The organism is Polaromonas sp. A23 (assembly GCF_002001015.1).
In the GTDB taxonomy this organism is placed as follows: domain Bacteria; phylum Pseudomonadota; class Gammaproteobacteria; order Burkholderiales; family Burkholderiaceae_C; genus Polaromonas.
In genome coordinates this window covers 1-51,869 of the sequence record NZ_MUNO01000009.1, presented here as the reverse complement: position 1 = coordinate 51,869, position 51,869 = coordinate 1, and the positions used below count along the sequence as shown (strand labels likewise).

General features: G+C 62.4%; 54 protein-coding genes and 2 pseudogenes. 29 read left to right on the top strand and 27 right to left on the bottom strand.

Going from position 1 to position 51,869, the window contains the following annotated elements; all coding sequences use genetic code 11:
* Positions 1 to 424: 424 nt before the first annotated feature.
* The gene (locus tag B0B52_RS04265) at positions 425 to 814 is read right to left on the bottom strand and encodes a RidA family protein (protein WP_077592382.1); all 390 of its coding nucleotides are present in this window, start codon (positions 812 to 814) and stop codon (positions 425 to 427) included.
* A gap of 215 nt (positions 815 to 1,029) precedes the next feature.
* Between B0B52_RS04265 and B0B52_RS04260 the strand changes: the two genes are divergently transcribed.
* The 8 genes from B0B52_RS04260 to B0B52_RS04225 all read left to right on the top strand — a co-directional run bounded on the left by B0B52_RS04260 (position 1,030) and on the right by B0B52_RS04225 (position 10,157).
* Complete coding sequence (locus B0B52_RS04260; RefSeq protein WP_077592381.1) at positions 1,030 to 2,583, top strand: ABC transporter substrate-binding protein; 1,554 nt, start codon at positions 1,030 to 1,032, stop codon at positions 2,581 to 2,583.
* A 138-nt stretch (positions 2,584 to 2,721) separates the two neighbouring features.
* The gene (locus B0B52_RS04255; RefSeq protein ID WP_077592380.1) at positions 2,722 to 3,663 is read left to right on the top strand and encodes an ABC transporter permease; all 942 of its coding nucleotides are present in this window, start codon (positions 2,722 to 2,724) and stop codon (positions 3,661 to 3,663) included.
* A 1-nt stretch (position 3,664) separates the two neighbouring features.
* The gene (locus tag B0B52_RS04250; RefSeq protein WP_077592379.1) at positions 3,665 to 4,504 is read left to right on the top strand and encodes an ABC transporter permease; all 840 of its coding nucleotides are present in this window, start codon (positions 3,665 to 3,667) and stop codon (positions 4,502 to 4,504) included.
* Positions 4,501 to 5,514, top strand: a complete 1,014-nt coding sequence (locus B0B52_RS04245; protein WP_077592378.1) for an ABC transporter ATP-binding protein — start codon at positions 4,501 to 4,503, stop codon at positions 5,512 to 5,514. Before B0B52_RS04250 ends, B0B52_RS04245 begins: the two co-directional genes overlap by 4 nt.
* Complete coding sequence (locus B0B52_RS04240) at positions 5,511 to 6,488, top strand: ABC transporter ATP-binding protein (protein WP_077592377.1); 978 nt, start codon at positions 5,511 to 5,513, stop codon at positions 6,486 to 6,488. The genes B0B52_RS04245 and B0B52_RS04240 overlap by 4 nt, the downstream gene beginning before the upstream one ends.
* Positions 6,485 to 7,768 carry an amino acid deaminase gene (locus B0B52_RS04235; protein ID WP_077592376.1) on the top strand — a complete coding sequence of 428 codons (1,284 nt, stop codon included), beginning with the start codon at positions 6,485 to 6,487 and terminating at the stop codon, positions 7,766 to 7,768. The genes B0B52_RS04240 and B0B52_RS04235 overlap by 4 nt, the downstream gene beginning before the upstream one ends.
* A gap of 17 nt (positions 7,769 to 7,785) precedes the next feature.
* Positions 7,786 to 8,697 carry a MurR/RpiR family transcriptional regulator gene (locus B0B52_RS04230; protein WP_077592375.1) on the top strand — a complete coding sequence of 304 codons (912 nt, stop codon included), beginning with the start codon at positions 7,786 to 7,788 and terminating at the stop codon, positions 8,695 to 8,697.
* Positions 8,694 to 10,157, top strand: a complete 1,464-nt coding sequence (locus tag B0B52_RS04225; RefSeq protein WP_077592374.1) for an amidohydrolase family protein — start codon at positions 8,694 to 8,696, stop codon at positions 10,155 to 10,157. The genes B0B52_RS04230 and B0B52_RS04225 overlap by 4 nt, the downstream gene beginning before the upstream one ends.
* A 16-nt stretch (positions 10,158 to 10,173) precedes the next feature.
* Here B0B52_RS04225 and B0B52_RS04220 read toward each other — a convergent pair whose 3' ends face one another.
* Complete coding sequence (locus tag B0B52_RS04220) at positions 10,174 to 11,157, bottom strand: LysR substrate-binding domain-containing protein (protein ID WP_077592373.1); 984 nt, start codon at positions 11,155 to 11,157, stop codon at positions 10,174 to 10,176.
* Positions 11,158 to 11,277: 120 nt separating this feature from the next.
* Here B0B52_RS04220 and B0B52_RS22650 point away from each other — a divergent pair, with 120 nt between their 5' ends.
* Entirely contained in the window at positions 11,278 to 11,877 is a 600-nt protein-coding gene (locus B0B52_RS22650) for a DUF2917 domain-containing protein (RefSeq protein WP_254425633.1), read from the top strand.
* A 17-nt stretch (positions 11,878 to 11,894) separates the two neighbouring features.
* Here B0B52_RS22650 and B0B52_RS22645 read toward each other — a convergent pair.
* Positions 11,895 to 12,086, bottom strand: a pseudogene (locus B0B52_RS22645) (TfoX/Sxy family protein); the annotation flags it as partial.
* Between the two features lie 136 nt (positions 12,087 to 12,222).
* Between B0B52_RS22645 and B0B52_RS04205 the strand changes: the two are divergent.
* The 4 genes from B0B52_RS04205 to B0B52_RS04190 all read left to right on the top strand — a co-directional run bounded on the left by B0B52_RS04205 (position 12,223) and on the right by B0B52_RS04190 (position 14,783).
* Complete coding sequence (locus B0B52_RS04205) at positions 12,223 to 12,819, top strand: TetR/AcrR family transcriptional regulator (protein WP_077592370.1); 597 nt, start codon at positions 12,223 to 12,225, stop codon at positions 12,817 to 12,819.
* 229 nt (positions 12,820 to 13,048) lie between these two features.
* Positions 13,049 to 14,038, top strand: coding sequence for an MBL fold metallo-hydrolase (locus B0B52_RS04200; protein WP_077592369.1), 990 nt, complete (start codon positions 13,049 to 13,051; stop codon positions 14,036 to 14,038).
* Between the two features lie 311 nt (positions 14,039 to 14,349).
* Positions 14,350 to 14,538 (top strand): hypothetical protein, encoded by a 189-nt coding sequence (locus tag B0B52_RS04195; RefSeq protein ID WP_139351810.1) that lies wholly within the window; start codon positions 14,350 to 14,352, stop codon positions 14,536 to 14,538.
* Positions 14,535 to 14,783, top strand: a complete 249-nt coding sequence (locus tag B0B52_RS04190; protein ID WP_077592367.1) for a hypothetical protein — start codon at positions 14,535 to 14,537, stop codon at positions 14,781 to 14,783. The genes B0B52_RS04195 and B0B52_RS04190 overlap by 4 nt, the downstream gene beginning before the upstream one ends.
* A 61-nt stretch (positions 14,784 to 14,844) precedes the next feature.
* On the opposite strand, the gene B0B52_RS04185 is transcribed toward B0B52_RS04190, so the two are convergent.
* The gene (locus B0B52_RS04185; protein ID WP_254425632.1) at positions 14,845 to 15,762 is read right to left on the bottom strand and encodes a DUF6279 family lipoprotein; all 918 of its coding nucleotides are present in this window, start codon (positions 15,760 to 15,762) and stop codon (positions 14,845 to 14,847) included.
* Between B0B52_RS04185 and glmU the strand changes: the two genes are divergently transcribed.
* From glmU to B0B52_RS04170, 3 genes are all read left to right on the top strand, one after another.
* Complete coding sequence (gene glmU, locus B0B52_RS04180) at positions 15,761 to 17,194, top strand: bifunctional UDP-N-acetylglucosamine diphosphorylase/glucosamine-1-phosphate N-acetyltransferase GlmU (protein ID WP_077592366.1); 1,434 nt, start codon at positions 15,761 to 15,763, stop codon at positions 17,192 to 17,194. The genes B0B52_RS04185 and glmU overlap by 2 nt on opposite strands.
* A gap of 125 nt (positions 17,195 to 17,319) precedes the next feature.
* On the top strand, positions 17,320 to 17,898 hold the full coding sequence (locus B0B52_RS04175) for a hypothetical protein (RefSeq protein ID WP_077592365.1): 579 nt from the start codon (positions 17,320 to 17,322) through the stop codon (positions 17,896 to 17,898).
* A gap of 17 nt (positions 17,899 to 17,915) precedes the next feature.
* Positions 17,916 to 18,509, top strand: a complete 594-nt coding sequence (locus B0B52_RS04170) for a hypothetical protein (RefSeq protein WP_139351809.1) — start codon at positions 17,916 to 17,918, stop codon at positions 18,507 to 18,509.
* Positions 18,510 to 18,685: 176 nt separating this feature from the next.
* On the opposite strand, the gene B0B52_RS04165 is transcribed toward B0B52_RS04170, so the two are convergent.
* Positions 18,686 to 19,171, bottom strand: coding sequence for an Lrp/AsnC family transcriptional regulator (locus B0B52_RS04165; RefSeq protein WP_077592363.1), 486 nt, complete (start codon positions 19,169 to 19,171; stop codon positions 18,686 to 18,688).
* A 133-nt stretch (positions 19,172 to 19,304) separates the two neighbouring features.
* Between B0B52_RS04165 and glmS the strand changes: the two genes are divergently transcribed.
* A complete protein-coding gene (gene glmS / locus B0B52_RS04160; RefSeq protein WP_077592362.1) occupies positions 19,305 to 21,152 on the top strand; it encodes a glutamine--fructose-6-phosphate transaminase (isomerizing) in 1,848 nt (615 codons plus the stop codon).
* A 255-nt stretch (positions 21,153 to 21,407) separates the two neighbouring features.
* On the opposite strand, the gene B0B52_RS04155 is transcribed toward glmS, so the two are convergent.
* Positions 21,408 to 22,310 (bottom strand): LysR family transcriptional regulator, encoded by a 903-nt coding sequence (locus B0B52_RS04155; protein ID WP_077592361.1) that lies wholly within the window; start codon positions 22,308 to 22,310, stop codon positions 21,408 to 21,410.
* An 87-nt stretch (positions 22,311 to 22,397) separates the two neighbouring features.
* Between B0B52_RS04155 and B0B52_RS04150 the strand changes: the two genes are divergently transcribed.
* From B0B52_RS04150 to B0B52_RS04130, 5 genes are read left to right on the top strand one after another with little or no spacing between them, the layout of a single operon-like run.
* Entirely contained in the window at positions 22,398 to 23,384 is a 987-nt protein-coding gene (locus B0B52_RS04150) for a tripartite tricarboxylate transporter substrate binding protein (RefSeq protein WP_077592360.1), read from the top strand.
* Between the two features lie 23 nt (positions 23,385 to 23,407).
* Positions 23,408 to 24,256, top strand: a complete 849-nt coding sequence (locus B0B52_RS04145; RefSeq protein ID WP_077592384.1) for a MaoC family dehydratase N-terminal domain-containing protein — start codon at positions 23,408 to 23,410, stop codon at positions 24,254 to 24,256.
* 9 nt (positions 24,257 to 24,265) lie between these two features.
* Positions 24,266 to 25,447, top strand: a complete 1,182-nt coding sequence (locus B0B52_RS04140) for a CaiB/BaiF CoA-transferase family protein (RefSeq protein ID WP_077592359.1) — start codon at positions 24,266 to 24,268, stop codon at positions 25,445 to 25,447.
* The gene (locus B0B52_RS04135) at positions 25,444 to 26,274 is read left to right on the top strand and encodes a CoA ester lyase (protein WP_077592358.1); all 831 of its coding nucleotides are present in this window, start codon (positions 25,444 to 25,446) and stop codon (positions 26,272 to 26,274) included. Before B0B52_RS04140 ends, B0B52_RS04135 begins: the two co-directional genes overlap by 4 nt.
* A 34-nt stretch (positions 26,275 to 26,308) precedes the next feature.
* Positions 26,309 to 27,685, top strand: a complete 1,377-nt coding sequence (locus tag B0B52_RS04130) for an adenylosuccinate lyase family protein (protein WP_077592357.1) — start codon at positions 26,309 to 26,311, stop codon at positions 27,683 to 27,685.
* Between the two features lie 62 nt (positions 27,686 to 27,747).
* On the opposite strand, the pseudogene B0B52_RS22010 reads toward B0B52_RS04130, so the two are convergent.
* The 4 genes and pseudogenes from B0B52_RS22010 to B0B52_RS04115 form a co-directional block, all read right to left on the bottom strand.
* Positions 27,748 to 27,843: pseudogene (locus B0B52_RS22010) on the bottom strand (IS3 family transposase); the annotation flags it as partial.
* A 184-nt stretch (positions 27,844 to 28,027) separates the two neighbouring features.
* Positions 28,028 to 28,339 (bottom strand): cupin domain-containing protein, encoded by a 312-nt coding sequence (locus B0B52_RS04125; protein WP_077592356.1) that lies wholly within the window; start codon positions 28,337 to 28,339, stop codon positions 28,028 to 28,030.
* 354 nt (positions 28,340 to 28,693) lie between these two features.
* Positions 28,694 to 29,698: a tripartite tricarboxylate transporter substrate-binding protein gene (locus B0B52_RS04120; RefSeq protein WP_077592355.1), complete on the bottom strand. Its 1,005-nt coding sequence runs from the start codon at positions 29,696 to 29,698 to the stop codon at positions 28,694 to 28,696.
* 18 nt (positions 29,699 to 29,716) lie between these two features.
* Positions 29,717 to 31,147, bottom strand: coding sequence for an amidase (locus B0B52_RS04115; RefSeq protein WP_077592354.1), 1,431 nt, complete (start codon positions 31,145 to 31,147; stop codon positions 29,717 to 29,719).
* A 105-nt stretch (positions 31,148 to 31,252) separates the two neighbouring features.
* On the opposite strand from B0B52_RS04115, the gene B0B52_RS04110 reads away from it, so the two are divergent.
* On the top strand, positions 31,253 to 32,140 hold the full coding sequence (locus B0B52_RS04110) for a LysR family transcriptional regulator (protein ID WP_077592353.1): 888 nt from the start codon (positions 31,253 to 31,255) through the stop codon (positions 32,138 to 32,140).
* A gap of 82 nt (positions 32,141 to 32,222) precedes the next feature.
* On the opposite strand, the gene B0B52_RS04105 is transcribed toward B0B52_RS04110, so the two are convergent.
* The 5 genes from B0B52_RS04105 to B0B52_RS04085 form a co-directional block, all read right to left on the bottom strand.
* Positions 32,223 to 32,792: a hypothetical protein gene (locus B0B52_RS04105; protein WP_077592352.1), complete on the bottom strand. Its 570-nt coding sequence runs from the start codon at positions 32,790 to 32,792 to the stop codon at positions 32,223 to 32,225.
* A 27-nt stretch (positions 32,793 to 32,819) separates the two neighbouring features.
* Positions 32,820 to 33,617: a DUF899 domain-containing protein gene (locus B0B52_RS04100; RefSeq protein WP_077592351.1), complete on the bottom strand. Its 798-nt coding sequence runs from the start codon at positions 33,615 to 33,617 to the stop codon at positions 32,820 to 32,822.
* Between the two features lie 46 nt (positions 33,618 to 33,663).
* Entirely contained in the window at positions 33,664 to 34,275 is a 612-nt protein-coding gene (gstA, locus tag B0B52_RS04095) for a glutathione transferase GstA (protein WP_077592350.1), read from the bottom strand.
* 153 nt (positions 34,276 to 34,428) lie between these two features.
* Positions 34,429 to 35,106 carry a hypothetical protein gene (locus B0B52_RS04090; RefSeq protein WP_077592349.1) on the bottom strand — a complete coding sequence of 226 codons (678 nt, stop codon included), beginning with the start codon at positions 35,104 to 35,106 and terminating at the stop codon, positions 34,429 to 34,431.
* A 44-nt stretch (positions 35,107 to 35,150) separates the two neighbouring features.
* A complete protein-coding gene (locus B0B52_RS04085; protein ID WP_077592348.1) occupies positions 35,151 to 36,371 on the bottom strand; it encodes a helix-turn-helix domain-containing protein in 1,221 nt (406 codons plus the stop codon).
* Between the two features lie 88 nt (positions 36,372 to 36,459).
* On the opposite strand from B0B52_RS04085, the gene B0B52_RS04080 reads away from it, so the two are divergent.
* Positions 36,460 to 36,696, top strand: a complete 237-nt coding sequence (locus B0B52_RS04080) for a hypothetical protein (protein WP_077592347.1) — start codon at positions 36,460 to 36,462, stop codon at positions 36,694 to 36,696.
* Between the two features lie 112 nt (positions 36,697 to 36,808).
* Here B0B52_RS04080 and B0B52_RS04075 read toward each other — a convergent pair whose 3' ends face one another.
* Together B0B52_RS04075 and B0B52_RS04070 are read right to left on the bottom strand one after the other, a co-directional pair.
* Positions 36,809 to 37,444: a LysE family translocator gene (locus B0B52_RS04075; protein ID WP_077592346.1), complete on the bottom strand. Its 636-nt coding sequence runs from the start codon at positions 37,442 to 37,444 to the stop codon at positions 36,809 to 36,811.
* A 45-nt stretch (positions 37,445 to 37,489) separates the two neighbouring features.
* A complete protein-coding gene (locus B0B52_RS04070; RefSeq protein ID WP_077592345.1) occupies positions 37,490 to 38,014 on the bottom strand; it encodes a hypothetical protein in 525 nt (174 codons plus the stop codon).
* A 98-nt stretch (positions 38,015 to 38,112) separates the two neighbouring features.
* On the opposite strand from B0B52_RS04070, the gene B0B52_RS04065 reads away from it, so the two are divergent.
* Complete coding sequence (locus B0B52_RS04065) at positions 38,113 to 39,060, top strand: YafY family protein (protein ID WP_077592344.1); 948 nt, start codon at positions 38,113 to 38,115, stop codon at positions 39,058 to 39,060.
* 222 nt (positions 39,061 to 39,282) lie between these two features.
* Positions 39,283 to 39,627, top strand: a complete 345-nt coding sequence (locus B0B52_RS04060; RefSeq protein ID WP_077592343.1) for a zinc ribbon domain-containing protein YjdM — start codon at positions 39,283 to 39,285, stop codon at positions 39,625 to 39,627.
* A gap of 36 nt (positions 39,628 to 39,663) precedes the next feature.
* On the opposite strand, the gene B0B52_RS04055 is transcribed toward B0B52_RS04060, so the two are convergent.
* Positions 39,664 to 40,140, bottom strand: coding sequence for a peptidylprolyl isomerase (locus tag B0B52_RS04055; RefSeq protein WP_077592342.1), 477 nt, complete (start codon positions 40,138 to 40,140; stop codon positions 39,664 to 39,666).
* 75 nt (positions 40,141 to 40,215) lie between these two features.
* Complete coding sequence (locus B0B52_RS04050; protein WP_077592341.1) at positions 40,216 to 41,118, bottom strand: LysR family transcriptional regulator ArgP; 903 nt, start codon at positions 41,116 to 41,118, stop codon at positions 40,216 to 40,218.
* A gap of 82 nt (positions 41,119 to 41,200) precedes the next feature.
* Between B0B52_RS04050 and B0B52_RS04045 the strand changes: the two genes are divergently transcribed.
* Together B0B52_RS04045 and queC are read left to right on the top strand one after the other, a co-directional pair.
* The gene (locus tag B0B52_RS04045; RefSeq protein ID WP_077592340.1) at positions 41,201 to 42,493 is read left to right on the top strand and encodes a D-amino acid dehydrogenase; all 1,293 of its coding nucleotides are present in this window, start codon (positions 41,201 to 41,203) and stop codon (positions 42,491 to 42,493) included.
* Between the two features lie 111 nt (positions 42,494 to 42,604).
* Positions 42,605 to 43,312: a 7-cyano-7-deazaguanine synthase QueC gene (gene queC, locus B0B52_RS04040; protein ID WP_077592339.1), complete on the top strand. Its 708-nt coding sequence runs from the start codon at positions 42,605 to 42,607 to the stop codon at positions 43,310 to 43,312.
* On the opposite strand, the gene B0B52_RS04035 is transcribed toward queC, so the two are convergent.
* Positions 43,285 to 43,611 (bottom strand): antibiotic biosynthesis monooxygenase, encoded by a 327-nt coding sequence (locus tag B0B52_RS04035; protein ID WP_077592338.1) that lies wholly within the window; start codon positions 43,609 to 43,611, stop codon positions 43,285 to 43,287. The genes queC and B0B52_RS04035 overlap by 28 nt on opposite strands.
* Entirely contained in the window at positions 43,608 to 45,422 is a 1,815-nt protein-coding gene (locus B0B52_RS04030; protein ID WP_077592337.1) for an ABC transporter ATP-binding protein/permease, read from the bottom strand. Before B0B52_RS04030 ends, B0B52_RS04035 begins: the two co-directional genes overlap by 4 nt.
* A gap of 97 nt (positions 45,423 to 45,519) precedes the next feature.
* Between B0B52_RS04030 and B0B52_RS04025 the strand changes: the two genes are divergently transcribed.
* Positions 45,520 to 46,350 (top strand): crotonase/enoyl-CoA hydratase family protein, encoded by an 831-nt coding sequence (locus B0B52_RS04025; protein WP_077592336.1) that lies wholly within the window; start codon positions 45,520 to 45,522, stop codon positions 46,348 to 46,350.
* 123 nt (positions 46,351 to 46,473) lie between these two features.
* On the opposite strand, the gene B0B52_RS04020 is transcribed toward B0B52_RS04025, so the two are convergent.
* The 6 genes from B0B52_RS04020 to ilvA form a co-directional block, all read right to left on the bottom strand.
* Positions 46,474 to 47,442, bottom strand: a complete 969-nt coding sequence (locus tag B0B52_RS04020; RefSeq protein ID WP_077592335.1) for a 5'-nucleotidase — start codon at positions 47,440 to 47,442, stop codon at positions 46,474 to 46,476.
* Positions 47,443 to 47,446: 4 nt separating this feature from the next.
* Positions 47,447 to 48,010 (bottom strand): histidine phosphatase family protein, encoded by a 564-nt coding sequence (locus B0B52_RS04015; protein WP_077592334.1) that lies wholly within the window; start codon positions 48,008 to 48,010, stop codon positions 47,447 to 47,449.
* Positions 48,007 to 48,855 carry an adenosylcobinamide-GDP ribazoletransferase gene (locus B0B52_RS04010; RefSeq protein WP_077592333.1) on the bottom strand — a complete coding sequence of 283 codons (849 nt, stop codon included), beginning with the start codon at positions 48,853 to 48,855 and terminating at the stop codon, positions 48,007 to 48,009. The genes B0B52_RS04015 and B0B52_RS04010 overlap by 4 nt, the downstream gene beginning before the upstream one ends.
* A 147-nt stretch (positions 48,856 to 49,002) precedes the next feature.
* Positions 49,003 to 50,058 (bottom strand): nicotinate-nucleotide--dimethylbenzimidazole phosphoribosyltransferase, encoded by a 1,056-nt coding sequence (gene cobT / locus B0B52_RS04005; protein WP_077592332.1) that lies wholly within the window; start codon positions 50,056 to 50,058, stop codon positions 49,003 to 49,005.
* Complete coding sequence (locus B0B52_RS04000) at positions 50,021 to 50,200, bottom strand: cysteine-rich CWC family protein (protein WP_254425634.1); 180 nt, start codon at positions 50,198 to 50,200, stop codon at positions 50,021 to 50,023. The genes cobT and B0B52_RS04000 overlap by 38 nt, the downstream gene beginning before the upstream one ends.
* 84 nt (positions 50,201 to 50,284) lie before the next feature.
* Positions 50,285 to 51,829 (bottom strand): threonine ammonia-lyase, biosynthetic, encoded by a 1,545-nt coding sequence (gene ilvA / locus B0B52_RS03995; RefSeq protein ID WP_077592383.1) that lies wholly within the window; start codon positions 51,827 to 51,829, stop codon positions 50,285 to 50,287.
* Between the last annotated feature and the right edge of the window lie 40 nt (positions 51,830 to 51,869).

The window sequence follows — 51,869 nt, the reverse complement described above, 5'->3', positions numbered from 1 at the left end:
ACGTGCCCCCGACCTGACGCGCTTCGCGCGTCAGGTCTCCCCGAATCCGCTCCCGCTTTCATCCCCCACCCTTCTGTATGCGCCGAGGAGCGGAGGTTCAGCCGGATCAGGGCGAGCGATTGTCTGAGCCGCAGGCGAGTTCGAGCTCGACCCCGGCTGGACCGAGCACCGCAGGTTGCCCCGTAGCGAAGCGAAGGGGACGCAGACAGCAGGGGCGCCTTTTTCTTTGCTTACTTTCTTTTTGGCGACGCAAAAAGAAAGTGAGTTGCCGCCGGGCAACCCCCGGCTTGCCGGAAGACCCACAGCCGCACAAGCTCGCGCAGGCTTCAACCAGCCCAGCCCGAATAGCAAGTAAAACAGCAGTCGCTATGAATTCAGTAGCTATAAACGCCCGAATCCATTGGGCAAATCGCCAATTTGACTATCAAGCGACCGGCTTGTAAGCCACCACATCAATCTCCACCCGCGCATCCACCATCAACCGAGCCTCAGTAGTAGACCGCGCCGGCTTCCCCTCGCCGAAGTAGCTCATATAGACACGGTTGAAACTGCCGAAGTCGCGCGCGTCCTGCAACCAGACCGTGGTCTTGCAGACATCGGCCAGGGTGCAGCCGGCCAAAGCGAGCGCAGTGGACAGGTTTTTCATGACCTGGCGCGTCTGCACCTCGATGCCGCCAGCCACGATTTCGCCTTTTTCATCCGCCGGCACCTGGCCGGAGACATAAACAAAGTCGCCGGCCCGCACCGCCGGTGAAAAAGGCCGGGGTTGCTGGTCGGACGCGACGGGAGGGTTGCCGAGAAACTGCAGTGCCATGTCAAAAACTCCTTGTTGGCTGATGGTTAATCGCGGCGACACCAGGCTGGTGCGGCCTCATTGCTGCTTGCCCCAAGAGGGGGACGGTGATGCATGATTATGAAATATATTTTCAATAATTCACGTAAATATCAGGGTATCACCCAATATTTGACTGTTTTGGATGGCCTATTCTTTGCATTCTGAAAATTACTTTCATATTCAGGAGATTGAACATGCTGCATTCCTTGTCTCTGAGCCGACGCAAAGCGGCGCTCGCACTGGTGCTTGGCGCGGCGGCATGCCTGCCGCTGACGGCGCAATCCCAAGCCGCCAAGTCGGCCCTGAACCTGGCCATGGTGGCCGAGCCGCCGACGCTGGACATCCAGTCCACGCCAGCCGACCTGGTCTGCATCATCATGCAGCACGTCTACGAGCCATTGTTCACTTTCGACGCCAAGGCCGCGCTGGTACCCATGCTGGCCGAATCCATGCCCAAAATCTCGGCCGACGGCAAGTTGTACAGCATCACCCTGCGCAAGGGCGTGAAGCTGCACAACGGACGCGAGCTGAACGCCGATGACGTGGTGGCCAGTCTCAAGCGCTGGATGGAAGTCTCGCCGCGCGGCAAGTCGGTTTCCGCCCAGGTAGCCGACCTGACCGCCAAAGGCCCGCTGGCGGTGGAAATCAGCCTGAAGAACGCCTATGCACCGCTGCTGTCGCAACTGGCCATGGCCTCGGGCATGGCGGCCATCATGGCCAAGGAATCGCTGGCGCAGCCGCTGCGTGAATACGTCGGCACCGGCCCCTACCGGTTCAAGGAGCGTCGGCCCGACCAGTACGTGCTGCTTACGCGCTTTGACGGCTACTCTGCCCGCGCGGAAGTGGCCAGTGGCTACGGCGGCAAGCGCGTAGCGATGGTGGAAGAGCTGCGCTTCGTGCCCGTGCCCAACGCCAACACGCGCGTCGAAGGGGCTCTGGCCGGCCAGTTCCACTACGCTGATCTGTTGCCCATCGAGGCGTTGGCCCGGCTGGAAAAGGCCAGTGGGAAAGCGGTGCCGATCATGACGCCGTCCTTCGGTTTTCCTTACCTCGTTTTCAATACCAAAGACGGCTCACTGGCCCAGCAGCCAGTGCGCAAGGCGGTGCAGATCGCGCTGGGCGAAGGCGAGATGCTGGCGGCCGGTTTTGGCGACACGCGCTTTTTCATCGCCGAGGGCAACCACTTCCCCAAGGGCACACCGTTCTACTCGGACGCCGGCACCAGCAACTACAACGAGCGTGACGCCAGGAAAGCCAAGGCCCAGGCTGAGCAGGCTGGCTACAAGGGCGATCCCATCCGAATCCTGACCAGCCGACAGTACGACTTTCACTACAACATGGCGCTGATCATGGCCGAGCAGCTCAAGAAGGCGGGCTTCAAGGCAGAGCTGAACGTGGTCGAGTGGGCCACGCTGCTGCAGCGCCGCGCCGACCCCAAGCTGTGGGACATCTACATCACCCATTCAGGCCTGTTCCCCGAGCCCATGCTTTCGCCACCGCAGCTGGGTGATGGTGCTCCGGGTTGGTGGAGCTCTCCTGCCAAGACCGCAGCGCTGGCCGCGCTGAACCAGGAACCCAACCCGGCCAAGCGCGGCGCGCTGTGGGGCAAGGTGCAGCAGGTGGTGTACGACGAAGTACCCTACATCCACGTCGGCAAGTTCGCCAGCCTCTCGGCGCGCGCACCTGCGTTGCAGGGCTACACGCCCTTCACCTATCCCTTCTTCTGGAACACCAGCCTGAAGAATTGAGCCCCCACGCTTTTCGCTTCGGGCCTGCGGCGCGCTGCCCCTTTCCTCACGCATGGAGCCGCCCGCCTGCGGTCCGGCGAAGCCGGTTCCGCGGCTTGACTGGAATTTGAGGCGCTTCTGAATGGATAAAACAAGGGAATGACCCGCTATTTGTTATCACGCCTGGGCGGCATGCTCGTGGTCATGGCCATCGTGGCCGTGCTCGTGTTCATCCTTACGCGCGCCGCCTCGGGGGATCCCATCGCCGTGCTGCTGGGCGACCAGGCCACGGCCGAGGATATTGCGCGGGTGCAAAAGGTCTACGGCCTGGACCGCCCGCTGCCCGTGCAGTTCGGCCTGTGGGTCAAGGAACTGGCCCAGGGTAATCTGGGCGAATCCATCTTCCTGCAGCGGCCGGTGACCCAGGCGCTGTGGGAGCGCGCCGAGCCCACTGCCTTGCTTTCACTGATGGCAATCGCCATTGCCACGCTGATCGGCGTGCCCTGCGGCATCGTCTCGGCCGTGTTCCGCGGCAAGGCCATCGACCAGGTCTTCACCGGCTTCGCCATGCTGGGTGCGAGTGTGCCCAGCTTCTGGTTCGGCCTGGTGCTGATGCAGATCTTCGCCGTGTCGCTGGGCTGGTTTCCGGTGTCGGGTTATGGCGAGCCGGGCGCCTCGCTGGCCGCGCGCATCTACTGCCTGGTGCTGCCGGCCACGGTGTTGGGCGTGTTGAACTCGGCGCTCATCATCCGTTTCACGCGTGCTTCCATGCTCGACGTGCTGGGCGAGGACTATGTGCGCACCGCGCGCGCCAAAGGGCTTCCCGAAAACACGGTGGTGCTCAAGCACGCGCTGCGAAACGCCCTGGTGCCCATCGTGACGGTGATTGGCCTGACGGTGGCGCTGATGATAGGCGGCGCGGTGGTCACGGAAACCGTGTTCGGCCTGCCCGGCGTCGGCAACCTGGTGGTCAGCGCCGTCATCCGGCGTGACTACCCCGTCATCCAGGGCGCGCTGCTGGTTGTCGCGGCGATCTACGTGGTCATCAACTTCCTGATCGACCTGCTGTATACGGTCGTCGATCCCCGGGTGAAATACTGACATGCAGATGCCGCTGATCCTGCGCAAACTGTTTCGCCGCCGCATCGTGCTGGCGGCGGCGATCACCCTGGTCGTGGTCGTTCTGGTGTCGCTGTTCGCCGGGCCGTTGAGCGGTCTGGACCCGAACGAAACCGCGGTGTCGCAGCGTCTCTCGCAGCCTTCAACGGCCCATTTGCTGGGCACGGACGAACTGGGCCGCGACCTGTTCGCCCGCATCGCTTTCGGCGGCCGTTACTCGCTGACGATCGCCTTGCTCACGGCGGTAGGCTCCATCGTGGCGGGCACGCTGATCGGCCTGATCGCGGGCTTCTTCCGCCGGCTGGATGCGCCGGTGAGTCGGGTGGTCGACGCGATGATGTCATTCCCCGACATCCTGCTGGCGATCGCGCTGGTCGGCATCCTCGGGCCGTCGATGCTCAACGTGGTGTTCGCGCTGGTGCTGGTGTACACGCCGCGTGTGGCGCGTGTGGTGCGGGCATCCACGTTGGTGGTGCGCGAGCTGCTGTTCGTGGAAGCCGCCCGGGCGGTTGGCGTTTCCACCCTGCGCATTCTGTGGCGCCACATCCTGCCCAACCTGATGTCGCCCATCCTGGTGCAGGCGTCGTTCATCTTCGCCTACGCCATCCTGGCGGAAGCCGCCCTGTCTTTCCTCGGCGTGGGTGTACCGCCGGAGATTCCAACCTGGGGCACCATGGTCGCCGGCAGCCAGCAGTATGCGCACCAGGCGCTGTGGATCGTGCTGTTCCCGGGGCTGGCGATCATATTGACGGCGCTGTCGCTGCAACTGCTGGGTGACGGCATCCGTGACTTGCTGGATCCGCGCCTGAGGAAGTCGATGTGAACCGCCTCGAAGTGCGCAACCTCTCCACCTTCTTCGACACCGATGAAGGGTTGATCCGCTCCGTCGCCGATGTGAGCTTTACCATCCGCGCGGGCAAGACCACGGCCATCGTCGGCGAGTCCGGCTCGGGCAAGTCGGTGACCAGCCTCACGCTCATGCGCCTGTTGCCACGCACCGCCAGCACACAGGTCAGCGGCCAGGCTTTATTTGTCAATCGCGCAGGCCAGACGCTGGATCTGCTGACCCTGCCGGAGCCGCAGATGCGTGCCATTCGCGGCAACGAGGTGGCGATGATCTTCCAGGAGCCGATGACCAGCCTGAACCCGGTGTTCACCATCGGCGAACAGATCGCAGAATCGTTGCGCCTGCACAAGGGCATGGACCGGGCGGCTGCGATGGTGCAGGCCTTGCGCATGCTGGAGCTGGTGGAGATTCCCGCCGCCGCGCAGCGCCTGCGCGAGTACCCGCACCAGCTCTCGGGCGGCATGCGCCAGCGCGTGATGATCGCCCTGGCCATGGCCTGCGACCCGACGCTGCTGATTGCCGACGAGCCCACCACCGCGCTGGACGTGACCATCCAGGCGCAGATCCTGGCGCTGATGCGCCGGCTGCAGGCCGAGACCGGCATGAGCATCCTGTTCATCACCCACAACCTCGGTGTGGTGGCGCACCACGCCGACGATGTGGCCGTGATGTACGCGGGCCGCATCGTGGAAGCCGCACCGGTGAACGACCTGTTCGCGCGGCCGCAGCATCCGTATACCCAAGGCCTGCTGGCCTGCCTGCCGGGCCAGCAGCGCAAGCGCGCGCAGAGCGTGGACGGCAAGCGCCGTCTGTACGCGATCCGGGGTCAGGTTTCCAGCCCGCTGGCGCCGCCACCCGGCTGCGCCTTCGAGCCGCGCTGCGACAAGGCCATTGCTGCCTGCCGCGAAGCGATGCCGGCGCTGCGCACCGACGATGCCGGTGGCAGTGCGCGCTGCATCCTGGTTCCGGAGGCCGCCTCAGCATGAGCACCGTGGCGCCATTGATCGAAGTGAAAAACCTGCAGAAGTTCTTCGGCTCTTCATCGAAGCCTGTGCGTGCGGTGGACGATGTGTCTTTCACCATCCAGCCCGGGGAAACACTGGGCCTGGTCGGCGAGTCGGGCTCCGGCAAAAGCACCATAGGCCGGGCCCTGCTGCGGCTGATCGACAGCACTTCCGGCAGCGTCACTTACCGGGGGGAAGACCTGGGCTCGGCATCGGGCAGCCGCATGCGCACCCTGCGCAGCAAGCTGCAGATGATCTTCCAGGACCCGTACGCCAGCCTGAACCCTAAGATGCGTGTGCGCGACATCTTGGGTGAGGCCTTGCAGGTTCACGGCCTGGCCAAAGGCAAGGAGGCGACTGCGCAGCGCATCGCCGAGTTGCTGCAACTGGTCGGCCTGCCGCCCGAGCATGCCGCGCGTTACCCGCACGAGTTCTCTGGTGGGCAGCGCCAGCGCATAGGCGTGGCCCGCGCACTGTCGGTGCAGCCGGAATTCATCGTGGCCGATGAGCCACTGTCGGCGCTGGACGTGTCCATTCAGTCGCAGGTGGTCAACCTGCTGTGCGACCTGCGCGACCAGCTTTCGTTGACCATGCTTTTCATCTCGCACGACCTGGACGTGGTGGAGTACCTGTGCGATCGCGTGGTGGTTCTGTACCTGGGCCGGGTGATGGAAGTTGCGCCCACCGAAACGCTGTTTTCGCGGCCGCTGCACCCGTACACTCAGGCCCTGCTGGCCGCCTCGCCCAAGCCCGACCCCTTGCTCAAGACCACACACATCCCGCTCAAGGGCGACATCCCGAGCCCGATGAACCCGCCTTCGGGTTGTGTGTTCCGCACGCGCTGCCCTTACGCCATTGAAGCCTGCGCGCAGACCCGGCCCGAGCCGCGCGACATGGGCGGCGGGCGGCTGAAGGCCTGCATCCGCGACGACATAGACACACTGACCACCCCATGACATTGCAAGACCTGCTCGACCCCACGCTGGACGCCTCGCAAAAGGGCTTCCCCCATCACAGCGGCCCGTTGCGCCGCTCCGCCATCGGCAGCCAGGGATGGAACGTGTTGCGCGGCGACCTGCCACTGCCACTGGCTGTGATCCGGCGCGACGCGCTGGCCGGCAACCTGTCATGGATGCAGGGGTTCGCCGGCAGTCACGGCGTCGGCCTCGCGCCGCACGGCAAGACGACAATGTCGCCGCAACTGTTTCAGCGCCAGCTGGCCGCCGGCGCGTGGGGACTGACCTTTGCGACCGTCGGGCAACTGCGCGCCGGTGTGGCCGCGGGCGCCACGCGATGCATCATCGCCAACCAGGTGTTTCGCGCGATCGACCTGCAGGGCATCGATGACCTGAAGCGGGCCCACCCGGGATTGCGCGTCGCTTTCCTCGTTGATTCGCTGGACCAGCTGGCGCTGATCGAGGCCTGGAAGGCAACGGGCAAAGGCACTCAGCCGCACGAGGTGCTGCTGGAGATAGGCGTTGACGGAGGGCGCACCGGTTGCCGCACGCACGAGCAGGCGCTGGCCCTTGCCCAGCGCTTGAGGTCCAGCGCGGCAACCCGCCTCGTGGGTATTGAATGTTACGAAGGCCTGGGCGCCACCGGCCAGTCGGAGGCCGATACGGCCTATGCCCAGGCCTTGATGAAACGCGTGCGCGACATCGCCCTGGCTTGCGACACGCAGCAGCTGTTTGAAGCTGATGAGATTCTGCTCACTGCCGGCGGCTCGGCCATCTTCGATCTGGTGGCCGACCACCTTAAGCTCAAACTTTCACGGCCGGTCCAGGGCCTGCTGCGTTCCGGTTGTTATGTCACGCACGACCACGGCACTTATCACCGGATGATGAATTCGGTGGCGGCGCGCATGGGCTGCGGCCACGGCCTGCATGCCGCGATGGAAGTGTGGGCCGCGGTTCAGTCTTGCCCCGAGCCGGGTCTGGCCATCCTCTCGGTGGGCAAGCGCGACATCTCCTACGATCTGGAGCTGCCCATTCCCACCGGCTACCGCGTCCAGGGGCAGGACGCCATCGCGGCCGCGCCAGGTGACTGGAAAATCAGCGCCATGAACGACCAGCACGCTTATTTGCGCGGCACCGGCGAGGAGCACAAGGCGCTGCGCGTGGGCGACCTGGTGGTGCTGGGCATTTCGCACCCCTGTACCACCTTCGATAAATGGCGCTGGATGCCCGTGGTCGACGCCGACTACAACGTGTGTGATGCCATCGTCACCTGCTTCTGACATTTCAGGACGATTTCATGACCCCCCGCTTCCTCGAAAAAATAGCCGAGACCATGGACCGTGCGCCAACTGCGCGGCGTGCCGTGCTGGCCCTGATCCTGGAAGACCCGCAACGTGTGCTGGACGAAACCTTCGAGACGCTGGCCCAGCGGGCTAACAGCTCGGTACCCACAATCATGCGCACCTGCCGCGACCTGGGTTATCCGGGGCTGCGCGAATTCAAGCTCGCGCTGGCGCAGGAACTGGCAGTCGGTGGCTCGCCGCTGAACCGGCGTGTGCGCATCGACGACAACACCCAGCAGGTGATTGACAAGGTCACGCGCGGCGCGGCCGCTGTGATCAGCGGCGTGCAGGCGCAACTCGACGCACAAGCCGTGCAGGCCGCGGCGGACGCGATCGTGCAGGGCTCACGTGTGGACTGCTACGGCGTTGGTGTCACTTCCAACTTCATGGCCTCAGACCTGCAGGCTCGCCTGTACCGGCTGGGCCTGGCCTCCAACGCCTACCTGGACCCGCACCTGCAACTGATCTCGGCCGCCACCATCGGCCCGCGCGGCGTGGTGATGGCCATCACCTACGTGGGCGGCATGCCCTCCCTGCTGGAAGCGGTGGACGTCGCCCGCTCGCAAGGCGCAACCATCATCGGGCTGACCCAGCCCGGCTCACCACTGGCAGCAATGTCCGACATCGTGCTCAGTGTTGAAGTGGCACCCGATCCCGTGATGCCGGTTGGCCCCGAGGCCTATCTTGCCCATCTCACGGTGATCGAAATTCTCACTGTGCTCGTGGCCCAGCGCCTGGGTGACAAGGCGGTACATCGCTTGTCCAACATCCAGCACACGCTGGAAACCCGCGGCGTGGACATGCACCAGCATCCCCGGCTGGACTGGGGCAAGGCAGCCAAAGGCACAGACGGGAAAGCCTCATGACGCGCGCGATCCTGCTGGAAAACGGACTCATCATTGACGGGACTGGCGCAGCTGCCCAGGCCGGCGACGTGCTGCTGCAAGGTGATCGCATCCTGGCTGTGGGCGCAAAGCTGCGCGGCAACCTGCCGGCCGGCCTGTCGCTCAAGGACGTGGATGTGCGCGACTGCACGGGTCTGGCCATCGCGCCCGGCTTCATCGACGTGCACACCCACGACGATGCCATCGTCCTCAACGCGCCGGGCATGTTCCCCAAGCTGTCGCAAGGCATCACCACGGTGGTCACCGGCAACTGCGGCTTGTCCGTGGCGCCTTTCATGATCGGCGAGCCGACAGGCGCGCTCACATTGCTTGGTAACTCGTTCAAGTACCCCTCGGTGGCCAGCTACGCGCAGGCGGTGGCCGAGGCGGTGCCGGCCGTCAACGTCGCGCCTTTGATCGGCCACACGACGCTGCGATTCGCCTGCATGGGTGACCTGACCCGGCCGGCAAGCGCGGAAGAAACCAAAGCCATGTGCGAACTGCTTGAGAAGTGCATGGCAGAAGGCGCCATCGGCATGTCTTCCGGCCTGTTCTACGCCGAGGCCATGCCTGCGCCGGCCGAAGAGGTCACCGCGCTGGCGTGCGTCGTGGCGCGGCACAGCGGCGTGTACGCCACCCACATGCGGTCGGAGATGGCCGACATCCTGGACGCCATGCACGAGGCCAGCGATTGCGCGTTCGATGCCGGTGTGCCGCTGATCATCTCCCACCACAAGTGCGCGGGACCGGCCAACTGGGGCCGCACACAGGAGACCTTGCCGCTGATCGACGAGCTGGCGAAGCGGCAGGACATCTCGATGGACGTCTACCCCTATGTGGCCGGCTCCACCGTGCTGCGCGAAGACCTGGTGGACGGCATCATTGACGTGCTGGTGAGCTGGTCGGCGCCGCACCCGGAAATGATGGGCCGCACCCTGGCATCGATTGCTGCCGAGTGGGGCGTCGACCAGAAAACAGTCTGCCGCCGCCTGCAGCCCGGCGGGGCCTGTTATTTCCAGATGCATGAAGATGATGTACGGCGTGTCATCACGCACCCGCGCAGCATGATTGGCTCGGACGGACTGCCGCACGACAAGCATCCGCATCCGAGGCTGTGGGGTGCTTTTCCAAGGGTGTTGGCGCGTTACTGGCGCGAGCAGAAGTTGTTCTCTCTCGAGACTGCGATCTACAAGATGACGGGGCTGTCGGCCCGTAACTTCCGTCTGCACCAGCGCGGGCAGCTCAAGCCGGGATGGTATGCCGATGTCGTGGTGTTTGATCCGGAAAAAATCAGGGACGCCGCCACCTACGAAGAGCCCATCGCGCGCTCGGAAGGCATTCGCAGCGTGTACGTCAACGGCCAACTGGCCTGCGACCAGGACAGCGCGCAGGGGCTGGCGCATGCCGGTCGCATGCTGTTGCGGCAGACGGCACCTGCCTGAGGAGCGTTAACAGGCCTTAGTCGATGTCGTCCACCGTGTCGGGGTCCGGCACGTCGCCGATGGCCTTGCGGGTCAGCGCGCTTTGCACCAGCAGCCAGTCGCAAAAAGCCTTCACCTCCTGCCGGCCAGCGCTGCGTGCGCCGACGACCAGCCAATAGGACATGGGTGAATCCAGCCGTGTTTTTGGCAGCGGCTCAATCAGGTCACCGGAAGCCAGGCTCTCGGCAATCAGCGGCAGGCGGGCCAGCACAATGCCCTGGCCCGTCAGCGCGGCCTGCACCATCTGGTAGGCGTAGTTGAAGTACAGCCAGCGCTTGCCCTCCAGCTTGGGTGTGCCATGCACTTCCAGCCAGCGCCGCCAGGTCAGCCATTCCATGTGGGTGGAGTGCGAATCACCGGCTTCGATCAGTGCAAAGTGCGCCAGGTCTTCTGGCTTTTTCAGGCGCGGCCCGCTTTTGAGCAGCCAGGGGCTGGCCACCGGTGTCATTTGTTCGCCAAACAGGCGTATGGCACCGGCCGGCATCCGGGCTGTAGGCCCATACCGCAGCGCCAGATCAAGGTCCGAAGTTTCCAGGTCAATGGAGACGTCCGACGCATCAATGCGGATGTCCATATCGGGGTTGTCGCGCTGGAAGGCCTCCAGCCGCGGGATCAGCCACATCGATGCAAAGGACGCAAAAGTGGTGAGCGAAACGCTCTTGCGTCCGGCGCTCTGGCGGATCTGCCGCACCGCCCCGTCGATGCGTTCGAGCGACGGTGTCACGGCACGCAGCAGCACACCGCCGGCGCCGGTGAGTTCCACAGAGCGCGTGTGGCGGTGAAACAGGCTCAGGCCAACTTCTTCCTCCAGCGCCTGGATCTGCCGGCTCACTGCCGATTGGGTCAGTGCCAACTCTTCGGAGGCAGCGCGAAAGTTCAGGTGCCGGGCAACGGCGTCAAAGGCGCGCAGCTGGCCTGCAGAGATGGGGCGGGTGCGTAAATGGGTTTGGGAATGCAGCATGGCGGTCAATTTGATTGATGCGTTTCGGGAATGAATAGCGTAACTCGATTTCATTGGACTGCCAAGACCCGGAGCGCGATCATTCATTCCCATCAACGACTTTTGTTTCAGGAGAACAGCATGAACAACCATCACCACCCAGAGCTGCAATCATTCGCCGGCACGGAAAAGGTGTCGGGCTGCTGGAAGCTCGGTGACAGTCGTGCATTGACACTGCGCCCCAGCCAGCCTGGTGTGTTGCGTATCGCGCACGGACGGGTCTGGATCACTTTCGACAACGCGCAGGGCGACGATGCCGTGCGGGGGGGCGACCACTTCCTTGGCGCAGGCGACACACTGAATCTCCTGCCGGGGCAGGTGTTGGTGATGGAGTCCTGGAACTCCCCGGAGCAATCGGCAGCCTATTTCAGCTGGGATCCGCTGCCGGCCGCGGCAGGGGTGGCCATCAGCAGCAGCCAAGTGCCGGTACTGGCGCTTGGCCCGCAATGGCGCGGTGGCGTGGCTCAGCCGCTACGCGACTTGCGGCTGGCTTTTGGTTTGGCGGGCGCCGCATCGGCGCGCCTGGTTGCCGGGTTGGTCGGCGGAGTGGGTGTGGCCTTGCTGGCTGCTCTTCCCCGTTTTGCTACTGATTTGGTAGCTGGCCGCGCCCGTGGTACCTTGGCTGCACGTGCTTTCAAGGCACAGTCCTGCGCCAGCCGGGCCCACTGCGCCATGAGCTGAGGCGACTCCATCGCGTCTTCGGGCGCGCTGAAGTAGTTCAGTTTCATGGCCTTGCCTTTGGCCTCGTAGACAAAAGGCGCACAACCCGCGGCTTCAAACAGGCCGCGCGTTTCTTCGTTTCCCTTGAGCCAGAGTGTGTCGCCTCCACCCAGGTCGGCCACCAGCGCAATATTGAGCCCGCCGGTGCTGATGCCAAACCCGCCAAACATGCGGCGTGCCGAGCAGGGCCCCGCGCTGCCCAGCAACTCACAGCAGTAATTGGCAAAGGACAGGTCAGCGGCCATTCATGAACTTTAACGGGTTTGCAGACGCCGGCTTGCGCGCCGGTGTGCTTCACAATACCGCATGGCCCGTCCCAAATCCGCCACCCACGAACTCCAGCGCGAAGCCATCCTCGATGTGGCTGCCCAGTGTTTTGCGCAGCGTAGCTATGTGGCCGCGAGCATGAACGACATTGCCGCGGCCTGCGGCACGTCGAAAGCCAGGCTGTACCACTACTACGGCAGCAAGGAAGCCATTCTGTTTGATCTGCTGGACCGCTACACCCAGCATCTGCTGGCCATCATTGGCCAGACAGATGCCAGTGCCCAGCGCAAGAACCTGGACGACCGCGCCGCCCTGCATGAGCTGATCCGCAACTTCCTCGACCAGTACGAAAGCTCAGCAACGCGGCACAGCGCACTGCTGGGGGACACCAAATTTCTCGGGGAAGTGCAGCGCGAACTGATTCTGAACCGGCAGCGCGACGTGGTGTCGGCCATGACAAGGTTTCTTACCCGGGCCTACCCAAAACGCATCACGCCGGCCAACCAGACAGCGGTGACCATGATGCTTTTCGGCATGATCAACTGGACCTTCACCTGGATGCGCCCTGACGGGCCCATGAGTTACCGCGACTATGCCGAAGAGGTGGTGGCCATGCTGGAGCGCGGGCTGGCCTGAGAGGCCGTCAATCTTTCTACTGCGCGACCCGATCTGGCTCCTGCGGTGCTCACCGTACGTTTGTACGGCTCCGCTCCTCGAAGCCACCTCGGCCCGCTCGCTACGAAATCTTCACAGCCTCTCCCGCCTGGACGGGGATTTACGGCGTTTTACTATTCGTAATAAGTTACGTATAGTAGAATTTCACGACACACCGGCCCGTTGGCCGCACCCCACGGAGACTTCCCCCATGTCCAAAGCTTTTGCTTCGCAGTCCGACCTCACGGACAAGAAAATCACGTTCGAGCAGCTCAGCGCCCATTGCTGGGCCTACACCGCCGAAGGTGACCCGAACTCTGGCGTGATCATCGGCGACAAATTCATCATGGTCAGCGATGCCACGGCCACGCCCGCCATGGCGCAGGACCTGATCGCGCGCATCCGCGCCGTCAGCGACAAACCCATCAAATACGTGCTGTTGACGCATTACCACGCGGTGCGCGTACTGGGAGCGAGCGCTTACCTTGCTCAAGGGGCTACGGAAGTGATTGCCAGTCAGGGTACTTACGAACTGATTGTGGAGCGCGGCGCCGAAGACATGCAAAGCGAGATGGAGCGTTTCCCGCGCCTGTTCCGCAATGCCGAAAGTGTGCCCGGCCTGACCTGGCCGACCATGGTGATTGCCGGCGGCAACCCTGTCAAAGGCGAACTGCCCGGCAAGCTGGTGGTTGATCTTGGTGGCGTGAAGGTGCAGATCTGGCATCCCGGCCATGGCCACACGCGTGGCGATACCATTGCCTGGGTGGAAGAAGAAAAAGTGCTTTTCTCCGGTGACCTGGTCGAGTACCAGGCCGGCGTTTACACCGGCGATGCCCAGCTCGAAGAGTGGCCTGCCACCCTGGAGGCGCTGCGTGCCCTCAAGGCCGAGGCGATTGTGCCGGGCCGCGGTGAAGCCATGAAAGGCGTTGCAGAGGTGAACAAGGCCATCGACTACACCAAACAATGGGTCGAGACACTGTTCCGCTGCGGCAAGGAAGCAGCCGCCGCGAAGATGGATCTCAAGGCTGCGATGGCCCACACCCGCAAAAGCATGGATCCCGTCTTTGGGCAGGTCTTTATCTACGAGCATTGCCTGCCGTTTGACGTGAGCCGCGCCTTTGACGAGGCCAGCGGAATCAAGAATCCGCGCATTTGGACGGCCGAACGCGACAAAGAAATGTGGGCTGCACTGCAAGCCTGATCTCAAAGCGCGAGCAGCGCGGATTTCACCTCACCCTTTTTCGCTTCGATCCCCGCAAGCGGGGCCCCTCGCAGGTCGAAAAAGGGCTCGCCGCGCATCTGGACGGCGGAGCGTGACAAAGAGATGTGGGCTGCGTTGCAAGCCTGACCTCCAGTCGACGGATGCTTTCTGCTGGCTTGGATGATCTGTAGGACAAGTCTGACAGGAGGCGGGTGGGGCGGCTGACACGCGTGCCTTGATGGGGTTTTATGCTGAACCTCTTTGTCCCTGCGTGGCCGTGAATGTTTGGGCTGCCCCATCAGGAGTTTTTCATGGACAGCAACATCAGCCCTCATCTGCGCCAGCTGCAACAACAGCCGCAACGCCCCGTCGACAGGCAGCAACAGCAAAGCAGCGGCTCGGGTGAGTTGCAGTCAAGGCGTGTTCGCCAGGCAGGCGACGATGGTCATGTGATGCGCCAGTATTCTCCTGGCCATCAACAAACCGAAGAGCATCAATGACGCGGAAAACTATTTCCTCAACGCTCGACGCAGATGCAAAGCGGTCTGGCGTTTTCAAAGCGCAGATCGGCGAAGGTAGTTACGAAGGCACGCGTAGCTACCAGAAGAGCATCAACAAATATCTCGAAGATGCGGATGTGGCTTCAGATGCCCGAGCAGCTCAACCTGTCAATGAGGCTGAGGCCCGCCAACTGGTGCAGGCCGAACGGGAAGGCAAGTCTCATTCCAAGGCGCGCGGCTCTTAGTGTCGTGTCCCGGAAATAAGGTGATGAAATTTCATATCGACTTTATTTCCGGGGCAGGACACTAACGCCGTGCCGCCAGGATGGCGAAATCCTGGGCATACCTCTGAAGCGTTTTAACCGCGTGGGCGCGCTGCGCAGCGGTGGTGCTGTTATGCAGCGCCGCGAAAGTTTTGCAACTGTCGCGGGTCAGGTTGTCCTGATAGCGGCGGTACACCAGGTCCGGTGAATTCGCCACTCTCTCGAAATAGCCCTGAATCACCAGATGGGCCTGATTCGGGGTTGACTGGCCGGCAATCAGGGGTGAAAGGCTTTGCAGGGCGTCGCGTTGACGCCGCTGGTGTTCCGCAAGGGATATGCGCGCATCGAACACAGATCGCGTGATGCGCTCCTTCAATACATCCCGCTGCGCGTGCTCGAGCGAGCCGTACAACATCTCCGCGCGGCTCACTGCTTTTTTCAGGCGCTTTTCGATCAGCGCAGCCGGCTTGCCGTCAAGAAAATCGTCGCGATACTCAACATTGAGTTTTGAAAATTTGCGCTTCAATGCTTCGAGCTGCTCCGTCTCCAGCGTGGTGACCAGCGCACCTGCAACGGGAGTTGCGTGGTCAGAGATGGCCTGCAGCCTGCTGCGTATCTCATCAAAAATGCTGCAGGCCTGTGCTTCATCCATATCGTGCGTCAGGAGGGGCTGCCATTTTTCCAGGGTCTTGATATAGGCCGGTAGCTGGGTTTGCCGGTGCCATAGGTGAATGCGCGCCAGCTCGTCCCGCACTTTGGGACGCTGGGCGGCATTGAAGTCAAAATACCCATCGAGTTGCCAGTACGCCAGCTCTGTGGCCTGGCCGTAGGCGATTTTCACGGCGCTGCAGGCTTGCAAGGCTGCGGCCGCTAGCAGCACACCGATAATCAGCACAATGCGACCCTGTCCCGCCGCGGGCAGGGGTGGCCTTGAAAACCGAAAATTCACAGGAAATTCCATGGCGATTCCAGTTCCAGTCGATGTTGTGATCATGGCCGCGGGCAAAGGCACGCGGATGAAAAGCAGCTTACCCAAAGTGTTGCACCGTTTGGGCGGAAAGGCTTTGCTGGCGCATGTCATCGAATGCGCCGCGTCCGTGTCAGCGCGCAAGGCGGTCATTATCACGGGGCATGGCGCAGAAACCGTCGAAGCCGCCTGCACCCGGTTTACGCAAGCTACACCGTTGTCGGATTCAAAACTCGACCTGAAGTTCGCCCGCCAGGAGCCGCAGCTCGGCACCGGCCATGCGGTGCAGCAGGCGCTGCCGCTGCTTGCCGACGACGGTGTCACGCTGGTGCTGTCGGGCGACGTGCCGCTGACCGAAGTTGCCACTTTGCAGGCCCTGCTGGCGCAGTGCGATGGCCAGCGGCTGGCTCTGCTCACGCTGAACATGGCTGACCCGACGGGTTACGGCCGCATTGTTCGGGCCGGAGCGGAGTCTTCTGCGCAGGTAAGGGCCATCGTGGAGCACAAGGATGCCAGCGACGCACAACGCGAGATCCGTGAAATCTACAGCGGCATCATGGCAGTGCCCACCCGCCTGTTGCGCAGCTGGCTGGGGCGACTGGACAACAAAAATGCCCAGAAAGAGTACTACCTGACCGACATCGTGAAGTTTGCTGTGGCCGACGGCATAGCCGTGGTGGCGCATCAGATTCTCGATGCCGCGCAGGTGGCCGGCGTCAACAGCCCGGTGCAGCTGGCTGAGCTGGAGCGTGTGTACCAGTTGCGCCGGGCCACAGCGCTCATGGAGCAGGGCGTGCGGCTGGCCGATCCTGCGCGCTTCGACGTGCGCGGCGCGCTGGGCTGCGGCCAGGACGTGGAAATTGACGTGAACTGCCTGTTTGAAGGTCAGGTCAGACTGGCTGACGGCGTGCGCATAGGCGCCAATTGCGTGATTGCCAATTGCCAGATTGCAGCCGGCGCGGTGATTCACCCCTTTACCCATATCGATGGCGAAAAACTTGGCGTGCAGGTCGGCGAGGGCGCCCTGGTGGGGCCATTTGCGCGCTTGCGGCCCGGGGCGCAGCTGGGCGCCGAGGTGCACATCGGCAATTTTGTTGAAGTGAAAAACGCCACGCTCGCCAAGGGCGCCAAGGCCAACCACCTGGCTTACCTGGGCGACGCCACCGTGGGCGAACGTGTCAACTACGGCGCCGGCAGCATCACCGCCAACTACGATGGTGCCAACAAACACCGCACGGTGATTGAGGCTGACGTGCACATCGGCAGCAACTGCGTGCTGGTGGCGCCGGTGACGATAGGCGAGGGCAGCACGGTTGGAGCCGGCTCGACGATTACCAAGAACACGGCACCCGGCACCCTGAGCGTGGCGCGCGGTAAGCAGGTCAGCCTGTCTGACTGGAAGCGACCGGCAAAAAAATCCCGCTAACGGTTGCCTTCGGGCGACATGGGTGTTTTTCCGGCTTGTTTCAATTGGAAATACAGCGTTAGCATTCGTAACGGTATTGGCTGCATCGGGCCATGCCGCTTTCAAAAATACGGAGGAACCTTTCCATGATTCAGACAATCAGGCGTGCAGCCTTGTGTGCGGGCATCGCCACGTTGACCATTCTTGCCGGATGTGCCGGGCCGGCGCCCAACTATGCGCCGTCCATCGATAACGTTGAGGTGCTCAAGAAAATTGGCGGTACCACGACCGTCAAGACGGGCGTCATTGATGTGGCGGCGGGCATACCAGGGGGGAATTCCATGACCCTGCGTGCCAACACCATGATTTCCCCTGTGGGAAAAAACTATGGCGACTACATTGCTGCAGCACTGCGGCAGGAACTCGAGTTGGCAAAGCTGTACAACCCGCAATCTGCCATTGAAATCAGCGGAACCCTGCTCAAGAACAACATCGATGCAGGCAACATCAGCATCAATACCGGGCAGATCGAGGCGCGTTTTCTGGTGAAGGCCAATGGCAAGGTGCTGTTTGACAAGATCAAACGGATAGAACGCAAATGGGAAAGCTCCTTTGCAGGTGCGGTGGCTATTCCCCTTGCCGCAAATAACTATCCACTGATGGTTCAGGCGCTGGTGTCCTCGCTGGTGACCGATCCGGATTTTGTCAAAGCCATTCGCAACTAGGCGAGGAGGAATCAATCATGAACCGTTTAATGAGCCTTGTTTTTTCCTTGATGGCCTGCGTGTTTTTGTTCGGCTGTGCGCACCCCATCACGATGAATCCTGATCTTGCCGTCGTTGCCGCACCCGCCGGAGTGAAGCCCATCAATAAAAAAGTGGGCTATCACATGCCCGACGTGCTACGCGCGGTTGAAGTGACAACGCCCGGTGGCGGTGGCGACAAGGTGCGCTACTTCCCCTACCGCGACATTGAGCCCGGGTTTTACAAAGCCCTGTCCGAGGCTTTCACCGGTGTGAGCAAGGTGCAGAACCCCAAGGACGCAGCGGCGCTGCAGGCCGACGGCATTTCCTTGTTGATTACGCCCGAAATCACCACCAACTCGTCCTCCGACGGTGCTTTTACCTGGCCGCCGACCCAATTCACCGTCAGGCTGGTGTGTGCCATCGTTGATGCGAACGGCAAGCCGGTTGAGACGATACGTGTGAGCGGCGAAGGTGCTGCGACGTTTGGGGAGTTCAAGAGCAATTTCTCCCTGGCTGCGGTGCGCGCGTCCAATGATGCCCTGGTCAAGCTGATCAAGGCGCTCGGCGAATCACCAGCATTGCGCAAATAGACCAGCGTCAAGGCACGCTGGCCGGACCACCTCTCAACCGGTGGTGCCGGCCGCGTATTTGCAGTGCATCCGCCAGCAAACTTTCCGGCACAGGCATCGGGCCGCCTCGAGCAGGTTGATGTCTGTTGGAAGATGTTTGTGAGTGCTATAAATTCAGTAGCTATTAACGCCCGTATTTATTGGGCTAACAGCAGTTTCGGCTCAAATTTCGAGCGCTTGACGCTGAAAAACGCCTTGACGTTACGCACATTGGCGTCGCCGGTAAACAGCCGCTGTGCCAGTGCCAGGTAGCCCGGCATGTCGCGCACATGCACCACCATCACGAAGTCCGGCCCCGGTGAGACGCGGTAGCACTGCTGCACCGCTTCGTCTTGCACCACGCGTGCCTCAAACGCCTCCTGTTGTTCGGTGCCTTGGCGGTCCAGCGTGATTTCGGCAATCGCCGTCAGCCCGTGCCCGGTGAGGGCTGCCAGCTTGTCGGGGCTGAGTAATGCAATTTCACGCTCCACCAGCCCGGCATCGCGCAGGCGCTTGACGCGGCGCAGGCAGGTGGGCGGCGATATGTGCACGCGCTCGGCCAACGCCTGATTGCTTAGCGAGGCATCGGTTTGCAAGCTCCCCAGCAGCTTGAGATCAATCTCATCAATGGTTAATTGTTCCACTAAATGAATATAAATGAAATCAGATTCCAGTATGCATTATTGATGAAATTTAATTTCAATAATAGATAAAAATCAATCACATAACAAAATAACAAGTACGTAGCATCACCGCATTGTTCTTCAGGAGACTTCCATGTGCGGCATCGTTGCGTCAGTTTCGACGCGAAATATTGTTCCCATCCTTGTGCAAGGTTTGCAGCGGCTGGAATACCGCGGCTACGACTCTTGTGGCGTCGCGGTGTATGCGGACGGCCTGAAAAGGGCGCGCAGCACTTCCCGCGTAGCTGAGCTCATGGAACAGGTGAGCGCTGACAAACTGGAAAGCGGCACCGGCATTGCCCACACCCGTTGGGCCACCCACGGTGCGCCGGCAGTGCACAACGCCCATCCGCACTTCAGCCACGGTACCGGGGACGCCGTTCACAAGGCAGGCAAGGTGGCACTGGTGCACAACGGCATCATCGAAAACCATGACGAATTACGTCTTGCGCTGCAGGCCAAGGGTTACGTGTTTACCAGCCAGACCGACACCGAAGTCATCGTGCACCTCATGGACAGCCTGTATGACGGTGACCTGTTCGAAGCCCTGAAAGCTGCCACCCGTCAGTTGCACGGTGCCTATGCGATTGCCGCATTCTGCAAGGACGAACCACACCGTGTGGTGGGCGCGCGGGCCGGGTCGCCGCTGATTCTCGGAGTGGGCAAAGAGGGCGGTGAAAACTTCCTCGCCAGCGACGCGATGGCGCTGGCCGGCGTGACCGACCAGATCCTTTATCTCGAAGAGGGCGATCTGGTGGATATCCAGCTTGGTAAATACTGGGTCATCGATCGGGACCACAAGGCCGTGCAGCGCGCTGTCAAAACCGTCCATGCCCACAGCGGCGCGGCCGAACTAGGCCCTTACCGCCACTACATGCAAAAGGAAATTTTCGAGCAGCCGCGCGCCATTGCCGACACGCTCGAAGGTGTTGAAGGGATCGTTCCGGAACTGTTCGGCGACGATGCGTACCGCGTATTCAAGGACATTGATTCCGTGCTTATCCTGGCTTGCGGCACCAGCTACTACAGTGGCTGCGCGGCCAAGTACTGGCTTGAATCGATTGCCGGCATCCCGACCCAGGTGGAAGTGGCCAGCGAATACCGTTATCGCACTTCAGTGCCCAACCCCAAAACACTGGTTGTCACCATCACCCAAAGCGGTGAAACCGCCGACACGCTTGCCGCGCTGCGACACGCCCAGTCGCTAGGCATGAAGCACACCTTGACTATCTGCAACGTGTCCACCTCGGCCATGGTGCGTGAGTGCAAGCTGGCCTACATCACCCGCGCCGGCGTCGAGATCGGTGTGGCATCTACCAAGGCATTCACAACACAGCTCGCCGGTCTGTTTTTGCTGACACTCGCGCTGGCCCAAAGCAAGGGCAAACTCAGTGAGGAAGAAGAAGCCGGTCACCTCAAAGCCATGCGCCACCTGCCCGCAGCCCTGCAAGCCGTGCTGGCGCTGGAGCCGCAAGTCATCAGCTGGGCCGAAGACTTTGCAAAGATGGAGAACGCGTTGTTCCTGGGTCGCGGCCTGCATTACCCGATTGCGCTTGAAGGTGCGCTCAAGCTCAAAGAGATCAGCTACATCCACGCCGAAGCCTACCCCGCCGGCGAACTCAAGCACGGCCCCCTGGCCCTTGTCACCAGTGAAATGCCTGTCGTCACAGTGGCGCCCAACGACGCCCTGCTCGAAAAGCTCAAAAGCAACATGCAGGAAGTGCGCGCCCGCGGCGGCGTACTTTATGTGCTGGCCGACGCCGACACAAAAATCGAAAGCGGCGAAGGCCTCCACGTCATCCGTATGCCTGAACATTACGGCGCGCTGAGCCCGCTGCTGCATGTGGTTCCGCTGCAGTTGCTGGCGTATCACACCGCTGTGGCGCGCGGGACGGATGTTGACAAACCGCGAAACCTGGCGAAGTCAGTGACTGTCGAATGACGGTCAGCGTGCCTTGCACGCGTCGCGGTTTGGTGGGCACTCACTTGCGAAGCAAGTTAGGTGACCACACAAACCTCGCAATCTTGCAAAGAGCGTGACTGTCGAATGACGGTCGCGGTGCGCGTTAGCGTGTTATTCCGCGCAATTAAAGTCGTAAACAGGCTATTAAAGTCGTAAACACAGCCCTATCCACCTGGAAGGGCACGACTGCGATCTCAGTTGCGGTCCTAGCGCCGCTTGGGCCGACCTCCCACGCTAGCGCCTGTCCTTCAAAGCTGTATGCAGGTAGTCGTGGAACATCTTCGCCGGCGCGCGCAGGGTCGTGCCACGCAAAGTGGCAAGGCCCAGTACACGTGACACCGCGGGCGCAGTGAGCGCGACGCCGACTATCGACGGATGTTGTTTCGGCAAGGCCAGGCGCGGTACGGCAGCTAGCCCGAGGCCCGCGTCGACCATGCCGAGCAGCGTTGCAATGTGGCTCACCTCGAGACGGTAAGAAGGATTGACACCCGCCTTGGCCAACGCGTCGTCCAGCAATTGCCGGTTACCGCTGGTGCGCGCGACCGCGATCAGGCGCTCGGCTTCCAGGTTTTTCCACGACAGCGTCTTGCGGCCGGCGAGTGCGTGGCGACGCGGCATCGCCACCACGAACGGATCGGAGTGAATCGGCTCGAAGTCCACGCCGGGTACCTGGTTGCCCATGAAGGTGATGCCGAAATCCGACTCGCCCGACACCACAGTGGCCATCACCGTACCGGCGGCTTCGTCGATCACACGGACGCGGATCAGTGGGTAACGCTCCGCGAACGAGCTCACGACCGAGGGCAGAAAGTGGATTGCTGCGGAAGGCACACAGGCCACCGTGACCCGGCCAGTGCGGCTGCCGGCGATGTCGGTGATTCCGAGCATAGCGGACTCGAGGTCGTCCAGCGCGGCACGTGCGCGATCAAGAAAAACCTGCCCGAGAGCCGTCAGTTCGACGTCACGCGTGGTGCGGTTGAAGAGGCGGGCGCCCAGGATGGTTTCGAGCTTGTCGATGCGCCGGCTCAAGGCAGGTGGGGAGAGGTGAATGTGGTCTGCTGCCGCGCGAAAGCTCCCGCGCTCAGCCACCGCCACGAAGGCTTCGAGCTGCTGTAAATCGAAATTGATGCGTGCCATGCACCAATACTAGCAAAAATTGCACTTCACGGAACTCGTCCCCACGCCGATGATGCAGCTGTGACAAAAACGAAGGAGACAATTTTCATGAGAATCAATCATCCCTTTAGCGCTTCTCTCGCCCTGGCGCTCGGCGCCGGCCTGTCCCTGTCCGTGCCCGGCCAGGCGCTCACCCAGGCCTGGCCGGCCAAACCGGTCACCATTGTTGTGCCGACCGCCGCAGGCGGCGCCAACGACGCCATGGCGCGCATCATTGCCCAAGGCCTGAGCGCCAAACTCGGTCAGCCGGTCATCGTCGAGAACAAGGCCGGCGCCAACGGTGCCATCGCCAGCGACTTTGTTGTGCGTGCGGCGCCGGACGGCTACACCATCATGTTCGGCTACATCGCCACGCACGGCATCAACCCGGCGCTACAGAAACTGAAGTACGACCCCGTCACCGATTTCGAGCCCATCGGCATGGTGGCCGCGTCGCCCACCGTGTTGGTGGCCAACAAAGCCGTTCCCGTGAACACCGCCAAAGAACTGGTCAACTACCTGAAGGCCAAGCCCGGCACCTACAGCTACGCAACGGCCGGCAACGGCACGGCGCCGCATATCGCGGGCGAGTTGTTCAAGCTGTCGGCTGGCGTGGACGTGATCAGCGTTCCGTACAAGGGTTCGGCGCCCGCCGTGCTCGACACGATCGCCGGTAGCACGCAGTACATGTTCCCCAGCCTGTTCACCGCCTACCCGCAGATCAAGGGCGGTAAGCTCAAGGCGCTCGGCATCGCCGGCGACAAGCGCTCTCCCGTCTTGCCCGATGTTGCGACGCTGGCCGAGCAGGGCATCCCCAATGTCAGCATGTCGCAGTGGTACGCGATGTTCGCGCCCGCGAAGACGCCAAAGGCCGTGGTCGCCCGGCTCAATACCGAGATGAACGCCGTGCTGGCCGACAAGGGTGTGCAAAAACGCATCGAGGACCAAGGCGCCGAAGTGGAAACCGGAACGCCTGAGCAGCTCAAAACCCTGGTGCAAAAAGAAGTGATCCGCTGGAAGGCAGTTGTGTCGGCCGCCAAGATCAAGGTCGAGTAATTTTCCACGGAATGAACATCGCCATGAATTTGCAGGACTGGATAGGCCGCAGCGAGACGCTGGAAGATATTGCAACCGCCACGCCATACGCAGCACTCTCGGCTACGCTCGATCGCCCGGACACCGCGCGTCCCGCGCCGGGTACTCCGTTGCCCTACCTCTGGCACTGGCTGTATTTCCTGCCGATCCATGCCCAATCGGAGATCGGCCCGGACGGCCACGCGCGGCGTGGTGGCTTTCTGCCACCCGTTGCGCTGCCACGCCGGATGTGGGCCGGCAGCGACTTCGAGTTCCACGAACCGCTGCGCGTCGGCGATGCACTCGCGCGGACCTCGACCATCGTTGACGTGAAGGAAAAAACCGGCCGTACCGGTAGTCTGGTTTTCGTGAAAGTGCGTCACGAATTGCGGCGCAACGGCTCTGCGGATGTCGCGTTGACCGAGCACCACAACATCGTTTACCGTGCAGCACCGACGCCCGACGACGTAGCCCCGCCGCCGCAGGCCGCACCGGCTGCATTCGCCTGGGAACGCCGCATCGTCGCCGACGATGTACTGTTGTTCCGCTACTCGGCCCTCACGTTCAATGGGCACCGCATCCACTACGACCGCAAGTACGTCACCGAGGTCGAGGGTTACCCGGGCCTTATCGTGCACGGCCCGCTGATCGCTACGCTGCTCATGGACCTGTTGCGCCGGCATATGCCCGACGCCGCGGTGCGCAAATTCGAGTTCAAGGCGGTCCGGCCCACGTTCGACGTCAACCCGTTCTCTATCCACGGGCAGCCTTCAGCCGACGGCAAGAGTGTGCGTTTGTGGGGACGTGACCACGAAGGCTGGCTCACGATGGATGCCACCGCCACGCTGGGCTGAGGAAATATCATGCAACCACTCAAGGGCATCACCGTTGTCACGCTCGAACACGCCATCGCGGCGCCCTTCGCCACCCGGCAACTGGCCGACATGGGTGCGCGCGTCATCAAGGTCGAGCGGCCCGGTGTGGGCGATTTCGCGCGGGCCTACGACAGCCGCGTGCGAGGCCTGGCGTCGCATTTCGTCTGGACAAACCGCTCCAAGGAAAGCCTGACACTGGACGTCAAGCACGAGGAGGCGCAGAAAATCCTCATGCGCCTGATCATTGAAGAGGCCGATGTCGTGGTGCAAAACCTAGCGCCGGGTGCCGCCGCGCGGCTCGGCCTGTCGTACGAAGCCTTGTCCAGGCGCAAGCCCGGCATCATCGTGTGCGACATCTCGGGGTATGGCGACAACGGCCCTTACCGCGATAAAAAGGCCTATGACCTGCTGATCCAGAGCGAGGCCGGTTTCGTCTCGGTGACCGGCACACCCGACACACCGTCCAAGGCCGGCCCGTCGATCGCCGACATTGCCGCCGGCATGTATGCGTACACCAACATCCTGGGGGCGCTCATGCACCGCCAGCAGACCGGCGAAGGGCAGCGCATCGACATCTCGATGCTCGAGTCACTGTCGGAGTGGATGAGCTACCCGCTTTACTACGCCTTCGAAGGCGCGGCACCGCCCCAGCGCACGGGTGCCAGCCACGCGACCATTTACCCCTACGGGCCGTTTCTGGCCGGTGACGGCAAAACTGTGATGATGGGCCTGCAGAACGAACGCGAGTGGAAGCTGTTCTGCGAAAAAGTGCTGCTGCAACCCGCGCTCGCCAGCGACCCACGGTTCGCCGGTAATGCACAGCGCAGCGAAGCCCGCGGCGAGCTCTCGTCGCTCATCGTCGAAACCTTCAGCACCCTGACCGCCGCGCAAGTCGTCGAGCGGCTGGAAGCCGCCGGCATCGCTAACGCCCAGGTCAACACCATGAGCGAGCTGTGGAAACATCCGCAACTCGAAGCCCGCGGACGCTGGCGTGAAATCGATACACCGGCGGGCGCCGTGCCCGCCATGTTGCCGCCCGGTTCCTGGCAACACGGTGCCCCACGCATGGGCGCCGTGCCCGCGCTGGGTCAACACACCGACGCGATCCTGAGCCACTTTGGCTACGGCATCGAACAGATAGCTCAATTGCGAGCGGAAGGCGCGGTATGAGCATGCCGCTCGTGCCGCTGAGCTACCTGTTCGTGCCTGGCCACCGGCCTGAGCGTTTCGTGAAGGCATTGGCCTCCGGTGCGGACCGCGTCATCATCGATCTGGAAGACGCGGTCTCGTCCTCTGACAAGGCTGTTGCGCGCGAGGCCATCGCGGCGTGGATGCCCTTCGCGGGTGAAGAGGTTCTCGGCAAGCTGGTGATCCGTATCAACGACGCGAGCACGGATTGGTACACGGACGATCTGCAGCTCCTGCGGCAGGTGCAGGCCGTCTGCGTCATGCTTCCCAAATACGAAAACAAATGGCAGGTGGCTGACGTTCTCGGCTCGCTCAGTTCGGGCGCAACGGTGTTGCCGCTGATCGAAACAGCGCGTGGCCTGCTGGCTGCCCCCGACCTTGCTACCGCACCGGGCATCGCACGGCTGGCTTTCGGCTCGCTCGACTACATGGCCGATCTCGACATTCCTGCCGACAGCCCGGCGCTGCAGCACGCCGCGATTCAGCTGGCCATTGCCTCACGTGCCACAGGCCTGCCCTCGCCCGTGGCTGGCGTCACGCCCGACATCGATGCGGACCGCGTTGCCGCCGACATGGCGCAGGCACGCTGCCTCGGCTTTGGCGCCAAGATGTGTATCCACCCCGTGCAGGTTGCCGCCGTACACCGCGCGCTACGACCCGGTGCTGAAGAACAGGCCTGGGCACAACGCATCCTGAGCGCCTCGCGCGCAGCCGGCGGCGGCGCCATCCAGCTTGACGGGAAGATGGTCGATCGCCCGGTTGTGCTCAAAGCCGAGCGCATCGTGGCTCTGGCCGCACGCAACCCCTGATTTTTTACAAGACACATAACCCAACGGAGAACCTATGTCCGCAACCATCATCGACTCAAAAATTTTCGGCGACATGTTCAGCGATGCCACCATGCGGCAGGTCTGGTCGGACGAGAACCGCACCGCCAAATACCTGGACATCGAGCGCGCGCTCGCCAAGGTTCAGGGTTCCCTCGGCATCATTCCCAAAGAAGCGGCCGAAGAGATCGTGAAGAACTGCGAGCCCAGCCAGATTGACTGGGCCAAGCTCAAGGCCAAGACCGAGCAGATCGGCTACCCGATCATCGCCGTGGTCAACCAGATCAACGCGCATTGCAAGGACGGCCTTGGCGAATACTGCCATTGGGGCGCCACCACGCAGGACATCACGGACACGGCCGCCGTGTTGCAGATACGAGAGGGCCTCGCACTGGTCGAGGCCGACCTCGCGGACATCTCGGCCTCGCTCGCCAAACTGGCGCGCGACCACCGCGATACCCCAATCATCGGCCGCAGCAACCTGCAGCAGGCGACGCCCATCACCTTCGGCTACAAGATGGCCAGCATCCTCGCGGGCATTGAGCGCCACCGCGAGCGCCTCACGCAACTCAAGCCGCGGGTGCTGGTCGGTGAGTTCGGCGGCGCGTCGGGCACGCTGTCCTCGCTTGAAAAAGGTGCGATGGAAACCCAGGCAGGCCTCATGAAGGAGCTCGGACTCGGGCAGCCGCTGATTTCGTGGCACACCGTGCGCGACAACTTCGCTGAAGTTGGCGCCTTCCTCGGCATCGTCGGTGGATCGCTCGGCAAGATCGCGATGGACGTGAAGCTGCTGATGCAGACCGAAGTCGCGGAAGTGTTCGAGCCTTTTGCGCCCGGTCGCGGTTCCTCGTCAACCATGCCGCAAAAGCGCAACCCGATCTCCTGCCTCTACATCCACGCCAACATCTCGGTGGTACGCCAGCTGGCCGCATCGTTGATGGACGCGATGGTCGCCGACCATGAACGCTCCACGGGCCCATGGGAAATCGAATGGGTGGCAATGCCCGAGATCTTCTGCCTGATCTCGGGCGCGCTCAAGCAGACGAAGTTCATCCTCGCGGGCCTGGAAGTCGATGCCGCGCAGATGCGCCGCAACATCGACATGACCCACGGCCTTGTGATGTCGGAGGCCGTGATGATGGGCCTCGGTCCCTACATCGGGCGCGAGTATGCGCACGACCTGGTCTATGACATCTGTCGCGATGCGCTCAAGCAAAAGCGCCCGCTGATCGAGTTGCTGGCGGAGCACCCGGAAATCAAGAAGCATGTGACGCGCGAACAGCTGGCCTCGTTCTGTGATCCGATGAACAACCTGGGTCAGGCGGGCGTGATGGTCGATCGGGTGCTGGCATCGATCAAGGCACCTGCCTCGCCGCTCATGAGGATGTCGTAAAGAAAGTGTGAGTCAAGATTTGATAGAAGGACTGGGGGTGCGGACAAGTACTTGGACCGGTTTTATCCCGTAAGTCCAAGACTCTCTCGGTATTCGATGAGACTAAGAGAGCCAAGAGAAATCTTGATCCGCTTCTCGTTGAACCAGCGGATGTAGGCGATGGTTGGTCTGACGCGTTTGCCGAGATTGAGGTAGAACTCAATCGCCCGAATCCTGTCTTCGTACGAATATATGAACTACTTCCTGGTAGTCCAAGTTTTTGTCCGCATCCCCCTTGGGTCAGACTTCAGCGGAATTCAACAATATGAGGAATGGAGGGGGATGAGTGCGCCAGTCCTGACGCTAAACACTACCCTGGGTCTCAACGACCAGTATGCGCGCCGCGCCAATGGGTTTTGCAACGTGAACGGTCCCCACGTCTGCAAAGAAGATGTCTCCAACTTCCAGAATGGTTAACCCGGCGCCATCAGAGTCGCGGTAGTGCATTTCTACCCTGCCGTCGAGGACCACAAATACTTCTTCGCCGTCATTGACGTGCCACTGGTAGGGCTGGTCTGTCCAATGCAGGCGCGTTGTGATCCCGTTCATGTTGGCGATATCACGTGCGCCCCAGGCCTTGGCTGCGGTGAACTCTTTTGATCGTATGACTTCCATGGGAATCCTTTCGTCCAGGCGATTTGCCTTGCGACCGGAGAATAGAAGCCTTCCGCTGCCTGGTCCAATGACATCGATGGCGTGTATTGATTCCGGAATGGCACGAATGCCAGACTCCCCAGTGGAAAAAGGGGGGCGGGAGCCCTGGGCCGCGGACGCGATGACCCTGCGTCCTGTGGTTTTCCCTATGTCCGCGGTAATCCTGTGCGGCTGGGCTACGCCGAGACACAGGCGAAACCAGGTGAGACCAGTATCCACAGCAGCACGCCCACCCACCCAAGGGCTACACCAGCTACCTGCAATTTCGCAAAGGCATCGACTTGGCTCGCCTGAAGCGCCTAGAGAGTCCTCGCTTCACTCCTCGCTTTTGAATCCCGAGGCTTGGACGATGGGCCGCCAGAAAGCCAGCTCGGCGCGCAGTTGCTTCCTGACTGTTGCGCCGTCCAGCCCTGTGGGCTCGAGGCCCAAGCTCATGAGCTGTGCATACACCCGGCGCTCTTTCACGGCATCGACCAGCGCGCGTTCGAGTCGTTTGATGACAGCGGGCGGAGTACTCGCAGGCACATAAGCGCTGTAAGAAAAGGAGGCGTGATCGAAACCGTTGATGCCTGCTTCCTTCACTGTGGGGACATCGGGCAACAATCTATTGCGCCGCGTTCCGGAGACCGCGAGGATACGCACCTTGCCACCGCGATGAAGTTCCAGTTGGCTGGCCAACGCATCTGTGCCGATGGGAACTTGCCCGCTGATGATGTCCGTTACGAGAGGCGCACCTCCCTTGTACGGAATAGGCTCCATGGGAACACCGACTTCCTTGGACATTGCAAGGACAGAGAAGTGCAGACCACCCCCCAGGGAGGTGAGTCCAACCCACCCATCTTTCGGGTGGCGCCGGAGCCATTCGACATACTGGGGCAGTGTCTTGAAAGGCTGCGTGGTGCTCGTTGAAATGACGCTGGGGAATTCCACCAGATGCGCCACCGGAGCGAAGTCCCGCTCCACGTCATAGTTCACGCGTTTGTATGTCATCGGAAAGATGACGAACGGCGCCGAGGATGCAAGGAGCACCGTATTGCCATCGGGAGGTGCCCGCTTGACGTAGTCGATGGCCAGGCGGGTCGATGCGCCTGGCCGATTGTCGACCAAAACAGTTTGTCCGGTGGACTTCCGTAGCTGCTCGGCCATAGCCCTGGCCAAAGCGTCGAGAGCGCCTCCCGGTGCGAACCCGACAACCAGCCTCAAGGGCTCAGTTGGAGCTCCGACCGGCGGGTTCGACTGAGCGTGAACGCCAGCCAGAGCTCCGCTGAAAATTGTGAGGACAAATGCCCACTTGGAAAATCCGCGGTTCAGTATGTTCATGATTTACCCCAGGTTAAGTCAAGTCACATTGGGTCGGCGCAACAATAATCCCTGTGATGCTTCAAGCAGCGATGCGGCGTGAAGCAGGTCCGCCTCGCCCCTGAACCGACCAACCAGTTGCACACCGATGGGAAGTCCATCCACATCGAAGCCGCAGGGAAGTGTGATGGCAGGATGCCCACTGAGATTGAACGGCATCGTCCAGGGAAACCAGTTCGCACGGACCTCCGGGTAGCGCTGGCCGTCAATGTCCAGCGTGCTGAAGAGATCCTGGTCGATGGCCACGGCCGTACGTGACAACGTGGGCATGGCGAGGAAGTCGTTCTCCTGCAGCAGCCCCTGGACATGCCTGAACAGGCGGGTTCGATCGAACATCGCCCGCTGATACTCGACCCCTGTGACATGCTTGGCCAGCTCAAGCTGTTGGAGGAGAGAAGGGCTGAGGTCGTGCGGACGTTCGCGCGCCCACTCGCCAAACCGCGTTACCCATACCGTGTGGTTGATGGTGCGCCAGAGAGGCTCGATGTCAAAGTCGGTGGTAACGGGCATCGCGCACAACTCTGCCCCCATTGATTTCAGATGGGCGAGCGCATCCTCAAACGCACGCGCGACCTCGCTTGAAACAGGCCGGCCTTGAGGTGCCAGGCAGAACATGATGCGTTTGCCATGCAAGTCCCCGCCTGTCGTGGCTGCCTTGCAGTAGTCCGGCACGGGTAAGCCAATAGACCAGGGGTCGACCGCCGCCGGTCCGGCCATGGCCTGGAGCATCAAGGCGGTGTCTGCTACCGTGCGCGTCATTGGTGTGACATACGTGAGATTTCCGAAGACATCTTCGGTCTGCGAGTGAGGAACGACTCCAATGCTTTGCTTGAGGCCTACAACACCGTTGCATGCGGCGGGAATCCGGGTTGACCCACCGCCGTCGGTGGCGATGCCCATCGGTGCAATTCCCGCCGCCACAGCCACGGCCGCGCCGCCGCTGGATCCTCCGCTGGAACGATCGGCGCGCCAGGCATTGCGGGTACGGCCGAAGAGGGGGGCATCGGTCAGGCATTTGGCACCGAACTCGGATGTCGTTGTTTTTCCGATGAGGATGGCGCCTTGCCGACGCAGACGCGCCACGGCTTCCGCGTCTTCCGCGGGAACATTGTTTTCAAAAATCAGGGAGCCGAACGTCGTGCGAACGCCGCGGGTGTTGACCAGATCCTTGCATGTGTAGGGTATTCCATGGAGAAGACCGAGCGGTTCATTCCGCATCAGAGCTTGCTCGGCGGTGCGCGCTTCCTGCATTGCCTCGTCCGCGCAGATGGTGATGAAGCAGTTAAGCACCGGTTGAAGCCGATGGGCGCGATCAAGGACCGCCTGCGTCACTTCGACAGGCGACACCTCCCGCTGCGCGATTTTCTGACGCAGAACGGTTGCAGGCATCTGGCACAGGTCGTCACCCATTTATGGCTTTGTTTATTTGATGTTTCACGGCGCAAGCTTTGCACTTCGGAATTCATCCGTCTAATACCGATTTACGACAATCCCATACGCGTTTAATATGACTTCATGGACCTGAAGCACCTGCGCTATTTCGTTGCCGTTGCGGATGCCCGCAGCGTGGGCAAGGCCGCGATGCAGCTCCACATGGCGCAACCGCCCCTTTCGGTGCATATCCACAATCTCGAGGCACAGCTGGGAACCGCGCTCTTCCGTCGAGGGTCCAGGGGGATGGAACTCACCGATGCGGGCGGCGCCCTTTATTCGCGCGCGAAGGAAGCGCTTGCGCTTGCGCACGACGGCTTTGAAGCAGCGCGTGCGGTGGCTGCGGGACGCCGCGGTCGCTTGACCGTGGGTTATATGTTCGCGCTGGGCTATGCAGTGCTCCCCAGGTTGGTCCCGGAACTGAGACGCACTTTGCCTGGAGTTGACATTCAGTTTGTCGAGATGAGTGCCAGCACGTACGAAGTGCTGATCAGTGAGTTCAAAGTGACGGTCGGTCTTTGTATGCCGCCGCTGCAGCGCAGCGGGATTGCTGCTGTCACTGTCGGAAAGCAGCCCTTGCTCCTGGCCATGCCTGCGCGGTCACCGCTGGCCCGTCATAAAGTGGTCCCTATGGCCAAATTGCAAGGAATGACACTTGTTGGATTGCCTGGCACGAAGGTAGAGAACGGAGCGGACACCTCTTTCATCGGATCGCTTCTCAGGCGGAACAACATCACGATGCATGTCATTCAGAGGGTGGAGACAATTCACTCCGCCCTTGCCCTGGTATTGGCCGGAGAGGGTTTTTCCATCGTCCCGGCATGCGCCGCGATTGGCAGTCCCCCTGGCATCTCATTTCGCCCTCTGGAAGATGACGGTGGTGGAATGGAGATGGCTGTGTGCTGGCGTCGAGACCTGGACAATCCGCTCATCAAGCCTTTTATCGCCGCTGTTCAGGCGGCGATGGCTTAGCCAAACACCATGTCAGGTCAGTCAACAAATGACATCTGACTGTCGACGCTTCTTAAACAGCGCTGAAATCCTCGCTGGGGCTTTATTCACTGCAATTACGTCGAAGCAAACGGGCGCCGACGTCGAAGCTCCGGCAAACCCCGGTGGCGACCAGGCCGGTGACGGCGAGCATCGCCGCCATGTGAATACCTGCTGCTGCGAACGCCAGCGCCAGCGGCCCCGATCCTGTGATTTCCAGCACCGATGTATCCCCTGCGCAAAGCGGAACCAGTGCCGGCACCAGCATCAAACCTGCGCCGTGCGCGGTGGACATCACGAAGGACCAGAGCGCCAGCCCGGCGTGTCCGGCCGGCGCACGCGCCACCTTGGGCATGCGACCCGACAGGTGAGCGATCACGGTGACGGCAAACAGCCCACCCGCCACACCCTGGAGCAGTGCGCGATCCAGGCCCAAGCCGATCACCACTGCGCCGACCACCAGTGCGACCGATACGACATGCCCCACTGCGATAGGCACCAGCGCTCGCAGTGCATGCGTCCGGTCGCGTGAGCGCAAGCCCCAGGCAGCGGCCAACATCCAGCCGGTGGCCGGGTTCAACCCATGAAGGGCGCCGGCGCCTGCCACCACGAACCACGGCCAAAGGCTTGACATGCTGCGTGCACCTGTTCCGCGAGCCGGTCAGGCTTTCGCGCTGCAGCACGAATCGACTTCAGGCGCGGGTGTGAATGCGGTCGCGGCTTCGTAGCGGTCGTGGTGGCGCACCCAGTCCATCTTGTAAAACCCGTCATGTTCGTCCCGGCCCTTGGGCGTGAGGTCCAGCATGTTGTAGGTGCCCATCATCACTTCCACACCGCGCCCGTAGGTCGAGTAGGTGTGGAAGACTTCGCCTGCGTCATTTTTGTAGAACAGGCTGATGCCGGGTGCTTCCTCGGCTGGGAACTCCACCATGCCGTAGTTGTAGTTGACGGTGCCGTTGACCCGCTCCTCGGGCTTGAAGCTCACGTGGAAGTCGTAGTTGAAGTCGCTGCTGTTCGAAGAGACCCACTTGAACTGCCAGCCCATGCGTCGGCGAAAGCGCTCAATCTCGGGCAGCGTCGCGCGCGAGATGGCCACAAAACTCACATCGCGGTGCTCCAGGTGGATCCGCATGCCGGCCGTGTGGTCGGCCATGTAAGAGCAGCTCGGGCAACCCTGCTCCCAGCCCGGGCCGAACATGAAGTGCTGCACCATCAGCTGGCGGTGGCCTTCGAACAGGTCGGCGAGTGAACGTTTGCCTTCGGGTGTGTCGAAGACATAGTTTTTCTCGATACGAACCCAGGGAAGCGCGCGGCGTTCGCTGGCGATCTGGTCGCGCAGGCGCGTTAGCTCCTTCTCTTGCGCCAGCAGCGTCTTGCGCTCGGCCAGCCATTTGTTTCTGGACACGACGGGGTGCTTCATGGGGTTCATGGTGGATGTTTCGGTCATGGTGGTGGTCATGGTGTTCTCCTGGGTGAGTAAGTAGGTGAGTGGAATGCGGCTGGGATCAGGCGCTGGCCGCTTGTTCACGGCGCATTGCCGCTTGCACGGCAGGCCGGGCAGCGATGCGCGCCTGGAACGCCAGCAACTTGGGGAAGGCCGACAGGTCAAGCTTGACGATATCTGCCCAGCGTGTGATGACAAACAGGTAGGCGTCGGTCACCGTGAAACGGTCGCCCAGCAGGAAGGGAGTGCGGCCAAGTGCGGCGTCTATCAGTCGGTAGTGTTTGTGCAGATGGGCCGTGCGTGCGCTGCGAACCTCGTCGCTGCAGGCCGGATTGAACAGGGGCAAGTAACCCTGGTGCAGCTCTGAATTGATGTAGCCCAGCATCTCCTGCAGGCGATAGCGGGCCATGTTGCCGCTGGCGGCTGCCAGCTGCGCGTCAGGCTTGAGGTCGGCGAGGTATTGCACGACGGCGGGGCCTTCCGTCAACAGGGAGCCGTCGTCGAGCTGGAGGACGGGCACCAGGCCCTTGGGGTTGATGGCGAGAAAGTCTTCACCGTGCTCGGTGCGTTTGGCGACGAGGTCGACCTTCACGAGTTCAATAGGCAGGCCAAGCTCATTGGCCACAATGTGCGGCGACAGCGAACAGGCGGATGGGCTGTAGTAAAGCTTCATGGTTTTTTCTCCTTGGCTCAATGAGCCGTTTGCTTGGGTTTACGTTGCGTGAGTCAATGCGCTGCCCGACCCGGGCTGGAAACGGGTGCGCTGGTTATCGGTCCAATGACCGAATGGGGTTGTCAGCGCAAGGGCTATGCCCTGCGCTTCGTTCTATGCGGCTTTTTCAGCTTTGGGCCGCCGCACGGCGCGGACTTTGCCGCTCTTGCCGCCGCCGCAATAAAAGAGGTCCGCGCCGTCAGACTCCAGGCCGCTGACGCCGGCGCCGTGCGGCATCTCGAGTCGCTCGAGCACGGCGCCGCTTTGCGGGTCGATGCGGCGGATCTCGCTGTCGTCGCCCTCCCAGGTGCCGTGCCACAGCTCGCCGTCTACCCAGGTAACGCCAGTGACGAAACGGTTGGATTCAATCGTGCGCTGGATGGCGCCTGTCTTCGGGTCAACCTGGTGGATCTTCCGGTCGCGGTACTGGCCCACCCACAGGCTGCCTTCTGCCCAGGTCAGGCCCGAGTCGCTGCCGCTGCCGGGCGCCGGGATGGTCGCCACCACCTTGCCGGTGACCGGGTCGATCTTGTCGATGCGCGTCTCGGCGATCTGGTAGAGGTGTTTGCCGTCGAATGCCGTGCCGGCGTCGCCAGCGCACTCCAGCGTGCGCGTCTGCTCGCCGCTGGTGGGGTCGAAGGCAATCAGTGTTGCGCCGGTGGCGGCCCAGACGCGCTGGCCGTCGTGGGTGACGCCAGCGACATCATTGACGCCGGGGAAACCGTACTCGCGAACGATCTCGGCGGGGCGCGCCTTGGGTTCGGGTGTTTTCTTGAGGGTCTTGCTCGTCATCGTTGCTCCTTGTCGCGCTGTGAATCAGCGCCATGGAGACAACTCTATCCAATCGGCAGCGAAGCGGGGAGTAACAAGATCGTCGTGAATCCCGCCAGCGGCGGCGCCAGCCAACGCTGTGCCCGTGCCCGGCCGATGGAGCGCACCCGCCCGTCGGTTTCGAGATCGGCGAGTGCCCGCTGCACGGTGCGCTGGCTTGCTCCCAGGGCCAGCGCCAGGGCGGAGGTGGACCAGGCCGCGCCGTCAGAGAGCAGCGCTACCAGCGAGGCCTGTTCGCCGTCAATCGGCGGCGCCAGCACGGCGACGTCGCGACTGCCGAATGGCTTCAAGATAAACCCCCGCTCGGTTGCTTCGATGGTTGTGAGCGTCTTGACCAGCGCGCGCAGACGGCCGATCTCCACCCTCAGACGCGCCCTGTGCGTTTCGTCAGGGCGTTTGGTGCGAAAGGCGAATTCGATCAAGGCTTCGCGGCTCACGTCACCGGGCCATGCTTCAGCGAGTGAACGTGCCAGCGAGAACAGCACAGGCCGGCGCGCCAGAGGCCGCCATTGGTCGCCGGCGCCCAGCCCGCGGCGGCAGGCGTCGACCACCAGCGCATCTGAAGCCAGGAGCGCTGAAACCTCATCGAGTCGCAGCGCTTGCTCGCCATCGGCGGTGAGGCGCCGGGCGGCGGGTCGGTCAAGTGCAGCGCGCGCTTCAGTGACCTCGGCCATGAGCGCAGGCACCTGCGCGCGCTCAGCCGCCGCCTGCGCACGCGCCAGCGCCATCCGCGCCTCGCCGACGCGCAGCGAGCGCAAGGCCAGTTCGGCTGCGGTCAGCTCCGCCACGGTCCTCAGCGACGGCGGCAGGCCACGCGCATCCAGCTTCGCCAGCGCGGCCGCTGCCTCGCTCAAGCGGCCCAGCAACAACAGCCGACGCGCCGTGATGAGCCACGCCTGCAGCGCGTTGGCATTGTCGGCATGCGCCTCCAGCGTGGCCGCCGCTGCCGCCAGCGCGCGCGGCGAGCCGGCGAAGTCGCGCATGGCCAGCGCCACCTCGGCTTCTGCCACCACGCAGCGGGCACGTGCGAGTTCCTCATGGGCACCGAAGCCACGGGCAGCGCGCTTCAGGAGCTCGCGGGCGCGCGGGTGCTCACCCAATTGGGCCATGGCGATGCCGCGAAGGGCCAGTGCTGGCGGGTCGTCGCGAAGGGCCACCCGTTTGAGGGCGCCGAGCGCGTCGCCGGCTGCAAGCGCACGTGCGGAGGCGGTAATCAGCGAGTCCATGGCGCAAGGCTACACCACACCGCTGGTGCCTCGACGCCTGTGGCGGGTCCCGCGACAATGCATCCTTAACCCATTCAAGGAACTGCCAATGGACATTCTTCGCCAAGTTCTGGTTCACATGCGCGCAGGGCGCTGGAACGAGGCACATCAACTTGTGCAGAGCGATGAATCGCTGCTGTCTGCCTGGCTGCACGGCATTTTGCATATTCAGGAAGGCGATCTGGAAGACGCGGAGTATTGGTACGGCAAGGCCGACCGGAATTTCCGCAACCGCGGGACACTGGATGAAGAGCTGGACCTCTTTGAAGCAGAGTTGGCTAAATAATTCCATTTCTAAATCATCCGTGCACTTTGTCGGCTTCGCTAGCCGTACGTTTGTACTGTCGTCGCTTCGCCTTCGCGTTCACGAATGATTTAGAAACGGAATAGGCCAAAGCTCAGAACTGGCCCCAGCCCTGCCAGGCCGTGAACACAGCGCCCAGTATCAGCATCAGGCCCACGGCCCGCGCTGCGATGGTTCCTGCGGCCGGCTGGTCGGCCAGCCACTGGCGCGCTTCTCCCGCGGCCAGCGCCAGCGCTCCGTACACCCCGACTTGCGTGAAGGCAATGATCAGTCCGAGTGCCATTGCCTGGATCCACAACGCGCCGTATTCGAGGCGCAAGAACTGCGGAAAAATGGCGAGCATGAACAAGTAGGCTTTCGGATTGAGCAGGCAGGTCAGCGCCGCCTGGCGGAACGTGCGCCACGGGGAAGGGCGGCCGACGGCCGGCAGTGCGCCAAAGACTGAAGTGCTGCGCAGCAGTGACCAGCCTATCCAGGCGATATAGGCACTGCCCGCTACCAGCATGACCGTGACCATGCCGGGAACCAGCTGCAGCAACAGGCTCAAGCCCAATGCGCCGGCAATCACATGGCAGATGCCGCCGGCAACCACACCACCCACCGCAAACAGGCCGGACTTCCGGCCGCCGGTGAGCGAACTGGCCATGACAAAAGCCATGTCCATGCCCGGCAGGATGATGATGCCCAGCACCATGAGAAAGAAGAGCCAGAGGTGAGAGAAGTGATCCATCGAGTGAGTGCCTTTTTTCTAATTGATCTAAGTGGTTCAAGGGGTTCAGCAGGAAGCCGGGTGATAAACGGGCCGGGTGAGGGTCAGGACCGAATTCGTTTCCCAGTGGCGTCCGCCGTCTTCTGAAAATGCCTTTTCGCAGCGGGCGCTGCGGGGCGTGATGTCCGACCAGAGCGTGCGTACCCGGATCGCCCGTCCTTCATGCGCGCCGGGTCCTTCAAAGCGGCCCACCCCTTTGGCGAAGGTGCCTGACACCGGCGGATGCATGACGCCATCGCCGTGGTTGACCCAATAGATGCTCCATTGCCGGGTGTGCGGGTTGAAAAAGCGCAAGGCCATGCCGGTGGTTTTCTGGCCTTCCAGCACCAGGTCGTTCATGTTGCCCAGTCCGTCCAGAAGCAGGGCGCCGTCCTGAAATCCTTCAAGGTTCTCCCATTCGGTGCAGCCTTGCAGGCGTTTCACCAGGCGCTTGTTGCTGACAAGCCAGCGGCCGGCGATGAAGTTGAAGTCGTGCCTCCCGTCGGCAGGCGGGGCGAAATCCTGGGTGTTCCTCGAAGTGATTGTTTTCATGTCTGTCGGTTGCGTGGCGCTTCGCCGGGTGGGTGGACATGAAGCTTAAAAAGGTAACAGGGCGATATCAGTCCTAATTACCGGCTAGACTTTTTGCCATGTATTCACCCACGACGCGCGTACTCACGGTGCTGGAGCTGCTGCAGGCCCACGGCAAGCTCAGCGGGGCCGAGCTGGCACGGCGCCTGGAGGTCGATGGCCGGACGCTGCGCCGCTACATTGCCAAACTGGAGGACCTGGGAATTCCTGTGGTCGCCGAGCGCGGGCGCTACGGTTGCTACAGCCTGATCGCCGGTTTCAAGCTGCCGCCCATGATGTTCACGGACGATGAAGCCCTGGCCCTCTCCATCGGCCTGGTTGCTGCGCGCGGTCTGGGCCTGGCGGAAGGCGGGACCGCGGTTCAAAGCGCGCAGGCCAAGCTTGAGCGTGTGATGCCCGGCAAACTGAAGACCCGCATCCGGGCCCTGGCAGAAACGGTGTCGCTGGACCTCAGCCGTTCGGTTGCGCCGGGTGACAACACGGCGCTGCTGGCGCTAAGCGCCGCGGCGCACGGCTGGCAGCGTGTGCACCTGAGCTATCGCTCCGCGGATGATGTGGACACCGAGCGGGATTTCGATCCTTATGGCCTGGCTTACCGGGGCGGGCGCTGGTATGCGGTGGGCCGCTGTCACCTGCGGGAAGAGCTGCGCTCCTTCAGGCTGGACCGTGTGCGCCAGGTTCAGCCGCTTAATGCCGTGTTCACACCGCCGGTGGACTTCAATGCAGTGCAGCACCTGGCGCTGGGCCTGGCCACCCTGCCGCGTGCCACGCCTGTTCGCGTGTTGCTGAAGACAGATTTGCAGACCGCACAAATGGAACTGCCGGAGAGCATTGGTGTGTTCCAGCCGTCGGAGCAGGGCGTGCTGCTGCACAGCCAGACCGACAGCGTGCCCTGGTTTGCGCGGCAGCTGGCGCGGTTGTCCTTTGCTTTTGAGATCCACGAGCCGCCGGCGTTGCGCGAAGCCCTGCATGCCTGGGCGCAACAGTTGCTGGAGCAGCATGCGTGAGTCGGACTGAATTGCTATAAAAACAGGAGCTACCTACGCCCGTAACATAAGGGCTAAAGGCCGATTTCTTTTGAAGATTTCGCCAACAGCGCAAGCTGCAGTCGCCGCAGTTGCGCGAACAGGCGGCCGGGCTGATGCCGGCTACTCCGGACGGCGCCGGCGGGGATACCGGAAGGCTTGCACGGGCATGAGAAACTACCCACCTGCTACCGGAACGGAACCATGCCCACCCCCAGCCCCGCCTGCCCCCAATGTGCCCAGGAAAACACTTACCCCGATGGCGACAACCATGTGTGCGCCGACTGTGGCCATGAGTGGCCCAAGCTTGAAGCTGCGCAAGCAGACGACAGCGCCGACGCCATCGTCAGGGACGCCAACGGCCAGCCGCTGGCTGATGGCGATGCCGTGGTGCTGATCAAGGACCTGAAGGTCAAGGGTTCATCCATCACCCTCAAGATGGGCACCAAGGTCAAGAGCATTCGCCTGAGCGGCGGCGACCATGAGGTGGACTGCAAGATGGACGGCGGCAGCTTCATGCTGAAAGCCTGCTACCTCAAGAAAGCCTGAAAGCCCCGGTACTTGGGGTTTCGTGCCCGCCGGTGCTCAGTGGTGGTGGCCGTGTTCGCCATGCACATGGCGATGCGCAATTTCTTCTTCGCTCGCCTTGCGCACGTCTGTCACCGTTAGGCTGAAACGCAGGGCCTTGCCGGCCAGCGGGTGGTTGCCATCCAGCAGAACGGTGTCGCCCTTGATTTTTGTCACGGTAAAGGCGTGCGGCTTGCCGTCGTTGTCGCGGCCTTCAAGCTGGCCGCCTACCTTCACGCCAGGCGGAAACTGGCTTTTGGGAATGGTCCGCAGCAGGTCTTCATCACGCAAGCCAAAGGCGTCTTCGGGCTGCAACTCAAGCGTGGTCTGGTAGCCGCGCGTTTTTCCTTCAAGCGCTTCTTCAATCTTGGGCAGAGTGTTGCCATAACCCCCGTGCAGGTAAACCATGGGTTCCTTGCTTTCTTCGATCAGCTTGCCCTGGATTTCGGCGACCTTGAAGCGCAGGGTGACGGCGGTGTCTTTTTCGATGTTCATGGATGTGAAGAAATGCAGATGTTGGAAAAGCCGCCATTTTCGCCCAAAGAAAAAATCGGGCAGCGCACGGCGGTTTCAGCTCAGCAACTTGCCCGCCTCGGTGGACAGTGCGGCCGAAATCGAGTCCAGCACAGCGGATTCCAGGTTCCAGCAATGCCAGAACAGCTGCACCGGCAGCGTGTGCTTGGGTGCCACGTTGACCAACGCGCCGCTTTTGATCGCGCCGCGAACCAGCAGCTCTGGCAGAACGCTCACCCCCCATCCGGCCAGGGCTGCGCGTAACTGGCCTTCGGAGCTGGGAACAAACAGCTGGCTCAGCGCGACCCGCTTCAGGCCCACCGCCTTGGCGACAAACTCGCTTTGTCCGTCGTCTTTGCGGTTAAAGGCTATGTAGGTCACGTTGCGGAAATTGGAGGCATCCAGCCCGCCCGCCAGATGCTTTTTTGCGTAAGCAGGCTCGGCAACAGCCACATAGTTCATGGCGCCGAGATGGGCCACCTTGCAGCCGCGCAGTGCTTGCTTCAGGGTGGTGACGCAGCCCAGCACGTGGCCCTGGCGCAACCAGTCGTGCGTGAAATCCTGGTCGTCCACAATGATTTCAACCGGCAAGCCCTGCCTGACCAGGCCGGTCAGCGCATCCAGCGCCCAGCTCGCAATGCTGTCGGCGTTGACGGCGATCGAGATGCGCTCTTCTTCACGCACGCCTCCCGACAAACCCGGCGCCAGCTCTTTCAGGTCGCGCTCAAGATCGGCGCGTATCAGGCGTAGCTGTCGGGTGTGCTTGAGCAGCAGCTTTCCGGCCGAGGTGGCCTTCAGCGGTCGGCTGCGCACGATCAGGATGGCGCCGACTTGGCCTTCCAGCACCCGCAGGCGTTGCGAGATGGCCGACTGGGTGACGTTCAGGCGCTGGGCAGCGCGCTCAAAACCGCCTTCTTCGACGATGGCGGCCAGGCATTCAAGGGCAAGAGGGTCATACATGGGCGTATTAGCCTTCCTAATGATTTGGCAAAGAGTTTAACGAGACTGTTAATTTGCGGCAAGCTCGGCCAGACTAGCGCCCATGAAAATCATTGTGATGGGAGCCGGCATCATCGGCGTCAGTACCGCCTGGCATCTGGTCCAGCGCGGGCACGAGGTGACTGTGGTCGACCGCCAGGCCGGCGCCGCCATGGAAACCAGCTTCGCCAACGCGGCGCAGATTTCCGTGAGTTACTGCGAGCCTTGGGCCAACCCGGAAGCGCCGGGCAAGCTGCTCAAGTGGATGTTCCGCAACGACGCACCGCTGCTGTTCCGGCCCACGCTCGACTGGCGCCAGTGGCGCTGGGGCCTGCAGTTTTTGAGCCAGTGCACCGACGCGGCCTTTCGTCGCAACGTCGAGCAGATCGTGGCGCTGGGTGCCTACAGCCACGAGGCGTTGAAGGATATCGTCGAGCACACGGGCATTAGCTACAACCGGCTGGAGCGGGGAATTGCCCATTACTACACCGACCAGCAGTCGTTTGACTCCGCGGCCCAGGCAGCGGCCCTGATGCGCGACTTCGGCGTCAATCGCCGGGTGGTGAGCCGCAGTGAACTGTTCGAGATAGAACCCGCTTACCGCTCGTTTGCGGATCACATCGTAGGCGGCACTTACACCGCCAGTGACGAAAGCGGCGACGCACGCGTGTTCACGCAAGAGCTGGCCCAAAGGTGCGAGGCGGCCGGTGTTCGGTTTGTTTATGGGCACGACATCGTGCGGTTGGAAAAATCCGGCGGCGCGATCAGCTCGGTGCATCTGCGCAATCGCAGCAACGGTGAGGCATTGGCATGGACCGCCGACGCTTTTGTAGTCGCCTGCGGCTCGTGGTCTGCGCCCTTGCTGCGCACCGCTGGCGTGGACCTCTCCATTTACCCTGGCAAGGGCTACAGCGCCACCTTCAAGCTGCTCAAGCCGGAACTCGCTCCCTGGGTGAGCGCCATTGACGACGAAGTCAAATGCGCCATCAGCCGGCTGGGCGACACCTTGCGTGTTGCCGGCACGATTGAAGTGGCGGGTTACGGAATGTCGCTTGACACACCGTTGGCCAAAGCCCGTTGCCAGATGCTGGCCGATCGCATCGAACAGGTCTTGCCGGGTGTGTGCGACACGCGAAATGAAGAACAGGGTGGAGATCCCAACTTCTGGACTGGCCTGCGGCCTGCCACCCCCACCAACATCCCCTACATCGGCAAGACCCAGGTGAACAAGCTCTGGGTCAATGCCGGCCACGGCACATTGGGCTGGACGCATGGCGCCGGCTCGGGCAAGGCGATGGCAGAGCTGATAGACGGCAAGCGCCCCTTGCCGCAGTTCCGGTTCCTCGGTACGGTCTGATTGCCCGACACCGCGATGCTTTGTCTGTCTGGTGAATGTCAAACTGTGCCCGGCTGGTTTTAAGGCGCGGGCACAATACCGGTCTGCTTTCAGACTGACTGCCACACCACCATGCACACCACCGCTCTCGTCCTTTTCTCTGGCGGGCAGGACTCCACCACCTGCCTGGCCCAGGCGCTGTCCAAATACGAACGCGTCGAAACCGTGGGCTTCGACTATGGCCAGCGGCACAGCGTGGAGCTGCAGGCGCGTCTGGTGGTGCTGCGCGAAATCAGGGCGCAGTTTCCGCAGTGGGCGCACAAGCTGGGCGAGGACCACTTCCTGGACCTTGCCGTGCTGGGGCAGGTCAGCGAGACCTCACTGACACGCGATACGGCTTTCAAAATGGAAAGCTCAGGCCTGCCCAACACCTTCGTGCCGGGCCGCAACCTGCTGTTCCTCACGCTGGCTGCAGCGCTGGCCTACCGGCGCGATTTGCAGGTGTTGGTGACGGGTGTGTGCGAGACCGACTTTTCAGGCTACCCCGACTGCCGCGACGACACCATGAAAGCCATGCAGCTGGCCTTGTCGCTGGGCATGGACAAGCGCTTCCTGATCGACACACCGCTGATGTGGATAGACAAGGCGGCCACCTGGGCACTGGCCGAGTCGCTGGGTGGCCGCGAGCTGGTGGACCTGATCATTGAACATACCCACACCTGTTACCTGGGCGACCGCGAACACCGCCACGCCTGGGGCTACGGCTGCGGCCAGTGCCCGGCCTGCGAGCTGCGTTTGCGCGGCTATGCGGCCTACGCGGCTGCGCTGTCGAAGCCGTAGTCGCGTTCGACTTTGGCGATGCGCGTTTTGTACTGGCGGTACCAATCCCTGCGCCCCGTTTGCTGCGCCACCAGGTGTTCGGCATTGGCCTTCCAGGCCCGGATGGCCTCCAGGCTTTCCCAGTAGCTGACCGTAATGCCGACGTCTTCGCGGGCTGATTCCACACCCAGAAACCCGGGCTGTTGGGCCGCCAGCGCCACCATGCGGTCGGCCATGTCGCCATAACCTTGGTCAACGTCCGTGCGCAACGAGGTGAAGATCACGGCGTAGTAAGGGGCTGGTGGTGTGACGGCAATCACGCTGTTGTCTCCTTGAGCTGGTACAGCGCCGGCGAGCCCTCAGGCTGCTTTTCCAGTTCCCAGCGTTTGCCATGAAAGGCCGCCACCGTCGGCCGGTGCGCGATGGAGACAATGGCGCCCCCCGCCTGCTTCGTCTGTGCCAGCAGCCGTTCGTACAGCGTCTTTTCTGCGTCTTCGTCGAGTGCGCTGGTGGCTTCGTCCGCGAATAGCCAGGCCGGTTTTTTCAGCAGCACGCGGGCAATCGCCAGGCGTTGCTGCTCACCACCCGAAAGCTTCTGGCTCCAGGCGTCTTCGTCGTCCAGCCGGTGAGTCAGCTTTGGCAGCAGTGCGTCTTCCAGTGCCTGCTGAAGCTGCGCGTCGCTGTAGCTGGCGGCCGGTTGCGGATACGCCAGGGCGTCACGCAAGCTGCCGTTCGGGAAATACGGCCGCTGGGGAATGAACATCGCGTTGGCGGGCAGGGTCGTGCGACCCCGGCTGAAGGGCCAGATGCCGGCCAGCGCCCGGAACAGCGTTGATTTCCCGCTGCCCGACGGACCCTTAATCAATACGTTGTCGCCGGCTTTGGCGTGCAGCGAGAGCCCGGCCAGCAGAACAGCACCGGTGGGCAGGGTCAGGGTCAGATCCTGCGTGTCCAGGCTGTCGGTGGAATCATTGATTGCTACTGAATTAATAGCTGCTTGCGCCCGCCGTGCCTGGGCCAGGGCCACAAAACTCTCTTCAAATCCGGTCAAACGGTCTGTGGTGGCACGCCAGGCGGCCAGGCTGCTGTAGTTGTCGACAAACCAGCTCAGCGAGTCCTGCACGCGGCCAAAAGCCGACGAGATCTGCATCAGTTGCCCGAGCTGGATGGCGCCGCTGAAAAAGCGCGGGGCCGCCACGATGAATGGAAACACCACCGCGGCCTGGCCGAAGAAGTTGGTGAACCAGATCAGGTTTTTCTGCTTTTTGATCAGTGTCAGGTAGTTGCCGAGCACGGTGGAAAACCGTGTGTCCAGATGCACGCGTTCAACCGTTTCGCCCTTGTCCAGCGCAATTGATTCGCTGTACTCGCGCACCCGCACCAGGTGGTGGCGAAAATCGGCCTCATAACGTTGCTGCAGAAAGTTGAGCCTGATCTGGGGTCGCCCGATGTAATGTGTCAGGACACTGCCCACGGTGCAGTACAGCACCGCCATCCAGACCATGAAGCCGGGGATGTTGAAGCTGGTTCCTCCCAGCGTGAAGGCAAACGGGCCGGAAAGGCTCCACAGGATACCGACAAAACTCAGCAGCGTGACCACCGCGTTGAGCAGGCCCATGCTGAGCGACACGGTGTAGGTGGTGAACAGGTTCAGGTCTTCCTGGATACGCTGGTCGGGGTTGTCCGGCGTGGTTGCTGCCTTGTCTTCGTTGCTGGCATAGCGGGCCAGTTCCATCTGGTAGAAAGCGTGGTCGGCCAGCCAGCGCTTCAGGTAATGCGCAGTCATCCAGGCGCGCCAGCGAACCTCCAGCAACTGAGTCAAATAGAAGCGGTAAACCGCAATGATGATGAAGGCAAAAGCCAGATAAGTGAAGCGTCCCAGCTGTTCCCAGAACACCGGCTGGTTTTTCTCCTGCAGCGCGTCATAGAACACCCGGTTCCATTCGTTGAGCAGCACCAGCATGTAGACCGCGCCCAGGTTCAGCAGCACGATGGCCAGCAGCAGTCCGCGGGCTTTCCATTTGTCTTCGGACTGGAAATAGGGTTTGGCCAGGGCCCAGGACTTGCGGCAAAAGTCCTTGAAGCTGGCGAACTTGCCGAGAGCGGGGGAAAGCGGGGGCGTTGAAGCCATGGGTGTCATCCTTGAAAAGGCAATGGTTGCCAGTGTAGTGGGGCGTCCTGTCGCTTTGGCGAATGGTTGACTGCTGCGACGCCGCTAGGATGACCGGATGAACACATCGACGACTCCCCCCGCTACCTCAACACTTTCGGCCGAAGGCAGCATTGACTGCACGGTGCAGGGGTCGTTGCTGCTGATCGCCATCAACCGCCCGGCCAAGCGCAACGGCTTCACGCCGAAGATGTTTCGCGAACTGGGCCAGGCCTACACCCGCCTGGACGACGACCCGGCGCTGCGCGTGGGCGTGCTGCATGCCGTGGGTGAGCATTTCACGGCGGGTCTGGACTTGCCGACCATTGCGCCGCTGATGCAGCGTGGCGAGAAAGCCGTTCCCCTGGGTCTGGTCGATCCGCTCGATTTGGGCATGGAAGGTTATCGTCGCCGGACCAAACCCATGGTGGTGGCGGTGCAGGGCATCACCTACACGCTGGGCATCGAGTTGATGCTGGCGGCCGATATTGTGGTGGCGGCGGACGATTGCCGGTTTTCACAATTGGAAGTCAAGCGCGGCATCATGGCTACCGGCGGCGCCACGCTGCGCATGGCCGAACGCGCCGGTCTGGGCAATGCCTTGCTGCATCTTCTGACTGGCGACGAATTTGGTGCCGCCGAAGCCCTGCGCCTCAATTTTGTGCAGAAGGTGTTGCCCCGCGGGCAGGTGCTGGACGAAGCCGTACGGATTGCCGAAACCATTGCGGCGCAGGCGCCGCTGGCGGTGGTGGCGACGCGAAGGAATGCACTTAAGGCGGTGGAGCATGGCCCCGTGCTGGCGATGCAGGATTTCATTGCGGTGCAAAAAGGGCTGTCGCTCAGTGAGGATGCGGCCGAAGGAGTGCGCTCGTTTGTCGAAAAACGCGCAGCCCGGTTTCAGGGGCGCTAGGAGTTCACTTGCTGTCATCCCGGGCGTGACCCGGGATCCATGCCGCGTGAGCCACCGGCCGATCGGTTTGCAAGCATGGATTGCGGAACAAGTCCGCAATGACATACCTCGGGTAATGCAGTGTTACGACGGCTGGTTAGACACACCGCTGACCACATGGCCCGAAGGCACATGTTGCGAGGCGGAGTTGACATGACCGGTCTGGTCGTCAAAGAAGAAGTCGGGTTCGAACTCGCGCAAAAACTCGCCCTTGGGCAGGCCACCGAGGAACATGGCTTCATCAACCTCGATGTTCCAGTCCATCAGTGTGCGGATGGCACGCTCATGCGCCGGTGCACTGCGCGCCGTGACCAGCGCTGTGCGTATGCGCATGTTGGAGGTGCCGACCTGCTGCAGGCGGTGCAGGGCCTCCAGCAAGGGCTTGAAGGGGCCGGCCAGCAGCGGCTGCGTGGCCTTGTCGCGCTCATGCTGCTGGAAGGCCGTCAGGCCGTGCGACTGGAACACGCGCTCGGCCTCGTCGGAAAAGATGACGGCATCACCGTCGAAGGCAATGCGCACTTCATTCGGGTGTTTGTCGCTGGCATGGGCCGACTGCGGGTAAACCTGCGCCGCAGGCACGCCGGCCGCCAGCGCGTCGCGCACGTCGCTGAGGTGAGCTGACAAGAACAGGTTGGCATGCAGAGGTTTCAGGTAGCGCCACGGCGCCTCGCCGCGGTTGAAGGTGCCGCGCTGGATGTTCAGGCCGTAGTGCTGGGCCGAGCGGAACACGCGCATGCCCGACACCGGGTCGTTGCGCGAAAGGATGACCACTTCCACGCGCTGTGCAAGTTTGGCCGCACCGGCGGCTTCGTCGAGGCTGTCGGGTGCGTCGTTGAAGGCCAGCAGTTTTTTGACCAGTGAAAACGCCACACCGGGTTTGGCCGGCACGTCGAGCCGGGCCAGCTGCAGCTGCATGTAGGCAGCGTCTTTTTTGGCGCCGGGCACGGACGGCTGCCCCATGCCGTCTTCAAACACGCGGTTTTCTTCTTCGAAGTCAAACAGTGCGCGCGATGAAATCGCGACCACCAGTTGTCCGTCCAGAGTTGCTGCCATGGGTTTACCTGTCTACTGCGGAAGATAGCGCAAGTGTGCGCCATTGTCCGCAGGCCACGCCGTCCTCGGGCCACTGGTCGGCGCGGCTCACCTGGCGTATGCCCGCGTGTACCAGCTGGGCGGCGCGGATGATGCCGGCGTGGGTGACCCAGACGGTGTCCGGTTTGGCCGGCAATTCGTCGAAAGCTTCGGCCACGCGCGTCATCAGGGCGCTCACGGTTTCGCCATGGCCGCCAACCGGGTGGCCGGCGAAGTTGGCGGTCCAGGCATCGAACTCGCTGCGCGCTATGTCGCTCCAGAGCCGGCCTTCCCAGGCGCCAAAATTCATTTCCTGTAGCCGCGCGTCAATTTGAAGAGTCAAATCGGGCCGCAGCCCAATCAGTGCCTGTGCAAGCTGCTCACATCTTTGTAGCGGAGAGGTTTTGACAAGCACGCCCTGGGGCAACACTTCGGCGAGTGCCAGCGCGCATTGGCGGGTGCTGCCGGGGTCCGCTTCGACGTCAAGTACGCCGTAGCAGGTGCCTGGCTCGGCCAACACCTGGGCGTGGCGCACCAGCCAGAGCTTCATAACGCAATGGCCAGGCCGAGGTAAAACGCGATCTCGCAGACTTGCTGCGTGGCGCCCAGACAGTCACCGGTGAAACCCTGCAGGCGGCGCGTGAACAGCCTGACCATCCACAGCAGGGCGAGCACGGAAAAACTGCAGGCCACTATCAAAGTGATAGCTGACAGTGCATAACTGGCAAGGGCTAGAGCCGAAAAACACCAGAAGAATGCAACCCCCAGGCTGGTCAGCGTGATTTGGTCGGCCAAGGGTTTGGACTTGGAGCCTGCGGCATCGCCGACATGCGGCAGCACACGGATCAAGATCAGCGGCAGGGTGCGCGAAACCACGTGCGCTGCAAACAGCGCCATCGCCACCAGCCAGCCGTTGAAAGGCGCCTCGGACGGGATTCCTTCCGCGCCGGACGCCATGCTTTCTGCAGAACCGAGCAGGGCCAGCAGCGCCACCTTGCACAACAGGGCCAGCACCAGCGCCATGGCACCAAAGGCGCCGACGCGTGAATCCTTCATGATCTCCAGTGCGCGGTGACGCTCGGAGCTGCCGCCCAGGCCATCGGTCACGTCGGCCAACCCGTCTTCGTGAAAGCCACCGGTCAGCAGCACGGTGGCCAGCGTGGACAGCGCAGCGGCCACCAGCGGCGCGAACGGCACGGGTGGCAGCAGGGCCAGCAGCAGCACATACACCCCGGCCGCCACGGCGCCGACCAGCCAGCCGATGCCGGGGAAATGCGCAGCACTGGCACGCAGCATGGCCGGGCTGTAGCCGACCCACTCGGCCAGACGCCCCGTGACCGGAATGCGGGTGAAAAACTGGACGGCCAGCAGGTAGTGGCGAATGAACTGGCTCATGACTTGGCTTCGGCATGGGCTGTCATTGCGGGCCTGATCCGCAATCCATGCTGGATCATTACGCTTGTTGGTAAATGCTGCATGGATCCCGGATCGAGTCCGGGATGACGAGACATGCACAGGAACGTCATCGAGCCAGTCATGACTTTACGTTTCCGTCTTCCCGCTGACCCCGGCCGAATCAAAACTCGCCATTTCCGCCATGAACAGGGCAGCTGACTGCAGCAGCGGCCAGGCCAGCAGGGCGCCCGTGCCTTCGCCGAGGCGCATGTCCAGGTTCAGCAATGGTGTGGCTTTCATATGGGCCAGCAGCAAATGATGGCCGCGCTCGGCCGAGCGGTGGCAGAACACCAGGTAGTCCTGCACCTGCGGCACCAGTGCCCGCGCCACGAGGGCCGCAGCGCCCGCAATAAAACCATCGACCAGTACCACGCGGCGCTCGCTGGCGGCCTGCAGCATGGCGCCGCTCATCATTGCGATTTCGAAGCCGCCGAGGGCGGCCAGTACGGCCAGCGGCTCGTGAACGTCTGCATGCCGGTCCAGCGCGCGTTGCAACACGGCCTGTTTGTGTGCCAGCTGCGTATCGTCGAGTCCGGTGCCGCGCCCGACCACATCGCTGACCGGCAGGTCGGCCAGCCGCGCCAGCAGCAGCGCCGCCGTCGAGGTGTTGGCAATGCCCATCTCGCCAAAGGCCACCACGTTGCCGGGCAGGCTTTTCATGACTGCCATGCCGGCTTGCAGCGCGGCAGTGGCCTGCGCCGGCGTCATGGCCGGGCCGGCGCAGATGTTGTTCGTACCTGCGGCGATTTTCCGTTTCAGCAGTTGCGGATGGTTGGCCAGCTCGGCGGCCACGCCGGCATCCACCACCTGCAGGGCAAAACCGTGCTGGCGCGCAAACACATTGACGGCGGCGCCGCCCGCCAGCATGTTGCCCACCATCTGTACCGTCACAGCCTGCGGGAAGGCCGACACGCCTTCACTGGCAATGCCGTGGTCGGCGGCAAACACTACCATTTGCGGCGCTTCGAAGCGGATGGCCTCGCTGCGCTGGATCAAGCCCAGCTGCAGCGCCAGGGCCTCGAGCTGGCCGAGGGCGCCCTGCGGCTTGGTCTTGTGGTCGATCTTGTGCTGCAGCCGGGCGGATAGCGCGGTGTTGGCGGTGGTCTCAATTACGGGCAGGCGGAGCGTCGTGTTGTCGGTCATTGGTGATTTTCTGGAGGCAGGCGGGGCAAAAGCAGGAAGCTCCCGCCGTGCCGGTTGTGGTTGTGGTTGTGGCGGGGATGGGCGGCACCGGCATGATGTGGGGCAGCTTGACGCACCAGCACTCAGCATCTCCCCCGACCATGCCGCAGCGGAAAGCGGCACCGCAGCGAGGGCACGACGAATTGGGTTCCGCGGTGGTGCCTGCTGCTGTCATTAAAAAGCCTCTTCAGGCCTGCAGAAACAGCCGGTAAACCGGATTGTCGGTTTCTTCCACATGCGGGTAGCCCAGGGTGTCGAGAAAGGCCTGGAAGGCCTTGTTGTCTGCCTTGGGTACCTGCAGGCCGACCAGGATGCGCCCGTAGTCAGCGCCCTGGTTGCGGTAGTGGAAAAGGCTGATGTTCCAGCCGGGTTTCATGGCGCCCAAAAACTTCATTAGTGCACCTGGCCGCTCGGGAAACACAAAGCGCAGCAAACGCTCATTGTTTGACAGGGCGGTGTGCCCGCCGACCATGTGACGGATGTGTTCCTTGGCCAGGTCGTCGTGGGTCAGGTCCAGCGTTTTGAAGCCGTGCTTGCTGAAATTATTGGCAATCTTTGTGCTTTCGCCCTTGCCATGCGTGGTCAGGCCGACAAACACGTGGGCTTCCTTGGCATCGCTGATGCGGTAATTGAACTCTGTCACGCTGCGCGGGCCGCCCGGCAGTTCGCCGATCAGCTCGCAAAAGCGGCGGAAGCTGCCGCGCTCTTCGGGAATCGTCACGGCGAACAGGGCCTCGCGCTCCTCGCCCACTTCGGCCCGCTCCGCCACAAAACGCAGGCGGTCGAAGTTCATGTTGGCGCCGCACAAAATGGCCGCGTAAGTCTCGCCTTTGGTCTTGTGGGTGGCCACGTACTGCTTGATGGCGGCTACGCTCATGGCGCCGGAGGGCTCGACGATGCTGCGCGTGTCGATGAACACGTCCTTGATGGCCGCGCACACAGCGTCGGTGTCCACCGTGATGAATTCATCGACCAGCTCGCGGCTGATGCGGAAGGTTTCCTCGCCCACCAGCTTGACGGCCGTGCCGTCGGCAAACAGGCCCACATCCGGCAGCGTCACGCGCTTGCCCGCGCCAACCGACAGCGCCATGGCGTTCGAGTCGTTCATCTGCACGCCAATGACCTTGACCTCGGGCCGCACAGCCTTGATGTAGTTGGCTACGCCAGAGATCAGGCCGCCGCCGCCAATGGCCACAAACACGGCGTCGAGCGAGCCTTTGCCTATGGTCTGGATCTGGCGCAGGATTTCCATGGCAATCGTGCCCTGGCCGGCAATCACGTCCGGGTCGTCAAACGGGTGCACAAAAGTCAGGCCGTTTTTTTTCTCGAGCGTGACCGCGTGGAGGTAGGCGTCGGAGTAGCTGTCACCGTGCAGGATGACCTCGCCGCCAAACGACTTCACCGCGTCAACCTTCACCTGGGGCGTGGTGACCGGCATGACGATGACGGCGCGGGTTCCGAGCTTATGTGCGCCGAGCGCCACGCCTTGGGCATGGTTGCCGGCCGAGGCGCAAATCACGCCTTTTTTGAGCTGGGCCGCGCTCAGGTGTGCCATTTTGTTGTACGCCCCGCGCAGCTTGAAGCTGAACACCGCCTGCTGGTCTTCCCGCTTGAGCAGCACCGTGTTGTGCATACGGCGGCTGAGGTTTTTTGCCGGCTCCAGGGCGGACTCGACCGCTACGTCATAAACACGTGCGGTAAGGATTTTTTTCAGGTAGTCAGCGGGCTGCAGCGCGCGCGCTGATACAGGCTTGGAGGTGCCTGGCTGGGGG

Excerpts from the sequence above, each read along its gene's own strand:
- B0B52_RS04265 (WP_077592382.1), bottom strand. The coding sequence starts at position 814 with ATGGCACTGCAGTTTCTCGGCAACCCTCCCGTCGCGTCCGACCAGCAA.
- B0B52_RS04260 (WP_077592381.1), top strand. The coding sequence starts at position 1,030 with ATGCTGCATTCCTTGTCTCTGAGCCGACGCAAAGCGGCGCTCGCACTG.
- B0B52_RS04255 (WP_077592380.1), top strand. The coding sequence starts at position 2,722 with ATGACCCGCTATTTGTTATCACGCCTGGGCGGCATGCTCGTGGTCATG.
- B0B52_RS04250 (WP_077592379.1), top strand. The coding sequence starts at position 3,665 with ATGCAGATGCCGCTGATCCTGCGCAAACTGTTTCGCCGCCGCATCGTG.
- B0B52_RS04240 (WP_077592377.1), top strand. The coding sequence starts at position 5,511 with ATGAGCACCGTGGCGCCATTGATCGAAGTGAAAAACCTGCAGAAGTTC.
- B0B52_RS04235 (WP_077592376.1), top strand. The coding sequence starts at position 6,485 with ATGACATTGCAAGACCTGCTCGACCCCACGCTGGACGCCTCGCAAAAG.
- B0B52_RS04230 (WP_077592375.1), top strand. The coding sequence starts at position 7,786 with ATGACCCCCCGCTTCCTCGAAAAAATAGCCGAGACCATGGACCGTGCG.
- B0B52_RS04225 (WP_077592374.1), top strand. The coding sequence starts at position 8,694 with ATGACGCGCGCGATCCTGCTGGAAAACGGACTCATCATTGACGGGACT.
- B0B52_RS04220 (WP_077592373.1), bottom strand. The coding sequence starts at position 11,157 with ATGCTGCATTCCCAAACCCATTTACGCACCCGCCCCATCTCTGCAGGC.
- B0B52_RS22650 (WP_254425633.1), top strand. The coding sequence starts at position 11,278 with ATGAACAACCATCACCACCCAGAGCTGCAATCATTCGCCGGCACGGAA.
- B0B52_RS04205 (WP_077592370.1), top strand. The coding sequence starts at position 12,223 with ATGGCCCGTCCCAAATCCGCCACCCACGAACTCCAGCGCGAAGCCATC.
- B0B52_RS04200 (WP_077592369.1), top strand. The coding sequence starts at position 13,049 with ATGTCCAAAGCTTTTGCTTCGCAGTCCGACCTCACGGACAAGAAAATC.
- B0B52_RS04195 (WP_139351810.1), top strand. The coding sequence starts at position 14,350 with ATGGACAGCAACATCAGCCCTCATCTGCGCCAGCTGCAACAACAGCCG.
- B0B52_RS04190 (WP_077592367.1), top strand. The coding sequence starts at position 14,535 with ATGACGCGGAAAACTATTTCCTCAACGCTCGACGCAGATGCAAAGCGG.
- glmU (WP_077592366.1), top strand. The coding sequence starts at position 15,761 with ATGGCGATTCCAGTTCCAGTCGATGTTGTGATCATGGCCGCGGGCAAA.
- B0B52_RS04185 (WP_254425632.1), bottom strand. The coding sequence starts at position 15,762 with ATGGAATTTCCTGTGAATTTTCGGTTTTCAAGGCCACCCCTGCCCGCG.
- B0B52_RS04175 (WP_077592365.1), top strand. The coding sequence starts at position 17,320 with ATGATTCAGACAATCAGGCGTGCAGCCTTGTGTGCGGGCATCGCCACG.
- B0B52_RS04170 (WP_139351809.1), top strand. The coding sequence starts at position 17,916 with ATGAACCGTTTAATGAGCCTTGTTTTTTCCTTGATGGCCTGCGTGTTT.
- glmS (WP_077592362.1), top strand. The coding sequence starts at position 19,305 with ATGTGCGGCATCGTTGCGTCAGTTTCGACGCGAAATATTGTTCCCATC.
- B0B52_RS04155 (WP_077592361.1), bottom strand. The coding sequence starts at position 22,310 with ATGGCACGCATCAATTTCGATTTACAGCAGCTCGAAGCCTTCGTGGCG.
- B0B52_RS04150 (WP_077592360.1), top strand. The coding sequence starts at position 22,398 with ATGAGAATCAATCATCCCTTTAGCGCTTCTCTCGCCCTGGCGCTCGGC.
- B0B52_RS04145 (WP_077592384.1), top strand. The coding sequence starts at position 23,408 with ATGAATTTGCAGGACTGGATAGGCCGCAGCGAGACGCTGGAAGATATT.
- B0B52_RS04140 (WP_077592359.1), top strand. The coding sequence starts at position 24,266 with ATGCAACCACTCAAGGGCATCACCGTTGTCACGCTCGAACACGCCATC.
- B0B52_RS04135 (WP_077592358.1), top strand. The coding sequence starts at position 25,444 with ATGAGCATGCCGCTCGTGCCGCTGAGCTACCTGTTCGTGCCTGGCCAC.
- B0B52_RS04130 (WP_077592357.1), top strand. The coding sequence starts at position 26,309 with ATGTCCGCAACCATCATCGACTCAAAAATTTTCGGCGACATGTTCAGC.
- B0B52_RS04125 (WP_077592356.1), bottom strand. The coding sequence starts at position 28,339 with ATGGAAGTCATACGATCAAAAGAGTTCACCGCAGCCAAGGCCTGGGGC.
- B0B52_RS04120 (WP_077592355.1), bottom strand. The coding sequence starts at position 29,698 with ATGAACATACTGAACCGCGGATTTTCCAAGTGGGCATTTGTCCTCACA.
- B0B52_RS04115 (WP_077592354.1), bottom strand. The coding sequence starts at position 31,147 with ATGGGTGACGACCTGTGCCAGATGCCTGCAACCGTTCTGCGTCAGAAA.
- B0B52_RS04110 (WP_077592353.1), top strand. The coding sequence starts at position 31,253 with ATGGACCTGAAGCACCTGCGCTATTTCGTTGCCGTTGCGGATGCCCGC.
- B0B52_RS04105 (WP_077592352.1), bottom strand. The coding sequence starts at position 32,792 with ATGTCAAGCCTTTGGCCGTGGTTCGTGGTGGCAGGCGCCGGCGCCCTT.
- B0B52_RS04100 (WP_077592351.1), bottom strand. The coding sequence starts at position 33,617 with ATGACCACCACCATGACCGAAACATCCACCATGAACCCCATGAAGCAC.
- gstA (WP_077592350.1), bottom strand. The coding sequence starts at position 34,275 with ATGAAGCTTTACTACAGCCCATCCGCCTGTTCGCTGTCGCCGCACATT.
- B0B52_RS04090 (WP_077592349.1), bottom strand. The coding sequence starts at position 35,106 with ATGACGAGCAAGACCCTCAAGAAAACACCCGAACCCAAGGCGCGCCCC.
- B0B52_RS04085 (WP_077592348.1), bottom strand. The coding sequence starts at position 36,371 with ATGGACTCGCTGATTACCGCCTCCGCACGTGCGCTTGCAGCCGGCGAC.
- B0B52_RS04080 (WP_077592347.1), top strand. The coding sequence starts at position 36,460 with ATGGACATTCTTCGCCAAGTTCTGGTTCACATGCGCGCAGGGCGCTGG.
- B0B52_RS04075 (WP_077592346.1), bottom strand. The coding sequence starts at position 37,444 with ATGGATCACTTCTCTCACCTCTGGCTCTTCTTTCTCATGGTGCTGGGC.
- B0B52_RS04070 (WP_077592345.1), bottom strand. The coding sequence starts at position 38,014 with ATGAAAACAATCACTTCGAGGAACACCCAGGATTTCGCCCCGCCTGCC.
- B0B52_RS04065 (WP_077592344.1), top strand. The coding sequence starts at position 38,113 with ATGTATTCACCCACGACGCGCGTACTCACGGTGCTGGAGCTGCTGCAG.
- B0B52_RS04060 (WP_077592343.1), top strand. The coding sequence starts at position 39,283 with ATGCCCACCCCCAGCCCCGCCTGCCCCCAATGTGCCCAGGAAAACACT.
- B0B52_RS04055 (WP_077592342.1), bottom strand. The coding sequence starts at position 40,140 with ATGAACATCGAAAAAGACACCGCCGTCACCCTGCGCTTCAAGGTCGCC.
- B0B52_RS04050 (WP_077592341.1), bottom strand. The coding sequence starts at position 41,118 with ATGTATGACCCTCTTGCCCTTGAATGCCTGGCCGCCATCGTCGAAGAA.
- B0B52_RS04045 (WP_077592340.1), top strand. The coding sequence starts at position 41,201 with ATGAAAATCATTGTGATGGGAGCCGGCATCATCGGCGTCAGTACCGCC.
- queC (WP_077592339.1), top strand. The coding sequence starts at position 42,605 with ATGCACACCACCGCTCTCGTCCTTTTCTCTGGCGGGCAGGACTCCACC.
- B0B52_RS04030 (WP_077592337.1), bottom strand. The coding sequence starts at position 45,422 with ATGGCTTCAACGCCCCCGCTTTCCCCCGCTCTCGGCAAGTTCGCCAGC.
- B0B52_RS04025 (WP_077592336.1), top strand. The coding sequence starts at position 45,520 with ATGAACACATCGACGACTCCCCCCGCTACCTCAACACTTTCGGCCGAA.
- B0B52_RS04020 (WP_077592335.1), bottom strand. The coding sequence starts at position 47,442 with ATGGCAGCAACTCTGGACGGACAACTGGTGGTCGCGATTTCATCGCGC.
- B0B52_RS04015 (WP_077592334.1), bottom strand. The coding sequence starts at position 48,010 with ATGAAGCTCTGGCTGGTGCGCCACGCCCAGGTGTTGGCCGAGCCAGGC.
- B0B52_RS04010 (WP_077592333.1), bottom strand. The coding sequence starts at position 48,855 with ATGAGCCAGTTCATTCGCCACTACCTGCTGGCCGTCCAGTTTTTCACC.
- cobT (WP_077592332.1), bottom strand. The coding sequence starts at position 50,058 with ATGACCGACAACACGACGCTCCGCCTGCCCGTAATTGAGACCACCGCC.
- B0B52_RS04000 (WP_254425634.1), bottom strand. The coding sequence starts at position 50,200 with ATGGTCGGGGGAGATGCTGAGTGCTGGTGCGTCAAGCTGCCCCACATC.